Raw genomic sequence first — 57,671 nt, 5'->3', positions numbered from 1 at the left:
GGTAAAGGAGGTAAGACGCATTGCAGGCGATCCCCGAAGGAGAATGGGTATTTACAATTCCTATTTTGGCGCCTAGGAAAATGCAAGTCGGGAACCTGCCCGGAAACAGCAGGACCAGAAAACGGAGTCCGTGATGACCGACAATCAATCGGACCGGGCCCCCGCAGCCGCGCTGCGATGCCACCGACACGGCCGGGGGCCTCTCGGGGAATCCCGCGCTGACGGTGGCCGCCTGCGGCGGATGGCGGCTGACGGGCCAGCCCTGCTGGCGCGATCACAGTTTCCGGGCACCAGGCAAGGCAAGGTATCGCATGGCGGGCAATGACCGGCCCAGGGGCCATTACGCATCACCCCCCTGCAGGGTGCACGAAGCCGCGCCCGGTCATCTTGCCCCGCCGGGCGCCACCCCCAAGCAGGCATGCGACGTGGCGCGCTGGCGCCGGGCCGAGCGGATGCGCCTGCGCGCCGAGCGCCAGGCGCTGAACACGGCCACGCGCAAGAAGGCCGGGGCCGCGCTGGCCGGTCACCTGCGCGGTTTCCTCGCGGCGCGTTTCGGCGACATGCGGGGGCGACTGCTCTCGGCCTTCTGGCCGATCAAGGGTGAGCCGGATCTGCGCCTCTTGATGGCCGATCTGCACCAGGAGGGCCTACGGATCGCATTGCCGCTGGTTGACGTGACACATGCGCCGCTCATCTTCCGCCGCTGGACACCCGAGACCCGCATGGTCCGCGGCCACTGGAACATTCCCGTCCCCCCGCCAGAGGCCGAGTTGGTGACACCGGATGTCACGCTTGCCCCGCTTGTGGGTTGGGATCGGTTCGGTTTTCGGCTTGGCTATGGGGGCGGCTACTTTGACCGCACGCTTGCCCAACTGTCGCCGCGCCCCTTCGTCATCGGCGTTGGTCTGCAGACGGCCGCGCTTGCCACGATCCACCCGCAGCCGCACGACATCCGCATGGATGCAATTGTCACCGAAGAGGGCCTTCAGGCCACGCACGACCCCGAGCAAGCGGAACAGCCACCGCCACGCGGGTAACAGCCCTGGCGCATGCGGCACACGGCCAGGCCGCAGGACCGCGTTCCGCCGCTGCGAGACGCTTTACCGTCGATCGCAAACGGCAAGCGGATTTCACCCCCGAAGCAACTCCTGCAGCAGTTCCTGCAGGGTGCTTCTGCGAAAGGGTTTTCGCAGGAAACTTATGCGCGGATCGAGCTTGCCGCCGCTTGTGGCGATCTCCTCAGAATGGCCGGAGACCAGCAGGATGGGCAGTTCCGGTCGTTCTTCGAGGATCGTTTCGGCAAGCTGTCGTCCGTCAATGCCGCCAGGCATGACAACGTCCGAGATCAGCAGATCGAATGGCTCGTCAGCGCGCAGCCGGGCCAGTGCCGATGTCGCGCGGGCTTCGGCCTCAACCTTGTATTCCAGCGACTTGAGGAGCATGCAGATATACTCGCGCACCTGATCCTCATCCTCGACCACCAGAACGCGCATGCGCTTCTTCGCCTTGCGCGGCGTGGTGTCACCTTGCGGGCTTTCGCGGCCGCCTTCTTGCCGGGCCTGCCGCGGCAGCATCAGTTCAACCGTGGTGCCCGCACCAAGCTCGCTGTGAACATCAATATGTCCACCAGACTGGTACACGAACCCGTGGACCATGCTCAGGCCCAATCCGCTGCCTTCCCCGACGGGCTTGGTGGTGAAAAACGGCTCGAACACCCGGGCAAGGGTTTCGTTATCCATGCCCTCGCCCGTGTCCGAAACCGAAATGCGGACATATTCGCCGGGCTCGGGGGCATCCAGCGCAGCGCCCACGGCCAGGGAAACCAGGCTTGTTTCGATCCGGAGCAAGCCCCCCATGGGCATGGCATCGCGCGCATTCACGCACAGGTTCAGAAGCGCACTTTCGAACAGGGCCCGGTCAACATGCACGGCGCCCGGGTCTTCAGCCAGACGCAGATCGAGGGCGATTGCAGGCGTCATGGATCGCTCGATCAGCATTTGCATGCCTTCGATAAGTTCATTGACATCATAGGCCCCCGGTGAAAGCGGTTGCTTGCGCGCAAAGGCGAGCAGTCGCTGCGTCAATTCGGCGGCTTGTTCTGCGGCGCTGACAATCTGGCGGGCCATGGCCGCGCTTGGCCGGTCGGCGGGGAGCTTTCCGGCCAGGGTTTCGGCATTGCCCAGGATCACCGTAAGCAGATTGTTGAAATCATGCGCGATACCGCCGGTCAACTGACCGACCGCATCGAGCCGCTGCGACTGTCGCAACTGCGCCTCCAGCGCCTTTTGCTCGGAAAGATCGATGATGTTTCCGATCATGCGCACCGGGACGCCGGCGTCATCGTGCAGGATACTCGCCCGCTCCCGGACCGGGATGAAATCGCCGTCGCGCTTGCGCAGCCGATACTCGCCCTCCCAGAAATCCTGCCCGCCCTGGATCGCGGCTTCGATCTGTGTCAGGATCCGCTCTTCGTCTTCGGGGTGCACGCTTTCAACCCAGGCGCTGCGCGGCAGCAGTTTCTCACCCGGAGTGAAATCGGGCAACCAGGTCGCCGCATCATTGACCCAGGTCAGATCCGTCACCAGATCACGGTCAAAGATGAAATCACTCGATCTTTGGGCAACATGGCGGAAGCGCTCTTCGACGCGGCGCTGCTCGGTGATATCGTCTTCGGTCAACAGGAGCCTGCCGCTGCCCGGTTCAGGAAGCAGAAGCCGCGCCAGGATGTCTGCTGTCGTCCCATCGGAGCGGGATGCCGTATAGGTGGTTTCAAGCTGGGTCTGCCCCTCCCAGGCGGCGACCAGCATTGCACGCAGCGCCATGCGAAACTTCGGTTCGTTCGCAAGTGAAACGAGCGCCTGCGATATGGACCTTGGATCATCGCTCATCGCGCCATGGAGCTGACGGGCCGCGCGATTGCCGTCAAGCACCCTGATTGCCGCCATCGCTTCGCTGGCAAAGGCCGGGTTGCGGTCAAGCCACGCTTCGAAATCCGTCACCCCTGTCGCCTTCAGCGCGTCCAGGCTTTTCAGGACGCCGGAAATGTCCTGCTCCCAGATCGCGATGGGCAGGAAGTCGAACAGGCTGCGATAGCGACGCTCGCTTGCCTGCAGTTGATCGCGGCTTGCAACCTGCGAAATCGCGGTGTGCACGGCGTCTGCCATCCTTTGCAGAATGGCCATCTGCGCCTTCGAAGGCGCCTTCGGTTCCGAATGATAACAGCAGAAGATGGCAATCGGGTGCCCGGTCCCGTCAAGAACGGGCTGCGACCAGCAGGCAGCAAGCCCATGCGCCGCAGCAAGTTCACGATACGGCTGCCAAAGGGGATCGCGCGCAATATCGGCGGAGTAGACCGCCTCGCGGCGCGCGCCCCCCGTGCCGCAGGAACCTTGCCCCTCAGCTATCGGGATCTGCCCCACGGCCCGTGACCATGCTTCAAGTGCTGCATCGCCGATGAAGGTATCCAGACAACGCTCATCGCCGGACACCAGGGCCACATTGGCGCGGGCACCGCCCAGAACATCGGGCATGGCGGTGCAGATATCTTGCAGGATACGTGACAGCGGTTCACCCGCCGCGATCTGTTCCAGCACGCGCCGCTCCACGATCAGCAGGCGCAATTCGGTTTCGCGCGCGTCTTCGGCTTCGCGCAGATCATGGATATCGGTCGCGATGCCGTACCATCGCGTTAACAGCCCGGCTTCATCCGAATATGGCCGGACATGGACACGATGCAGGCGCCATCGCGCCTCGGCAGCGCACCACAGCCGGAACTCTGTCCGGCAGGAATGCCCGCCTGAAAGGGCCTTGCTCCAGTTCTCACGCGTCGGGGCGCGGTCTTCCGGATGCAGGCCGGGCAACAGATCCCCGTCCGCGAAACCGGCATCCGTGATGCCGGTGTAGCGCCTGAATTCGTGGCTGACCCAATCAACCGCGCCATCCGGTCCCGTGGTCCAGACAATCTGCGGAAGTGCTTCGGCCAATTCGGATTGCGGCGGGGACCCTGGGTGCGGGTCTGTCGGATTTTCTGAGCTCATCTTCTCTTGGCCCTATCGAAACCTTTCGACGGTGGACAGTCCGGTTTGGGTCCTAAACGACCGCGCGCTGAAAAGGGTTTCCTTGCACCCTGCAAATGCGCCCCATACGCGCCAGGACTGGGCGGCGCGCGCGCGACTGCCATGATGGCGCAACGCCGGAGCCAGATCGTCAGGTCAGGCCCATTCCTTGGTGAATGTCAGAACTCTGGCCGGGCGGATCGCCACCCGATCCATCGGCATGAACAAGAAAGTGAGGCGCGATATTCTGGGCCCCCTGTCAACACGACGCAACCGGGCGCCCGCAACCGATAACCAGATTTCATTACCATCCGGTGAAGCCGCTGCCCATCCGCAAATGTCAAACCGGGGTCAGAATCATGCGCAGTTTCGCCGCCAGGCTTGACCGCCGATAGGGCTTGCTCAGCAGATCAACCCCCGGGTCCAGACGGCCATGGTGCACGATGGCATTTTCGGAATAGCCCGAGGTGTAAAGCACCTTCAGCCCCGGCTTGATGGCTTGCGCGGCATCGGCGACCTGACGCCCGTTCATTCCGCCCGGCAAGACAACATCCGTGAACAGCAAATCGATGTCGGGCCGACCGCGCAATATCTCCAGCGCTGCCGCTCCGGCGTCAGCACTCAGCACCGTATAGCCCATGTCGGCGAGCTGGGCACAGACCTGCTGCAACAGCAGCGGGTCGTCTTCGACTACAAGGATCGTCGCGTTCCCGGTTTCGGCTTCGGATTGCCCGCCTTCGGCCCCTTCCGACGGTGTCGTTTCACCTTGAACGCGCGGGAAATACAGCTTGACCGTTGTTCCCTCGCCGGGTTCCGAATAGAGGCGGATATGACCGCCGGATTGCTTGACGAAGCCATAGACCATGCTCAGCCCCAGGCCGGTGCCCTTGTCGGCCCCCTTGGTGGTGAAGAACGGCTCGAAAGCCCGGTCGATCTGGTCGGACGGGATGCCGTGACCCGTATCGCTGACCGCGATGACAACATACTGCCCGGCGGTCAGATCAGGCTCGTAGGCGACATAGGTATCGTCCAGCAAGACATTCGCGGTCTCGATCGTGAGCGAACCGCCATCGGGCATGGAATCGCGCGAGTTGATCACCAGATTCAGCAGCGCGCTCTCCAACTGGCCGGGGTCGATCTCGCTGCGCCATAGCCGCGCGTCAAGGGAGAGCGCGATGTTCAGTTCCTCGCCAAGTGTTCTGCGCAGCATGTCCTCCATGCCCCCGATCAAGGCATTGGCATCGATCACCTGTGGCTGAAGCGGTTGCTTTCGCGAGAAGGCCAGCAGACGATTGGTCAGCTCTGCCGCCCTTTCGGCTGCACGAACCGTCATGTCCACATGCCGGCGCAGCGGATCGTTTGCGTCAATGGCGTCTTGCAGGAATTCGATGTTGCCCAGGATGATGGTAAGAAGGTTGTTGAAATCATGCGCCACACCCCCGGTAAGCTGCCCCACGGATTCCAGCTTCTGCGACTGGCGAAGGCGGCTTTCCATCTCGCGCAGGGTTGTCACATCGATCATGCTGCCCAGCAGCCGGACGGCCCTGCCCTCGGAATCGCGGATGACGAAGGATCGGTCCAGAACCGTCAGATAGTGCCCGTCTGCGTGGCGGAAGCGGTATTCACCCGACCAGACCGTTTCGGTCCCTGCGATCAACGCATCGACGCCTGCCACCGCTTCGTCCCTGTCCTCCGGGTGCAGGCGGTTCTTCCATGACGCGATCCCCTGCTCGATCTCGGCAGGATCAAGGCCGGTGAGGGTCTTGAGATTCGCGTTCCACCAGTGCTTGTCGGCGATCACATCCCAGTCCCAGATCACCTCGTTTGTGGCCTGCGTCACCCGCTGGAACCTTTCCTGGCTGAGGCGGATTTCCTCTTCGGCGTGGCGTCGGTCAGTGATGTCGCGCTCGACGGCGACCCAATGGGTGAACGCGCCGGTGTCGTCGGCCAGCGGCACCAGGTCCATTTCCAGCCAGAATTCCTCGCCCGCGCTTGTGTAATTGATGAGTTCGGCGCGAACCGGCTGCCAGTTCTCCATCGCGCGACGTATCCGGTCAAGCGCGGCGCGCTGCGTCTTCGGCCCCTGAAGAATGCGCGGGGTCTTGCCGATCACGTCCTCGCGGGAATAGCCCGTGCGCCTTTCGAAGGCATCGTTCACATAGACGATTCTGGGCCCGTCCGGCGCGTCGATGGGCGCTGCCTCGGTGATCAGCAGGATATCGTTCTGGCGCGACACCGCGTTTTCCAGAAGGCGCAGCTGTTCGTCCCGGGCGCGCTGGCGGGTAACGTCGCGGAAATAGACGGCCAACCCCTCGGGTGTAGGATAGGCGTTGACCTCGAACCAGGTGTCCAGCGGCGGGTAGAACGCCTGAAAGCGGGCCGCCTGGCCTTTGGCGACAGCGCGTTCGTATTCGATCTGAAAGGCAGTTCCGACCGAGTCCGGGAACTCGGCCCAGACATTCCTGCCCAGCAGGTCTGTCCGGCGCCGCCGAAGCAGCAGCTCGGCCTTCTTGTTGAGAAAGACGAACCGCCAACTGTCATCCAGAAGAAAGCACGCATCGCTGATGCTTTCCAGCGTCTGGAGCAGGCGTTCCGATACAGCCCGTGTCGCATGGCGCGTCTCGACCAGTTCGGTCACGTCCTGAACCGCGCCCTCGACGGCAATGATCTGGCCGGACGGGTCGCGCACCGCTTCGCCGACGGCGCGGACCCACACCCGGCGACCTTTCGCCGTAACGATCTGCAGCAACTCGTCAAAGGCATGGCCATCCTGTGCGCAGGCGTCGAACTTCGCGCGAATGCGTTGACGGTGTGCCGGGATGTAATAGGCGATTGTCTCATCAAGGGTCGGAGATTTCCCCCTGGGTTCGTCATGGATGGCCGCGGTCTCGTCACACCATGTCGCCCTTTCGGCGCCAAGCTCCACATGCCAGCTGCCAAGGCGCGTCATGCGACCTGCAAGCCTGCGCCTGCGCGAAGCCAGGCGGACCTGCTCTTCGGCGGCCCTGAAGCGGGTGATGTCCTGGACATGGCCAATGACGATCCTGCGCCCCTCGACGACATGCCACGTCCCGACACCCCTGACATGCGCCACCGTGCCATCGGGCCGGTTGATTCGGTGCTCGAAATCAATCGTGGCTGCGCCGCTGTTCACGAAATCACGCAAACCGGCCCGCAGCTGCGGCTGGTCATCTGGATGCACCACGGCAAGGTAGCCATCGAAATCCGGTGGCGGTTGGTCCGGTTGCAGGCCGAAGATGTCGAACACCCGTTTTGACCAGCTGAGCGTCCGGCCTTCCAGATCATACTCCCATGCCCCCAGGTCCAGCAGTGTCTCCGCCGTGCGCAGGCGCGCCTCGCGCTCGCGCAGGGCCAGGAGCGCGGCATGGGTCTCGGCGGCGTGCAGCATGTGTTCTGCGGCAGCCGCTTCGTGGTCAGCCGTGTCAGCGGCGGGCGCAGTTTCCGGCGACATGATCGCGGTCAGGTCTTCCGCCCGGTGGATGATGTAAATGAGCCGCCCCGCCGCGTCGAACACCGGCTTGTTGCGCTGCAACCAGAAACGCTCATGGAACAGCCCGTCCCGCCCCTGGACCGGATGGCGCTGCAGGCTCATCACATCACTCACACGCAGCGCCTCGACCCGCTGGAGCGAGGCCCGCAGGTTGCTTACGGGATCGGCCTCGGGATCATCCGGATCATTGGGGAATACCTCGAGCAGGCGACGGCCGAGCAATTCGCCGCGCTCCCTCGCCACGGCCTGCGCATATTCGTTCGTCGCCGCAACGATCTGATAGTCGCCTGGGGTCAGCACCGCCAGATTGCCGGGCAGCGCATTACAAAGAAGCGCAAGATGTTCGCTGGACAGGTCGACCTTGTGGCGCAGGGTCCGGACCTCTGCGCTCAGGCTTTCGGCCCGCTCCTGCGCCTGGACCACTTGCGTACTGTCCCGGATGCTGGCCACGATCGCCGCATCCCCGTCGAACCGCACCTTTTTCCAGTCAAAGGCGACCGTGAAGCGGTCACCTGAACTTGCCTCGATGGTCCAGGTCCCGGCATCGGCCATGCCGATGTCGAACTGTCGAACCTGTTCGGCTATTGCGGCGCGGTCCTGCTCGGGGCGCAGGTCGGCAATCGTCATCGCCTGCAGGGTTCGTGCGTCATACCCCAGCCAGGCCTGCGCTGCCCGGTTCGACGCGAGGATCTTCAGGGTCTTGACGGAAAACACCCACACAGGAAGCGACAGCAAGTCGTATGCCTGCATGGCCGAAGGCGGCAACACCGGTGTTTCCTGCATGATCCCCTCGGGCAGTCGAATGGTGCGAAGACAACCTTAACAGGTAATCATGTTGATGTTTTCACGCAATACTTGTCTTCAGGGACACCTGCGAGAGCGCCCGGAAGGGGTCCGGGCTGCGCCCAATATTCAAGCGTGCACCCACCGCAGGAAAACGCGCATGAGCCGGGCCTGCGGGCAGGCTGCCTGCGTCCCGCAGGGGAGTTTGCGGGCCGCTACCGGAACAGGTTTCACAAAATGCTTGACCGGGCCAGAGCAAGTGCCAATTCTTCAACCTTGAAGTGAAGCGCCTCAAACGAACCGGCGCAAGAGATGCCACACGCGTGTCCCTCGCTTGCCGGACAAGCCCCAGATTGGCGCTGCGGAGAAGCTTGATGCAATTTGCGCCGGATCTCAGGATCGCACTGATCTTCGCGGCGCTCAGCGTGAGCTACATCTTCGTGTCGGACCGGCTTGTGGAGCTTTTTGTCGATGATGTCCGCAGCGGGACGGTCCAGACGGCGAAGGGAACGGCCTTTGTGCTGGTCTCGGCACTTGTCATCTATCTGCTGATCCGGGCAGAGCTGGCGAAACAGGAACGCCTGCGCCAGGCCGCCATGCGGGCGCAACGGCTTGAAGCCATCGGCCAGTTGGCCACGGTCATGGCGCATGATTTCAACAATATCCTTACGGTTGCCATCGGATCCGCCGAGATAGCCGAGGACGCGTTGCCCCCGGTGCACCCTGCACGCATCCATCTTGAGAACTCGATGAACGCGGCGGAAAAGGCGGGCAAGCTGGCGCATCAGATGCTTGTTTTCTCACGGCAGGGCCATCTGCCCTCGCAGCCGGTGGATGCAAACCAAAGCATCAACGACCTGATCCCGTTGTTGACCCTGGCCACGGGCGAACAGGTTTCGTTGCGCTGCAAGCTTGCTCATGGGTTGCCGCCAGTAAATGCCGAGCCCTACAAGTTCGAAAACATCCTGTTGAACCTGATCATCAATGCGCGCGATGCCATGCCGCAGGGCGGCGAGATCGTTCTGGAAACCGCCCGCGAGCGCCTGGACGCCCAGGTCAGCGACGAGATCTGGACAGTCCCGCCGGGCGAATACGTAACGGTTTCCGTGCGTGATACGGGCCACGGCATGTCGAAGCCGATCATGCGAAAGATACTGGAGCCTTTTTACACCACAAAGCCGATGGGCCGGGGCACCGGTCTTGGCCTGACCACGCTGCGCGAAGGCATGCAGGCATGGAAGGGTCATCTGCAGATCACCAGCGCCGTGGGGCTGGGCACAACCATCAAGATGTATCTGAGGCCAGCCCCTTACGACATTCCGACCACCCGCGAGGAGAAACGGACGGATGCCACCGTCAGCAGCCGGGGCGAAACGATCCTGCTGGTGGAGAACGAGGCCGATGTGCGCGCATCGGTTGCCAGCCAGTTGAAAAATCTGGGCTATGTGGTGCGGACCGCTGCAGACCTGCCCGAGGCCTGTGAACTGCTGCGGGCGGGCCACATGGTGGATCTTCTGCTCAGTGATATCATGCTAAACGGGACCGAGACCGGCGTGGCGCTGGCCAAGCAGGCGCGCGCGTTCGACAAGGGCCTGAAGGTTGTCCTCATGTCCGGCTATGCGGACCCCGTGCTGACCGCTGAAATGGCCAATTTCGCTGATCTGGGCTGGCTGGCCAAACCCTTTGACCGGTTCACCCTCAACCGCGAATTGCGCAGACTTCTGGATTGAACACCGCTGTGGCCCGCCAGTCATGCGCCAGCCCGCGCCTGTTCGGACCCGGGCACCGGAATTGATCGGTTGGCGCTACTCGATGATGGCAACCGTCTCGATCGCCGGAATATCCTTTGTTCCGGCATCGGCACAATCCGAACCAAGCGTTGAATTTCCGGTAAAGGTTATCTGCTGGCCGATGACCTGGGTGCATCCGCCGACCGTTCGCGAATTGCCGGTCAGCTCTATGCTTGCCGAAGGCGCATAGACCGCCCCGTGGATCGTCGATCCGGATGTCCCGGCAACACGATGTGTGATGCCACTTTGGTCACGGCCGCTGAAGAACAAAAGCCCGGAGAAAGGGCCTGAGGTCGGTGCCGCGAGCGTAAGTTGGGCATTGCCGCCCAGGCGCAGCCGCGCATTTCCGGCCAGGAAGAACGTGACGCCCTCGCCATGCAGCCCTGCCGCGCCGGATGAATCGATTTCGCCGCTGTTGATGGTGAAGTCTCCGCTCTCGATGATATACAGCCCGGGCGCGAAGGTGACATTTCCCTTGATGTCCAGACCATTGCAGAAGCGCATCGAATTCACGCCGCTGGGATGGGTATCGGTGGGCGTGAGGGTCGTCGCCTGATTCGGGTGGCCCTGATTCCTGTTGCGACAGGTGCCGACACGGGCCGGTTCTGCGACGCTTTCATAGGGATCGCGCACAGCCGGGGCAAATTCCCGCACCTCCGGGCAGCCGGTCAGTTGCAACTGACTGGTCACCACCGACCGGCCGACCGCATGGGCACAATTCGCAGTCAGCGCCGCCGAATTGCCTGACATGAGCAATGCGTCGGCGGCGTTTGAATTGGAGGCGATATCGCAACCGTTCAGCCCCACCGAGGTCGAGCCGGTCACGGTTACGGCGCCTGGTGCCAGAGGCGAGAGCGCCAGCACACAAGCAACGGACCCCGTGGCCGTTATCTGCGCAACGGCCCGGGCACTGATCTCCACCGGGTCATTTCGGACAAGCAGCGAGAAATATCGTCTCTGCGTCTGGTTCAGGGTCACTTCGACACTGTCGGGGTTGTTGGCGGCGGGGCCGGCCTGGGGTGGGGTGTTGACCTGGATGATCCCGGTGTCGGCATTGAATCCGCCTTCGACGGCAACATGGGTCGCGGCCGCTTCGATCTCGGCGGGATTGTCCCTCGCCCGCAGGCGGGCAGCCCCCGCATGTGCGGCCAGGTCCGCGGCATGCTGCAGCTTGCGTTGTGTCATGAACTGATAGCCGGTTTCCGCACCTATACCCATGCCCAGGACCATGACGGGCAGCGCCACGGCCAGCATCACCGCAGTGGCGCCACTTTCATGGGCAAGAAACCGGCGCGGGCTGTTTGCAGGTTTCCCGCGCCAGCTTCCCACGCATTGTGCTGACAGAATGATCACCGCTCTGAGCAGTTTCATGGCGTTCGCTCCCCTGCTGCAATGGCGCCCGGCGGGCGCAAACCGGCATGGCGCATTGGCCCCCTGCCCGGCACATGGCCGTATCGGCGCAGACCCGCGCTGCTGTTGAGGTGCAGCCGGGCCGTCATGGCGTCGGCACCATGCGCTCTACCCGCACCCTCAGGTCCCGGCTTCCAAGGGCCGGGATGATGAGGGTCAGCGGAAGGCTGACACTGAGGTCGCGCACCGGGGATGCGCCGCTGCTGTCGTGGCTTGTGAGGATCTCCAGGCCGGTGGCATTCGCCAGCCCCAGATTCGCCCTTATTTCTGCCCGAACCTCCTCATCCGAGACTTGAGGGTTCAGGTGGATCAACCGCACGCCCCGATCCAAGGCAAAGGACAGTTCGTTTGCCACATGCAGGGCGCGGCCCAGTTCCAGCGTTCCGACACAGAGGACGATGGCCAGCAGACCGACGATGGAGAACTCGACCGCCGTCGCCCCCGATTCATCCCGCCAGTGGCGCCGAATACCCCGCATACCCATCACCTGACCTGTACCCGCGCCCGGGAGGCGACGGCCATGTTCGGCAGGATCAGGCCCGTGGCGACGGTATCTGCCCGCAGCGTATAGAAAATATAGGTTGGCTTCTGCCCGGAGCAGTTTGTCGCGCAGGCCACCGTGACTTCGGGGGCGTCGGGGCAGGCACATTCCTGAACAACGCTGACCGAAAGCGCAGCCGCGCTGCCCGCCCTGGTCAGGCTGCCATGCGATGCCGCGTCAAGCACATCAAGCACAGCCTGGGTTCCCGGATTCATGGTGGCGGCCTGCGCGCCCGTCCGTACGATATGATCGAGCGCCATCCGGTCACGAACCGCCAGACCGATATCCGCCATCGCCACCAGAGCGAAGACGACAACCGGCGCGACAAGCGCGAACTCGATCGCCGCAACGCCTCGCTGGTCCCTGGCGAACCGAACGGCGCCGTGCAGCCATCGCGCAAGGAGCAGCCTGACCATGCGGTTGTCTCTGGCAGGGATCATGTCATGCCCGTGCTTCATCATCCCCTCCGGAAGCTGAAGCGCCGGGACAGCTTCTGCGCGCCCTCTGTGCCCAGCAGCTCACGCGAAAGCTTGGCCAACTCCCGCGATGCGGCGGATCGCGGGGCAATTTCCGGGATCGTCTGGCCCGTGTTTACGGCCTTTCCGAAAACCGCAGGATCGGATCTGACGATGACTGTCGGCTTGAATTGCAGCGCCTCGACAAACGCGGCGGGCGCAAGCTCGGGGCGCTTGCGCTGCCCGACCTGATTCAGCACGAGTTTCGGCGCCGGATCATTCGGACGCGAACGCACCAGAAAGTCCAGAAGCGCCCGGGTATTGCGCAGGCTGATCAGGTCCGGCTGCGCGGTAACGACCACGTCATCAGCCATGAGCAGCGCCTCCTTCACGGTCGGCGACCAGGCGCCTGGCAGGTCCAGCACGGTGTTGCGAAAGCCGTCCCGCGCGAGCTCGACCAGCTTGCGCAAGGAGGCAGCGGGAAGCTCTGCTTCGGCAAGCGCCGCCGAAGGCGCCAGAAGCTGCAGATGCTTTCCGCGCGCAATCAGCAGACGGTCCAGCAGCGCCGTATCCATTTGCGCAGCATCCTGCATCACATCGGTCAGCTTGTGCTGCGTCCTGACATCAAGCGCGAGCGATGCAGCACCGAATGCCATGTCCAGATCGGCAAGCATGACGGGCTTCTCTTCGCGGGCAGCCATCAGCCAAGCGACATTGTGCGAGATGACTGACGACCCCGCCCCCCCTTTGGAGGGGATGAACGCATAGGTCTTGCCCTTGGTGGCTTGGCGACCGTCCTCGTATAGCCCGCGCAGGCTTGCCACGACCCCGACCGCATCGACCGGAGCAACAAGGTAATCCGAAACCCCAAGCTGCATCACGCATTTGTAAAGGGTCACATCGTTGGTTTGTCCGATGACAAGAACCAGTGTCCTAGTATCGCAGACTTCCGCCAGGGCGGGCAGTTCTGCAAGCACATCGCGTTCGACCTCGACGATCAGCACATCCGGGGTGACATGCGCGCGGTAATGCGCCACGGCGGCGGCGATACCGCCAGACAGTATTTCCCCCTGCGCGCGCGCAAGATGGCGGTCTGCCAAAGCGCGCTCCACCGCCGCGCTTGCGGTCGGCGAATGGACAAATGCGCGAATTGAGACATGGGGGATCATTCGGGTCTTCCGCTTCCAACGCGAGTGCATTCTGCCCGGGCCGCGCCTGGCTGGCCCGCGCCGCTTACTGAAATGCGACGGTTTCCACCTCTGTCCCACGGCGCACACGCACCGTTCTGGGCAGGTCCTTCGGCTCTGCAACAGACGCGAGGGGAACGGCCTCCTCGCGGATGGGGCTGACCTCAGGCTCGGGTTCGATCAGGTGGTGGTCTGCCGCCGATCGCAGGGCAAGCGACAACATGCCGGACGCCGCAGCGGCAAGCACAACCTCCACCTGCCCCTCGGCAAGCTCGAGCGTGGCGGTATTGCCGACCACGGCGTCCGCATCGGCGCGATCAACGAGCTGATCTATGGCCAGGACCCGAATATTGCGGGCGATCACGCGACTGGCCGCCCCCCTCCTGCCATCAGTGTTTTCGGTCGAGGTAAGCAGGACATCCACCCGGTCATTGGGAAGCACAAACCCCCCGGCCGTGCTCTCGGCGCTGACACGCAGCGCGAGGGCCCGCCGCCCCTCAGGCAGGTTAGAGGACAGGAGTCGTGCATCGTTTTCGACAAGCCGTTCAATGCGGATGGGCTCTCCGGCTGAAAACCCGCCGCGCACAAACTTGCCTGTCAGCTCCGTTGGCGCGTCCGGCAGTTCATCGCGCACAAGAAGGGCGCTGCCTACGGCGAATTCCGGCCAGGACTGCCAGCGCACCGTGTTCGACGTGACAACGTCTCCATGCGCAAGGTCTGTCCCGGCGACCAGCACCTCGCGCATGGGCACGGCAATCTCGGGCTCTGTGATGCTGGCGACAGCCTGCCCCGAGTCCCCGCTATCGATCATCAGCGCCGTGGCCAGGGACCCAGAGCCGAGTGAAAGTACCAGAATTGCAAAGCGCATCATTGTTTAAGGTTCCTTGTCCTGAGTGCAATTCAGAAAAATGCAAGAGCACGACCAGGCATTTCAAAGTACAGCCCTGGCGGCTCTGATGACGTGTCCCACCCGATAGGCCATGCCGCAGCCCAGAGTACCAGGCAGACACTGACGGGACCCTGCATCCTCGCCACGCGGCAGCGTCCGGCGCCTCGGCGAGATGTATCGCCGTCTGCAGTGGTCGCGGTGGCAGAGTGGAGAATTCTTCGGAACACGTCTGTTTCTCTTGCAGCAATACGACCGATTTGTTTGAGCGCCGTGATCGCCCCCTGATACTCGAGGCGCCGGATGTTTCCTATTTGGCCAGATGGCCGAGGTATCCATCTTGCCCGCCTCCCCGGTTGGACAGAAACTGCCCTGCCCGCTTCGCTGCAAAGTCAACTGGGCCCAGGCCATCACCCCACCGACGACGAGGCAGGGAGAATCTCTGAGCAAGGTGCTACTGGCGTGCGACCTCGGCGACACTCGCAACGGTCTTGTTGCCAGGCTCGGCAGCCTCTGGCTTGCCGCGAGGAAACACGCAAATCAACGTCGCCAAAGCGACCATTCCAATTGTTCCGCCCAGCGAATAGAGCAGGACGGCGACCCAGAGCGGGCTTCCTGCGAACAGGCCCATCCCGGCAATCAGCGCGCCAGTGGTCATGCCTGTCATGACATATCCAAGAACCATCCTGCGTTCCCTTCATCGTTGCGGCACCCGCTCTGGATGCCCGGGAGCACCCCCCATCATTTCTACGCGGCGCGACCAGGGACCGATAGCTGGCCTGATGGACAACCCCGGACCCGGCCACCTGGTCAGTCCGGCCGCGGACGCTGTGCGGGCGCCGAGGGTGGTGGCCAGTTCTTCGCAGGGGGCAAAGCTGCGCCTGCCCCGCATCCGCTGGTGAACCGGCCCGCGGGAGTTCCCGGCGGCTTGCAGACCGCGCCCGCTTCTGGTCCCGATGGCCCCGGTTCGGCCCGGGCCGTGCCGATGGCCTGAGCACCGCCTGCCCCCCGCGCGCGCCCCGTTCCGAAACCGGCAACACCCCAACCCGCACCTGCCCCGATGACCTGCCCCTGCCCCCTGCCCTGTCTCTCCGGATGGGCAGGAGATTCGCGCAGGACGGGTATAGGGCGGCGGCATACACGCAAGGCCCGAGCGCGGGATTCTCCACCCGGCGGCACAAGGCTCCTGAGCCAAGCCTATGAAATGGTGAAACATTCCCCCCGGGCCCGGCATGCCCAGACGGTCAAGCCATCAGGCCCGGTTTATTCCGGGCCCGAATGAAGACAACTGTGTCCTCGCAACAAGAACCGCCCGATCGACGACACCAGAACCTGCCAGCACCGCGCCTGCGCATCACCCCCATGACAAGCGCAGACCCTGCCTTGCCATGCCCCCGACCCGCGCTTTGCCGTGCGTGACCGGCCTGACCGGAGACCCGCCACACCCCGAAACCGCTGACGACGCGCCACCGTCGCCAGCGAACGGAAGCGGTCTGTCTGGCGATCGACGGAAACCGGAACGGCCCCGCCGGAAATGTGGCCAGACGCATCAGGTGACCCCATGAGCAACGCGCGCATATCGATTTCCTATCAGGACCTTCTCACGGTTGGCAGCGAGGTTTCCAAGAACGCCTTTGGCGGCATATACACCTCTTACCGACCCTTCGAAAACTACCAGAACGTCTCCGTCGAGCTTGGGACGACCTTGCTCCGCTGGCCGGGCGGCACGCTTTCCGAGGATCGCGAAGACAGATACGGCCTTGAATTCCATGCCCTTCAGAACCCGGATATTCCGCGTCCTGACTTGATCGACCTTGTCGAAACGACAAATGACAACAACCAGACACTTTCGGTCATCATTCCGACAAAACGCTACTTATCGGACGTAGACTCAGCCGCCGCTGAAACGGCTGCCTTCATGGACAGGCTGACCAATGGCGATTTCGGCGCGATACGGAACGAGTTGATCCTCGAGATCGGCAATGAATTCTACGCACATTTTGACGATGTCGAGGGCTACGCCAGAATCTCCGAGGCCATACTCAGCGAAATCAAACGCTCGAAGGATGAGAACCCTGAATTCTACTCCGCGAACAAGATCACCGTTGCCATGCAGATGGCGCGGAACCACAACGAAGACGCCCTGCTGAGAGAGCACCTCTCGGACGATGCCAAATCGGTGATCGACTACATGCGGACCCACCGTTTGTCCGTTCGCTTCGAATCGTCAAATCACAGGATCGATGGCGATCAGGAGCGTTTCGCGCTCTGGTCGCAGGCTATTGAAGACGCCGGGGGCAATACCCCGGGGCTTTATGTTTCGGCATGGAACTCCGCCTCTTGGACAAGAAACGAGGCTCTGGAGAGCTTCATCCTTGAACATGAGAAGCACGATGTCTCCGCTCCGGACATCTCCCCCACCGATTTGGCTGAAAGGACAAACCTCCGGTTCGAGGATTTCTGGGAGAACGGGCGCATCACGTTGGATAACGGGCAGACAGTCTATACAACTCACGGCTTGGCCAATCGTGACTATGGAGCGGCCAAGGAATCTCACATACTGGAGATATTCACCTCCTACGCGTATCATGGTCTTGACGTTGCAGCGATCTACGGGGTCGACATCATCCATCCCAGCGCTTTTGGCGTTGTTAACGATACAGGGACTTCGCTTCTTGGCGGTGCGGGTGCCTTCGGTCTGATGTCCCGCTACCTCCCGGGCCTATCGGTAACGCAACTGCACTCAGAGAATACCCGGCCCTCCGGGCACTCGGAAGAAATCAACACCTGGGGCTACAATAGTGACGATTACGCGGTCCTTTTCTTTGGCGCAAATGCGTTCTCCAATCTGACCGAAACGCTCGAGGTTGAGGTCAACCTCGAATTTCTCCCCGTCAGCGTCTGGGGAAAGACCATCAAGCACGAAACCCCTGAGGACTGGCGAGAAATATTTGGCGTCCCAAATTCGGTGATAGGGGAACAGAGCGAGGAAGCGAAGCTCTACTCATCGCCATCGATCGAACCCCTGGAGTTTTCCGTCAAGGATGGTGTGCTTAGCTTCACCTTCGCGCAGGACTTCGAAACCGCTGCGTTCATTTTTGCCCATAACGAAAGCGGCGCGGCGCAGATTGGCGAAAAGTCCACGCAAGAAGCGACCAAGCTTTCCTCCAGCCTGAACTCGCCGAATGCCATAACCATCAACGATTCCCAACGCTTCTTCGGCGACGCGTCGGACAACCTTATCCTGGTGAATGGATCATGGAACGAGGTAGGAGGCGGCGCAGGAAATGATGTCATCGTGGTTTCAGGCAGTCAGGGAAACACAATCTGGGGCGGGGAAGGCGACGATGTGATCATCGCCGTTCGCGGCGACAATATCCTGAATGGCGGACCAGGCAATGACCGCATTATTGGCGGCACTGGCAATGACGTGATCTATGGCGGCGAAGGTGACGACATCATTTCCGTAGTTTCAGGGGACAATCGAATTTACGGCGGCTCCGGCGCGAATATCATTTTCGGCGGCACCGGAGATGATGAGATCTCCGTTTATGTTTCCGATACCTCCGCAGAGCCGGGGGCGGAGGGGAGCTTTATTTACGGGGTGGCCGGGAAGAACACGCTGACCGGCGGATATGGTTCCGACACGATCATAGGGGGTTCAGGGAATGACCTGATTACGAGTTACGGCGACTCCAACGCGATTTTTGGCAATGGCGGTCATAACACTGCTCATCTGTATGGCGATCGTGACCAGTACTTTGCAGGCATCGGCCGTGAACACGTTTTCCTGCATGGCGCTTCGAGCGAGATTTATATCGAGTCGACTTCGAAGGTTATCAGAATCGAGAACTTCTCGAGTGATGCCGGCCACAGCATATTCTTTGAAACGCCAGATCAGGCAGGTTTCGCCGATAATCCGCAACAGTTTGTCCAAGATCATGCCACCGTGAATCAATGGGGAAATGTCGAGATCACTCTGAAATCGGGGGAACAGCGCGTGATCCTTCCAGGCTTCAGGGACATCGACATGCTGGCGGAGCATATCGGATTCTGGACGCCGTCACAGCGGCTGGATGATCTTGTGGGGAAGTATTCCGAGTATCTTGATACGTCGTCGATCTTTTCTGTATCTGCCTTTGAAGGTGACCTCATATCGGAATCTGAGGCACCGGAAGATGACAGCCCAGCAACATATGATGACATTGCAGGTTCCGGGATTTCTGAAGAACCTTCGGATACTCCCGAGGCAGTCGTGCGCCCGGAGTTGACGGTCAAGATACATGGCGCGCGTATTGACGACCTTTCGCTGAAGAACGCAGCTGGTGAGGTATCCGTTGTCGGCACCAAATCGTCCAAGAACGAATTCAAATTCAACATGCAAGAGCATCAGGATATCGACGATCTTCTGAGCCTTACGTTTTCGACATCTTCAGTTGCAAGGCCAACTGCGGCGGATGCTCTTGATATCCTCCGACTTGCGGTCGGGTTGCCCGCGCGGTTTGGTGACAGTTCCGCTCTGGAGCTGATTGCCGCTGATGTGAATGGGGATGGCAGAGTATCGGCGTCTGATGCGCTGATGGCCCTCAGGATGGCAACGGGTATTCTGGAGCCTGACCCAATTCAGGTGTATCACCTTTTGTCCAACGACGATGGCTTTCACAGGGTCGACAGTGATCACGGGCTGAACGTGGCGGATGTGCCTCATAACTGGGAGCTGGACCTTTACGGGGTTGGCTTGGGTTCACTTGGCACTATCCCGGTCCTGGAGGTGTTTTAGCAGGCTGCTGAAAAAGTCATTCGTCTCTAAACGTTCAGGTGTCCACTTAACCTTCTTGACTGACGAATGGCATGACGGTTTCGATGGGTCGTCGGCCCATGTTGCGATATCCGAGGTGCGGTCGCTCGGTGTTGTAGAACACGAGCCACGCGTCGAGGTCAGCCTGCAGCGCCTCGACGCTGTCGTAAAACCGCTCGCGCATCCTGTTGCCGACCGCCGGGACATCCGGCACAGGAGGCCGGCGAAGGCGGTGCCCCTGCCGGTGGTGCAGGCGTGACGGGTCGGCAGGCACCGGACCCACCTGTTGGTCTTGCAAGACCCCACTGAACACTGGGAAATGAGTTACGGCTTGCACGGACACGCATCCTGCATCACCCTTGGTGGCGTTGAGGGAGAAAGATGAGCAATTCCATAGGTGATGCCTCCGTCGAGGAAGATCAGACCGATGCCTCCGCCCGCCGCGCGCGTGGCGAATTCGTGCGTGGCATCAGTGGGTTTCGGCATGCAATCGGCGATCCGGACTTCCCTGCGGAGCCCGGGCGCTATCATTTGTTCGTCGCGCTCAACTGCCCGTGGTGTCATCGCGTCACCCTGGCGCGCAGCATGCTGGGTCTTGCGGGCAGCATCACCATGGACGTCGCCTTTCCAAACCGGACCGGGGACGGTGACCCGGCGGGGCCAGGCTTCTGGGAATTCAGCCCCGACCGCATCTCAACCCTGACCGGGGCACCTCTGCCCGAATGTACGGCCGAGACCGGAACCGGAAGGGGTTTGCGCCTTGCCAGGGACATCTACCGTGCAGAAGGTTCTGACGAACAATCGGTCCCGATCCTGTATGACAAGCGCACGGGCAGGATCATCAACAATGAAAGCGCCGAGATCGTCCGGATGCTGAACGGGACGGCGGCAGGTCTTGGCAGTTCCCTGCCCGATGCCGAACGCCCTGATCTATACCCTCAGGACACCGCAAGGCGCAGCGAAATCGACACGCTAAACGCGTTCATCTACGTTGCCATCAACAACGGTGCCTACAAGGCCGGGTTTTCCTCGGACCAATCCGTATACGCGGCGGCGTTCGAGACCTATTTCGATGCCCTCGCATACCTGGAGGACCGGCTTTCCGATGGACGGCCATTCCTGATCGGCAACACCTTCACCGAAGCCGACCTGCGCCTGTTTCCGACGCTCTACCGGCATGACCCTGTCTATTACCTTCGGATGAAGCTCAATGGCGCGAAGACACTGGATTACCCGCATCTGTGGCGGTGGCTGTGCCGGGTCCATGCCTTGCCCGGCGTTGCGGAGAGCGGCTCGCTGATCCACTGCAGGCAAGGGTATTTCGGCCGCTCGTGGAATGGGGTTGTTCCCCTGGGCCCGACCAGTCCGATGCCCTATCCAGAGGCTTATGCACACCCGGAGCTTGCCAGATAAGGCAGGGTGAGACAGCGACCACCTTGGTGAATTGCATCTTCTGACAGGCATAGGGCCGAACGTCATCTCGGGCTTCCGAAGATGGCCTATACCATCAGGGAGGCATCGGTGGGTCGATGCCGCGGTGGCAAAAGGCAGACACATCGCGGTGCGGGCGTGATGCGGTCTGGTGTTTGCGATGGAGACCAGCCTGGCACGAAACCTGATGCCGGACAAAGCATGGGCGCAAGGGGTTGCCGCTTGACCGTGTGCGCGCGTCCGTCGAAATCTGTCGCCCGGGGTCATCACCAAAGCAGCATTTGCGATCCAAAGCCCCGGGCCATGCTATTGCTGACCGGAGTGACGGACGCCGCTTGCGCGCACCAGCGTGGCGACGATTGCAATGCCGCAGAACGCCATGGCCAGTGCCATCAGCGGTGACAGGTCGAACTCCACGCTGGCGCCGATCAACAAGGCAGCCAGCGCCGCGCCGAAGGACTGGCCCAGAACCCGTGCCGTGGATTGCATGCCGCTGGCGCCACCGCTGCGGGCACGCGGTGCCGTGGTCATGACCACCTTGTTATTGGGGGCCTGAAACAACCCGAAGCCCGCGCCGCAGATGGTCAGGCGCCAGATCAGGTCGAAATTCTCGGGGGCTTCGGGCAGCAGGAGCAGCCCCAGGAAGCCCAGTCCAAGCAGGACCATCCCGATCACCGACAGGTATTCCGCCGAATACCGATCCGCAAGCCGACCGGCGAACGGGGCGATGATGGCCGTTGCCACCGGCCACGGTGTCAGCAACAGCCCTGTTTCGACCGCCGTGCGCCCCAGCACATTCACCAGGAAGAACGGCAGCGAAACAAAGACGATGAATTGCGCCGTGAAGGAACAGATCGACGCGATGATGGCCATGGCAAAGGGACGGATACGCAACAGGTCCACCGGCAGCATCGGCGCGGCAGAACCCATCATCCGCCAGGTGAGCGCCACCATAGCGCACGCAGCCCCGATGAATTGCAGCGCAATGACGGTGGTGAACCCATCGCGGCCCAGTGCCGTCAGCCCGGTGATCAGCAAGCCGAAGGCCGCACCATTCAACAGCGCGCCGATCCAGTCAAAGCGCCGCCAGGTCCCTTCCATCCGCGGCAGGGTCAGCACCCCCGAGGCAAGGATTACAAGGCACAGCGGGACATTGATCAGAAACAACCATTGCCAGTTGGCCACCGACAGGATCGCCCCGGCGACTGTCGGCCCCGAGGCCGCCGAGATCCCCACGATCAGCGAGATATTGGCGATCCCGCGCCCGATCTGGTTTGCAGGCATGATATGGCGCACCATGGCGCCGTTGATGCTCATCAAGGCACCGGCGCCCAGGCCTTGCAGGACACGCGCGGCGCTGAGCGCCTCGATGGTCTGGGACTGCGCACACAGAAAGGAGGCGCCCCCGAACAGGAGCACGCCAAAGAAATAGACCTTCCGAAAGCCCAGCGACTCGCCCAGCGCGGCAAAGGGCAAAAGCGAAATGACGACAGCAATCTGAAAGGCCGTGACCACGGTGATCGCCGCCGCCGGGCTGACGCCTTGCTCTGCGGCAATCGCCGGCAGGGCGACATTCATGATGGAACTGTCCAGCACCGCCATCATGATCGCTATGCCGATGGTCACAAAGGCCATTGTGCGCTGTGGTTGGGGCAGGCCGTCGGCCTCGGACGGATGGGCGGCGAGGGCCGGGCCTGCGGTTGAATCGCCTTGATCGCCTGGTCTGAAGATTTTCACTCTGAAGCCTTCTCTCGTGGCACCTGCCCGTTGCCGGGCAGCGAAACGGAACCATCCCACCGCTGAGGGCGGTGACGTTCGATAACGCCATGACGGGCCGACTGGCCGCGATCACGCGCTTCGGGTCAGGGGCGCGCGGGCGCTGTCCGTGTCACCGCCGTCGGCGGCGGGTTCTTCGCCCTGCCGGGCAGCAGCGTTGCGCTGTTCGATCTCGCGCCAGTGCCGCACGATCCGCTGCCCGTTCTGATAGACGTGCTCGCGGCACAGATCCTCGGCCCGCACCTGCTGGCCGCGCCGGATTGCATCCATGATCTGAGCGTGCTGCATGTGGTTGATCGACATCATCTCCGGGCTGATCCAGCGATAGCGGATCTCCTTGAGCAAGGGGATATCCTTGGTCCGGCGCAGGGCTGCCTGCACATGCTGGTTGCAGGATGCAAGCTCGACCGCCTCGTGGAACTCCTCGTTCAGGCCACGCCATTCATGATGCGCATCACGGGTCCAGATGCCTTCGCTGATCATCAGATCCGACCGCGACAGCACCGCGTGCAGACGATCGGACACCGTGTCATCCAGCCCGGTCTGCGCTGCAAGACGCGCCGCCAGCCCCGACAGGGTCGAGCGCAGCTCGTAGATACTTTCGATATCGGCGCTGTTGAACACCTGAACGGTGAAGCCGCTGTTGGGCGCGTAGCAAAGCAGCCCGTCCTGCGCCAGGATCGTCAGGGCACTGCGCACCGGCGTCCGTGACACGCCCAGCCTTTCGGCCAGTTCCACTTCGTTCATGCGCATTCCGGCGGGGTATTCACCCTCCAGAATGCCCTCCCTCAGGCGCCGTTCAATCATCTGGCTGCGTGTCGGCAATCGATACTCCTCCCGCTCGGACGCACTGCGGCACCTCCGGACCAGGAGTATAACCGCGCAAAACGCAATTTCGATGCCCATCGCCGGGGTGGGGTGCGCAAAAGTCATCTTGGCGCCCCACCCCTGCAGCCAGGCCTCAGCCCTGACCTTCTGGGCCGCATCCGACCGTCACTCGGCCGCGGCCAGGGCGGTGTTCTTCTGCATCAGGGCCACCAGCTCATCGGTGGTGAAGACATCGCCGAATGTGGCATAGATGCTCAGCAGGCTGGCGTGATGTTCCCGGTCGGTCATCGCGGCATTGGCGTCTTCGACCATGATGGTCTTGTAGTTCAGCATCATGGCATCACGCGCAGTGGATTCGCAGCAGACATTGGTGACCGTCCCGGTGATCAGCACCGTATCGATCCCCGAGGCCCGCAGCTTGTCCGCCAGATCGCTGGACCCCTGGATCAGGGCGCTGAACCGGCGCTTGTAAACCGTCACATCGGTCGGCTGATAGTCAAGGTCCGGGTGCAATTCGTGCCCGATGGCGCCCCAGTGCATGTTGGCCTGCCGGGTGGCGGCCTTTTCGGGGTCGTGGCTGCTCATGTCGAACCAGTGCGACCATTCGGTGCGCGTCTGATCGTCGATGGTGTTGCGCACCCAGAAGACCGTGCCCCCGGCCGCGCGCAGGGCCGCCGCCAGCTTGTTCACATTGGGCACGATGGACACGGCCTCGGGGACATAGGCGGCGGCGTGTTCCTCGACCATGAAGGCGTTTTGCAGATCGACCACGATCAGCGCCGTGGTTGCGGGGTTGAAATCGGCATGGATATGCGCCGTGCCGCGCCGTTCAAGCACACGGTCCATGATCTCTTGCGGGATTTCGAGTTTGGAATGCATGGGTCAGTCCTTTCCTTGGGGTGATGGGTCAGAGGGTCGTCACGGAAGCACCGGCCGGGGCCGGCGGGTCGAGTCTGTGGACATGGTGGCAGGACACATGCCCAAAGGCGCCACGCTGCGTCAGGCCCGGCTCCGACCTGTGACAGAGGTCGGTGGCAAAGGCGCAGCGCGGGGCAAAGGCGCAGCCCGCGGGCAGGTTGCGCATGTCGGGCGGGCTGCCGGGGATCGCCGCAATATCGCGGTCGCGCGGCTGACCGCTGACGGTCGAGGCCAGCATCCCGCGCGCATAGGGGTGCGAGGGGTTCAGAAGCACCTCCTCGGCGCTGCCGTATTCGACCACGCGCCCCGCATACATGACCGCGATCTTGTCGGCGATCTGCGCGGCAACGCCGAGGTCATGGGTGACAAAGATCGTGCCCATGCCCAGGTCCTGCTGCAACTGCTTGAGCAGGATCAGGATCTGGATCTGCACGGTCGCATCCAGCGCGGTCGTCGGCTCATCGGCCAGCAGAAGCTGCGGATAGCAGGACAGCGACACCGCGATCATCGCCCGCTGGCGCAACCCGCCGGACAGTTCATGCGGATAGGCCTTCAGCCGCCGTTCCGCCGAGGGGATCCGCACCAGCTCCAGCAGTTCCAGCGCCCGCGCCATGGCCTTTTCCCGGCTGGCGCCGGTGTGGCGGATCACCGTTTCCGCGATCTGGTCGCCGATGGTAAAGACCGGGTCCAACGCGGTCATCGGTTCCTGAAAGATCATGGAGATCCGCGCGCCGCGCAGCATGTTCAGCGCCCGGCGCGGCATCTTCAGCACATCCTCGCCCTGAAACCGCACCTGGCCGCGTATTTCCGACCGGCCCTGCGGCAAGAGCCGCATCAGGGCGCGCAGGGTCACGGATTTCCCCGACCCGGATTCGCCCAGAATGCACAGCACCTCGCCCGGGGCCAGCCCGAAGGAAACATCGCGCACCGCCGGGGTGCGCCCCGCGCGGCTGATGAAATCGACATGGAGGTTTTCGACCTCCAGCAGCGGAGCGGCGGCGGCCTGCGACGGATCGGCCACGATTTTCGACGGGGCGGTCATGCGCGCACTCCTTCCTTGCTGGTGCGATCCGGCCCGGGCGTGTCGGCGAAGGCGCTCGGCACCAGCCCGGGCCTGGCCTGCGCCCCTGCCCGCGTATGCCCTGATGCCGGATCGGCCATATGGCAGGCCACCACATGTTCGCTCGCGGCGGGAAGCGGGGTCAGCGCGGGGGCGGTCTGCGAACAGATCGTCTCGGCAAAGGGGCAGCGGGTGTGGAAGCGGCAGCCGCCCGGGGGATTGACCGGGTTGGGCGGATCGCCGGTGATCGGCGGCTCGGTCACACGCGCGCGCGGATCGGCATGCAGCTGCGAGGCCAGCAGGGCCCGGGTATAGGGATGCGTGGCGCTGGCATAGATGCGCTCGACCGGGCCGATCTCGACCACCTCGCCCAGGTACATCACCATCACCCGGTCCGAGATATACTGGACCACGTGCAGGTCATGCGAAATGAACAGATAGGTCAGGTTGAATTCGGCCTTCAGGCGCCGCAAGAGGTTGAGCACCTGCGCCTCGACCGATTTGTCCAGCGCCGAGACGGCCTCGTCCAGGATCAGCATCCGCGGATCCAGCGCCAGCGCCCGGGCGATGTTGACGCGCTGCTTCTGCCCGCCGGACAGCTCATGCGGGTAGCGCCCGGCGAACAGCCGCGCGGGCAGGCCGACCTGCTCCAGCAGGCTGATCGCATGGGCCCGCGCCTGGGCCCGGCCCATGCCGTGGACGCGCGGGCCATAGGCAACCGATTCCTCGATCGGCATCCGCGGGTTCAAGGACGAGGCGCTGTCCTGAAACACCATCTGCATGTTGCGGCGCAGGTCGCGCAGGCGCAGGCCGTCGCGCGCGCCGACCTCCAGCCCGTCGAAGATCAGCTCGCCGCTGTCGGGCGGGACCAGATGCATCAGCAGCTTGGCCAGGGTGGACTTGCCGCAACCGGATTCACCCACCACCCCCAGGGTTTCCCCTTTGCGCACTGCAAAGGACACATCATCAACCGCCCGGACCGAGGCAACAGTCCGCCCCAGCAGCCCCCCGGTGATGGGGAAATGCTTGCGCAGGTTGCGGGCGATCAGCATGGGCTGGCGCGGGCCGCCGCGGTCGCGGGGGTCGGCGGGCGCCGCCACCGTGGCCTTGGTGAGTTTGAAGAAATTCATCATGTCCGGCTCCTCATGCCTTGATGTCCATCGCCTGGCGCAACCCGTCGGACACGAGGTTGAACGACAGCGATACGATCAGGATCGCCAGGCCCGGCAGCGCACAGACCAGCGGCTGCATGTAGATGCCCTGGCGCAGGCTGGAGAGCATCTGCCCCCAGTCGGCGGTCGGCGGCGACACGCCCAGCCCCAGGAAGGACAGACCCGCCGCCAGCAGGATCGATACCGAGATCAGGCTGCTGGCATAGATCAGCACCGGCGGCAGCACATTGCCCACCACATGGGTCAGGATGATCGAATGCACCGGCGCCCCGCTGGCACGCGCGGCATCGACGAAATCCAGGGACCGGATTTGGCTGGCCGCTGTCTCGGCGATCCGGCAAAGCGAGGGGATGAAGACCAGCGTCAGCGCCAGCAGCCCGCTGCCCATGCCGCCGCCCAGCGTGCCCGAGATCGCCACCGCCAGCAGCACCGACGGAAAGGCATAGAACACATCCATGGTCCGCATGACGATCATGTTGACCGCGCCGCCCATGAACCCGGCGATGACCCCCAGCAATCCGCCCACCGCCACCGCGATGACCACGGGCAGGATCCCCATCAGCAGGCTTGTCCGCGCCCCCCAGATAAGCCTGGACAGCATATCCCGCCCCAGCTCATCCGTGCCCAGGATATGCCCTTCGGTGCCGATGGGGCGCAGCCGCGCCAGCATCGAGGTCGCATAGGGGTCATGCGGGGCGACCCAGGGGGCCAGGACAGCGGTGCCCACCGCAGCCACGATTACCGCCATGAAGAACAGCGTCACCGGGTCATGGCGCAGGCGTTCGCGCACATTGCCCCAGTAGCTGCGCCGTTCCCCGCGCGGCACATCCTCGCCCGGGGCTGGCACGGCAAGGGATGGATTGGTGGTCATTTCGGACATTGGACTGGCCTTTCGGATGCGCGATCAGGACCGCTTGATGCGCGGATCGACAAGCGTTTGCAGCAGATCGACGATCAGGTTGATCGCCACGAACGAGAGCGCGAGGATCAGGATCGTGCCCTGCAGGAGCGGGATGTCGCGGGTCAGGATCGCGCGCGACATGACCAGCCCGGTGCCGGGCCAGTTGAACACGGTTTCGATCAGGATCGACCCGCCGATCAGATAGCCAAGCTGCAACCCCATCACCGCCAGCATCTGCGGCAGCGCGTTGCGCAGGGCGTGCAAGACCACGCGCCCCTCGCCCAGGCCCTTGGCGCGCAGCAACTGCACGTAATCCTGGCTGAGCGTATCGGCCACGGCCGAGCGCGTGGACCGGGTGACAACGCCCAGCGGGATCATGGCCATCGTCACCATGGGCAGGATCGCATAGCGCGCCTGGTCCCATTCGAACCAGCTGAACCCGTCGGACCCGTCGCCGCCCATGCCCGTCGCAGGCAGCAACCGCCATTGCACCGAAAACAGGATCACCAGCACAATGCCCATCCAGTAGTTGGGGATGGACACACCCAGGGTCGAGATCGAGGTGGCGACCTTGTCCACCGGCTTGCCCAGGTTGAAGGCTGCCAGCGTGCCGAAGATGGTGGCCAGCACGAAGGCCACGATCACGGCGGCCACTGCGATCATGAGCGTGTTGCCGAAGGCGCGCGTAACCTCGTTCAGGACGGGGCGGTTGGACTGCAGGGATGTGCCCAGATCCCCGGTAACGGCACGCGCCAGCCAGTCGAAATACTGGAACACGACCGGCTTGTCGAACCCATAGAGGCGCCGGATCGCGGCGATGTCCTCGTCGCTGGCATCGGGCGGGATCAGCGACTGGATCGGATCCCCCGGCGCCAGATAGACCAGCGAAAAACAGATGATCGAGACGCCCAGCGCGATGGGGATCGCATAGAGCACCCGCTTGGCAATATAGAGCCACATGGCCGTTTTCCTTGCTTTGGGCAGACCCGGTCCAAGGGGTCCGGGATCGAAGGGCGACAGGAAGGCGCACGTCCGGGCGCACGCCTTCCATGGGGGCGGTTATTCGACCGAAATCGGCGTCATGTCCTGGAACCAGCTCTGGGCCTGGATGAAGCCCTGGACATGCGGCGCCATGGCGCGGGGGTTCAGGTCGCTGACCACGAAGATCTGCGAAGCATCCGCAACCACCAGCTCATGCGCCTGGCGGATCAGATCATCCTGCTCTTCGGGATCGAAGCTTTCCAGCGCGGCCGCCAGAAGCTGCTCGGCCTCGGAGTGGTAATAGCCGCCCCAGTTCGAACCGCCCGGCGTCTGGAACTTCTTCATGAAGCTCCTGACGAAGGACAGCGGCTCCATCGAGGCGCTGGAGAAGTTGATGGCGTGATATTCGGGATGCGCCACCGCCCCGCGGATGAACACGCCGATCATGGTGTTCCAGTCCATCACCTCGAAATTGATGTTGAACCCCGCAGCACTCAGATGCGCCTGCATCAACTCATTCATCGGCAAGGGCTGCATCTGACCCGATCCCGCCGGCGAAATCCCGATGGTCACATCGCAGGGCAGGCAGCCTGCCTCTTCCAGCAAGGCCCGCGCCTTGTCCGGGTCATAGCTGAACAGATAGGGATCGCCGAAATTGCGCTGGTTGGTGGTGTAGGCGCCGAAGGCCGGTGTTGCGGTGTTGTTAAGCAATGCCACCATCTCGTCGCGGTTGATGGCGTAATTCGCAGCCTGCCGCACACGCATATCCGCAAAGGGGCCATCCAGCACGTTCAGCCGATAGGGCCAGTAATGCGGGTATTCATTGAGCACCACAGTCATCCCCGCCCCTTCGAGCGCCGGGATCATGTCCGGCGACGGCGCCTCGATGAAATCGACCTGCCCTGACAGCAGGGCGGCGGCGCGGGTCGTGGCCTCGGGCATGGGCAGAAGCACCAGCCGCTCATGCTGGGGGATGCGGTCGGGGTTCCAGTAATCCGCGTTGCGCAGCAGCTCCAGCCGCTCGCCGGGGACCGCGCGCGAGAAGACATAGGGCCCGGTGCCGGACGGGGACTGGCTGTAGGCGGCGCGGTCGTTGCCTGCGGCCTCATAAGCGCAGGGTGAGACCATCAGCACATAGACAAGGTTGTAGGGGAAAAGCGATTCCACCTCCCTTGTGTGGATCGCGAAGCTCATGTCGTCGATAGGCTCCACCTCGGCTATGGTCGAGGTGCGCGAGCGCGCGCGGGCGAAGTCGACCGGGTTGAAGCCGGGGTGATCCTCGTCGATCAGGCGCTGGTAATTCCAGACGGCGGCCTCGGCGTTCCAGGCGCAGCCATCATGGAAGCTGACCCCTTCGCGCAGATCGATGATCCAGCGATTGGGGTTCTCGGGGTCGATGTCCCAGGCTTCGGCCAGGCCGGGGATGATATCGACTTCCTGGTCCGAGGTGCTCAGGTCCCAAGCCACCAGCCCCTCATAGAGCGAATAGCCGACGAAGCGATGCCCCTCGAAGCCCTGATCGGGCATGCCTGCCCAGTCGGGAACATCGCTGACCGTCATCGCAACGGTCAGGGTGCCGCCGGGAAGCGACGTGCCGGTCGCAAGCGCCGCGGGTGACATCAGGACAGCAGCAAGTGTCGATGGCAGCAATCGGCTTCGAATCTGGGGTGGTCTGATCATGTGCAACCCTCCTGTGGCGGCGTTGTGGGAAACTCTTTTCCATCTTGGGTGGTGGCGCCTTCCCCTTGGTCGAACCACACGCGCGGCGCCCAGGACGCCGACCCTTGATGCTTTCGACGCTGCGTGAGCGAAGTCAGCCGCACAAACCCAAAGTATACAATCAACGGATTTTCTGCAGCGCAGCGCAATCAAGCCAAAGCATCAAGCAGTTTCATCGGGCGATGCTTAAAATGTGAACAATTACTTTAAGCCATGTTTAAAAGGATATTTTTGGCTGGCCAGAATCACCGCACCTGCGCGCATCTGCTTCAAGCGTATCGCAATGACGCGTCCCAACCGAATCTATGTATACAATATAACCCGAAGATCCGGTTTCGGATGCGACACCCAACCAAGCAGGAGGACCCCATGCTGCAGAAACCCCGCGTCCGAATCGCCCATCTTGCCGGGCCAACCGCGACCATCCAGAACACCCCACCGCTGGTCACATCGAACAAGGCACGGCTGCGCGCGGGCCTCGCGCCGCTCACCGGCCCCGATGGTCAGCCCCACCGCTTCGACGCGCTGCGCGCGCAACGCCTTGCCGCCCCGGCCAAGGTCTATGTGGAACAGTTCTCGGCCCATCCGCTGGAGGTTGACGCGGCTGAGCTCTACGGTCCGCCCGATGGCTATATCGGCGCTGACGGCAGCTTCAGCCCCGAACGCCGCGCCCCGGAGGACAAACCCGTCTACGAGGTCGAACTGACCCCCGAGGATGGCCTCTATCCGCTGCCCTATATGGCCACTCAGGCCGATGGATCAGCCTGGGACGAAGAGATGGCGACCCCCTTCGGGGATGACAGCAGGGCGCGGCAAAGCTTCTTCCCCGACGGCTCGCGCAGCTTCGAGGAGATCGACCGCCTGTCCATCGGCATCGAAGGTCAGGCCAGCGTGCTGTCGGAGCAGGCCGATATCGATTTCTTCCGCGTCCTGCCCCCGGGCGGCTGGAAGAAGGGCGTGCCCGCCAACCTGCGCACCGACAAGGGCGAGGGCGACATCCCCCCGGAAACGCGCGGCAAGGATTTCAACGCCTACAAGCCCTACCACCTGTCCTCGGCCCCAACGCGGCCAGCGCTGGCCAAGGCCACGAATGACACCCAGGCCATCGCCGACAGCGGTGAATATGACGGGCTCATCTGGACGCAGGGCAGCCCGCAGGTGGAGGAAAGCGCCTATTGGTTCAACCTGCTGATCGACACCGATCTGCCCATCTGCGGCAATGCCGCGCAGCGCCCGCAGGGCCAGATCAGCGCCGATGGTCCCAAGAACATCGTCGATTCGGTCGCCTTCGTCCGCTCGGGCATCTGGCGCGATGAAGAGGGGCGCAACCGCTGCGGCGTGGTGGTGATCCAGGAACAGCAATTCTTCGCCGCGCGCGAGGTCGCCAAGGCTGACGCCCGGCCCGGCGGTTATGTGGCCACGGGCGGGCATGGCGGCATCCTTGGCCAGATCACCCACAAGAATGATCTGTGGCTGACCTATGTGCCCGCCTACAAGCACACCTGGTGCTCGGATGTGAACCTCTCGAAACTGCCGCAGACCACCCGCGCCGTCACGGGCACGCCGGATGCGTTGACGCTGGTGGAGGTGGCAATCAAGGATGACGCTGGCAAGCTGCTTGAAGCGGCGATCCCATCGGTGTCGATGATCAAGGAGGGCAGCTTCTCGGACGAGGAATACGGCTTCGCCGCGGATGACGCAGCGGATCTGAAGGCGCTGATCGCCTACAAGCTGTCACTTGGGCGCCTTGCGGGCTTCATCACCGAGGGGCTGGTTCCCTACGGACGGCTGCCCTCTTCGGCGCGCGAGAAGCTGCTGGAACGCGCGGTGTTTTCCGGGCTGCCGGTGGTCCGGGTCGGGCGCGGCCATGCCGAGGGCTTCGCCGACCCCGCCCCTCTGGCGATCTCCGGGTCAAACCTGACGGCAACCAAGGCGAGAATGCTGCTCATGGCCTGCCTGATGAAGTTTGGTGCGCTCCCTGTCGCTGCCGATCCGGCCAATCCCACGCCCGAGGAGCGCATGTCCACGATCGACGCCATTGCCATGTATCAGCAGGTGTTCAACACGCATTGACGCCCTGCGCCTGACGCGCGGCGAGGCCGAGGATGTTGCGAAAGAGCCCGTCCGCCGCCCCGGTGTCGCCGAACTGGAGATGGGCATGGCCGGTAACCCCGCACTGGGGGAAGCCGGACCCGGCGCCCCGGCCTTCCTGCAGCAGGGCCGGGATGCCCGGCGGGTCGATGGCCATTCGAATACGCCCTTGCGCATCGCGCCACTGCGTTACGGGTCGGTCGGCATGAACCGCTCCTCACACCAGCGCTTCGCGGGCGTGATGGCGCAGGGCATCGCTTAGCGCCCGAAGCGGTTCGGCCGCGCGTCGGTTGATTTGCCAAAACAGGGGCCGGTCAAAGGGTGTGTCCGCAATCAGCTCCACCAACTGCCCTGCGCGCAAGTGATCCTGCACCAAAGGCGCGGGGTTCATGCCCCAACCCAACCCCTGCACCGCCGCCGTCACAAAACCCTGGGTCGAGGGTAGCCAATGGGTTGGCGCGGCCAGCCGTTGCCCGAAGACGGCTTGCACCCATTCATTTTGCAACTGATCCTTCTGGTTGAAGGTCAGCGCAGGGGCGCGGGCCAATGCTGAAAGGGTGACCCCGTCAGAGAAAAACCGTTGCATGAAACCGGGGCTGGCCGTCGCATGATAGCGCAGGCTGCCCAAGGCGATGGATTTGCAACCCTGCACAGGCTTGGCCACAGCGGTCAGCGCAGCCACCACCCGCCCCGATTTCAGCCAGTCGGTCGTGTGATCCTCATCATCCACCGCGATATCCAGCAAGATATCCGCATCACGGGCAAAACCTGTCAGGGCGGGCAGAACCCATGTGGCCAGACTGTCTGAATTGACCGCAACCGACAGGGTCACATGGTCTGTCTCGAGGGCGCTTGCGGGCAACTGGGTCATCAGGTCGCGCTCGGCCAGACCCACAAGCTCGATATGACGACACAGGGCATCCCCGGCCGCCGTGGCGCGGCACGGGCTGGCGCGCTCGATCAGGACAGTGCCAAGACGCTCTTCCAGCGCGCGCACCCGCTGCGAAATGGCCGAGGGCGTCACCCCCAAGGCCCGCGCCGCGCCCTCGAAACTGCCAGTCTGCGCCACCAGCGCCACGGCACGCGCGGCGGGATAATCAAGAATTAGCGCTCCTTCATCAGAGTTAGATCGTTTAATTTGCCTAAACACATGGTCCGGGCTATCGCAAGCTGAACCTGACCGGGGCGGATATGAGCGACCTGACGATTTACCTGACCGGCCTTGGCATCGGCCTGAGCCTGATCATCGCCATTGGTGCGCAGAATGCCTTTGTCCTGCGTCAGGGCCTGCGCGGGTCGCATGTGTTCCCGGTGGTGCTGACCTGTGCGCTGTCAGATGCGATCCTGATCGTGGTTGGCGTGACCAGTTTCGCCAAGATCGCCGCATGGTTGCCGATGGTCGATCCGGTCATGCGCTATGGCGGCGCTGCGTTTCTACTCTGGTATGGGGCGAGCAACATGCGCGCGGCCTTGACCTCATCGCAAGCACTCTGGATCGACGGTGCAGCCCCGCGCGAGCCGCTGCGCCCTGTGCTGCTGACAGCGCTGGCGCTGACATGGCTGAATCCGCATGTCTATCTCGATACCGTGGTCTTGCTGGGTACGATCTCGACGCAATATGCGGGCCAGCAGTTTGCCTTTGCCGCTGGTGCTGTCAGCGGTTCCTTCCTGTTCTTTTTCGCGCTCGGCTATGGCGCTGGCAAACTGAGGCCGCTTTTCGCGCAGCCGAGGGCCTGGCGGCTTCTGGAGGGCGGGATTGCCCTGGTGATGTGGGCAATTGCCTTGAAACTGGTTCTATCGGCCTGAACAGGCTGTTTCGCGTGGATCAGAAGTTCGCTGAAATCGTGCCTGAGCAGGAAGGTTGTCCCATCATCTGGCCTTGCCCGCGTGAATGCCAAGTCTGTCGGCCCGTTCGTCATCCTGGCCAAGGGCCCTGGTCCCGCTTCATGCGGCCAGCAACCGGGGCAGTCTTGCACGGCCGTTGGCGGCCATGGTCAGCATGAAGCGGGATTTGACGCGTTCGACGCCCTGATACATGGTTGGAGCCATGCCACCGACAGTGTTCGCCCAGCCGAAACTGCGCAGGATCAGAAAGCGGTTGAACGCAACACACTCCAAGATCAGGGTTTCAACGTCCCCGTGCGATGCATTGGCGCGACAGATAGCCTCGGGCGCGGCACGCCCGGTCTGATCTACTACTGCATCCAGGCTGGACTCCCCGGCCCCCGCGGGGTGGTGCGCTCAGTAGCGCACCTCGGTCACAAAGGCCTCGGGGGGTTCAAAACCTGGCTCCAGCACCGACACCAGCGGCAGTGTGAAACTGGCGCTGCGGCCATCCTCGGAAATATCGCCGGTGGAGGAAATGATCTCGACCCCGGTGACAGTGAAGCCGATGGAATAGCCTTCAAGCATGGGGCGGAACATGGCGACCATGGCCGGGTCCTCGAACATCTCGTCCATCTCGTCATTCATGTCATCCATCGGGATGGTGACGCGGACGACATCATTCCCCAGCGGCTCGAAAAAGGCCTGCATATCCGTGTCTTCGCCATCCTCGAACAGCTCGGAAAAACTGCCGGTACGGTCGAAACGGCACAGCGCCCGCTCGGCGGTCAGCTCCAGCGTGCCGCCATCGGCCGGATCGCAGAAATCCTCTTCGGCATCGGCCATGTCGAACAGGGCGCGCTGCATCTCGAACGTGCCGGTCATGCGGGCCAGATCGTCGCCCAGGATCTCGACTTCGACATCCGCACCAATGCAGCCGGCAAGGGCAAGAGTGGCGACAACGGCAATGCGGGAAGTATGGTTCATGGACTGACCCTCTTATTTCGACGCGGACCAAGTAGACCAATAATGCGGCGCCAAGGCCAGGGGTTTCTTGCAATCCGCCATGCCACGGGGGCGCTCAGCCGCCCGAGCAATGCGCGCCGCCGGGCGCCACACCAGAGCCAAAGGCGATCGGCGGGGGCGCGTCGAACAGGTCCACCGCGGGGCTGCGCAGGGTGTCCAGCGCCAGGATCGCCAACAGCAGGCCGATTGCCAGAAGCGCGACTACGGGGCGCGAGGGGCGCGCAGGCACGGGCACGGTCATGCCGGCACCCCCGTACCGGTTGGCCCGGCCCTGCGCAGAAGAACGGGGCGCAAGCGGATGCCCAGGTACGATCCGCCGAAAGCCGCGACCATCCACACCCAGCCATGCAGCGATCCGGTGGAAATGCCGCTGAAGAACGCGCCCACATTGCAGCCAAAGGCCAGCCGCGCGCTATAGCCCATGATCAATGCCGCCACCAGCACGGCCAGCCAGCTTGCGGCAGTCAGTCTTGCAGTCTGCGCCCCCGGATCGGCCTTCCACCGCATGGCGATGAACGCCCCGGCCAGCAGCCCTATATTGGTCAGCGAGGTTACATCGGTCAGGATACTCGCGCCCAGCCGCTCGGCATTCGCAGGCGCCGACCAGAAGGCTGTCGCGGCCAGATCGGCACCGCCGGCATCGGCGAGCTTTGCCCCCCAGAGGCCCAGTCCATAGACAATCCCCCAGGGCTGGCCCGCGATCACCAGATTGGCCAGTGCCAGCACGGCAATCAGGGCGGCAGCGATCCAGAGCCGCCGCGGCGGCATGCGCTTGCCAGGGGCGGCACGCAGCGCAACCACCGCACCCAGCGCAGCCAGCAGGGCCAGTGTGACCCACAGCCCGGCACCTGCCCCCCACAACCCCTGCAGCGTGATAACCGGCATCGTGCCCAACCCGGTCCACCATTCCAGATGGAGCGTGCCCAGGAAGCTGCCGCCGATGAAACCCACCAGCGCCACCAGCCCCACCAGATTACCGCTGCCCGCGTTGACCAATGTGCCCGAACCGCAGCCCATGACCAGTTGCATGGTGGCGCCAAAGACAAACGCGCCCGCAATCATGGCCAGCCCGACCGGCGCATGGGCGCCAAACAGCTCATCCGGGGCGGCGGCCAGCAGCGGAAACGCCGCCGCCGCAGTCAGCCCGATGGCCAGAAATTGCGCGATCAGCCCGCGCCCGTCGCAGTCGGTGACGATCATCCGCCACGGCCCGGCAAAGCCGAAGCGCAGCCCCTCCAGCACCAGCCCGAAACCAAGGCCCACCAGCACCAGCAGCCCCGCCCGTGCGCCAGCGGCAACAAAGGCATATGCGGCAAGTGCAAGCGCGAACATCACCAGTCCTGCACGGGTCCGTGTCATGTGTCGTCTCCGATCCGCTGTTCGTCACGGCAAAGGGGCGCACGCTGCACCCCTTTGCCCTGTCATTTCTTCGGGGTCTGCCTTGCACGGGCTCAGAACAGATCCGACACCCATTTGCGGGTCGAATGCCACAGATAGGCGATGCGCGAGGGTTCGTTGTCCAAGGCATGCCCGCCGGCGGCGTATTCGGCCATGCTTTCGGCATAAAGCCGGGTGTTGTCGACCCCTGCGACCTCGGACAGGGCGAACCAGTTGATCGCGGCCCAGTGGCCGGTGTTGCAGAAGTTTACCGTCAGCGGCGCTTCGGTCAGACCGTTCGCGGCGGCGATGGCATGGGCGGACTCGCTGTCGATCATGCGGTTACCGTCCATGAATTCGGCAAAGACCACATTCTCCGCATTCCGCACCGTTCCAGGGCGGGCGATGGACCAATCGATCCCGTCAAAGAACCCGCGGGGGCGGCTGTCGATGATACGCGCCTCACCCGAGTCGGTCAGCGCGGCGACCTCTTCGGTGCCCACATACCAGCTGGCATCCCAGACGGGATCAAAGCTGCTCTGCGCCACGTCGGCAGGTTCCGTGGCGACAGGCAGGGCCGCCTCGGTCCAGGCGGCGAAGCCGCCGTTGAGCAGCGCCAGATCTTCGACCCCGAGCGATTTGAGCGTCCAGTAGACACGCGCTGCGGCGCCCATGTCCGACGGGTTGGCGCCGCCATGGACCACCACCACCGGCGTATCGGCATCAATGCCCAGCCCGGTGACAACTGCGCCCAGTTCGGTCACGCTGCGCAGGGCACCGGGATTGCCTGCCTCGCCGCGCCAGTCGGCATAGGGCGAGAAGACCGCGCCGGGGATCAACTGATCCTGCGCGCCGGTGACATGCACCACGCGCACGGCGTCATCTGCATCCAGGATCGCGGCCAGTTCAGCGGGCTCCAGCAGCGGCGACCAGCCCTCGGGCGTGGCCATGACGGTGGCAGGCAGCGATACAGTCAGCGACAGGGCAACGAGGCCGAGAGACGTGGGGCGAAGCATTCGACGCTCCTTTCTTGTGGTAGCGCAGTCACGGTTGCGCGGCAGATAGGATGGAACTTGCCGCCACGCAATAATGCCACGGCCTGCATCGCCGCGGATGGGCCGAACGGTTTTCCCACGCGCCCGCGCGCGGAGGGAAAGGTTTTCCCAGTAGCGCCGGAACGCGGGGATCGGCCCACAACATATGCAGGAAGCGGGAAGCTGTTCTTATTCTCCGTCGCAAAGCACCGCCCACAGGGATGATCTTCCGCGCATGCGACCCCAATCAGGGTCAGATGCCCAGCCGGTCGCGCAGGGAAAACCAGGTCATCGCCAGCACCAGCAGCGGGTTGCGCAGCGCGGCACCGCCGGGAAAGGCCGGGAGTTTCAGCCGTGCCATCAGGTCGAACTGTTCGGACTGGCCGGCCACCGCCTCGGCCAGGGCGCGCCCGGCCAGCGTGGCCAGCGCCACCCCATGCCCCGAATAGCCCGAGGCGCTGAGAACCCCCTGCCCCGGACGCGCGAAATACGGCAGCCGCGTGCGGGTGATCGCCAGCGTCCCGCCCCAGGCATAGTCGATCCGCGCCTTGTCCAGATGCGGGAACACCTCGAGCATGGGCTTGCGTACCGTGGCAATGATATCGGGGAAACGGTAACCATAGCTTTCGCCGCCGCCGAACAGAAGGCGGCCATCCTCGGACATGCGGAAATAGTTGACCACGAACTTGCTGTCGGCCACGGCCAGGTTGCGGGTCAGCACGCTGCCCGGCTCCAGCGGTTCGGTGGCGATGATGAAATTGTTGATCGGCATGACCTTGGCGGCCACCTGGCCGTTCAGCTCCCCCAGATAACCATTCGCCGCGAGGATGACGTGATCGGCCTCGATACTGCCTTCCTCGGTATCGACACGCGGGCGGGGGCCATCGGTGATCCGGGTAACAAGGGTGTCTTCATGGATCACCGCGCCCGCATCCAGCGCTGCCCGCGCCAGCCCAAGGGCAAAGCGCAGCGGGTGCACATGGCCCGCGCCGTGGTCGATCACACCGCCCTGATAGCCGGGGGCCTTGACGATCTCCTGCAGCGCGGCGCGGTCCAGCGGCTCCATCTTGTCATAGCCGTAATCGCGGCGCAGGCGGTCGGCATAGGCGTGGGAATGGCGCACTTCGGATGCGTGCCAGTCGGCATGGATCACCCCGGGCGCGAAGGGGCAGTCCATGGCATGGGTGTCGATCAGATCACGCACCAGCGCCACGGCGTCCTGCCCCATGTCCCACAGCGCGCGGGCATCCGCGCGCCCGGCCATCCGCTCCAGCGCGTCCTGATCGATCCGCTGACCGGTGCCCACCTGCCCGCCATTGCGCCCCGAGGCGCCAAAGCCCACGCGATGCGCTTCCAGCACAACCACCTCAAAACCGCGCCGGGCCAGATGCAGCGCCGCCGACAGACCCGTATAGCCCGCACCCACCACCACCACATCGGCCCGGCGGCTTTCGCGCAGGGGCGGCTGCGGGTCCAGCGCGGTCGCCGTGGCCGCGTAATAGCTGGGCGGATAGGCTCCACGCGTGTCATTGGCAAACAGCAGATTCATACGTTCAACAACAGATGCTGGCGTTCCCAGGGGCTGATGACCTGCAGGAATTCCTTGTATTCCAGACGCTTGACGCTTTCATAGACGATGCAGAAGCGCTTGCCCAGAACCTCGCGCATGGGTTCGCACTCCTCCAGCAGGTCCAGCGCGTCGCCCAGCGTCAGCGGCAATTCATCTTCGGCCACATAGGCATCGCCCTTGTATTGCGCGCGCGGGGTAATCCGCTCGACGATCCCCAAATAGCCACAGGCCAGTGACGCGGCAATGCCCAGATACGGGTTGCAATCCATCCCCGCCAGCCGGTTTTCCACCCGGCGCGAGGCCGCGCTGGACACCGGCACGCGGATGCCCGTGGTGCGGTTGTCACGCCCCCATTCCAGATTGATGGGCGCCGCGAAATCGGGAACGTAACGGCGATAACTGTTCACATAGGGCGCCAGAATGGCGATCACAGCGGGCAGGTATTTCTGCATCCCGCCAATGAAGTAAAAGAAGTCATCGGTGGTCTCACCGGCCGCATCTGAAAAGATGTTGTTGCCCGAGGCAATATCCACCACCGAATGATGGATATGCATGGCGCTGCCCGGCTCGTTCTCGATCGGCTTCGCCATGAAGGTGGCGTAGCAATTGTGCCGCATGGCGGCCTCGCGGATCAGGCGCTTGAAATAGAAGACCTCATCGGCCAGTTGCACCGGGTCGCCGTGGTTGAGGTTGATCTCGATCTGCCCGGCGCCGCCTTCCTGCAGGATGCCGTCGATCTCCAGCCCCTGGGCTTCGGCAAAGTCATAGATGTCATCGATGACGGGGCCATACTCATCCACCGCCGAAAGCGAGTAGGCCTGCCGCGCTGCAGCCGGGCGGCCAGAGCGGCCCATCGGCGGCTCAATCGGTTTGGCCGGGTCGGTGTTGCGGGCGACCAGATAGAACTCCATTTCCGGGGCAATGACGGGTTTCCAGCCGCGTTCAGCATAGAATCCCATCACACGCTTGAGCACATTGCGCGGCGCAATCGGCACCGGCTGGTCTTGCGGGTCCAGGACGTCATGGATGACCTGCAGGGTAACATCCGCCGTCCAGGGCGCAGCCGTGGTGGTGGAGAAATCCGGCCGCAGGATCATGTCCGGTTCGGTATAGGCCTGGTCCGGCACCTGCGCCCAGTCGCCGGTGATGGTCTGCAAAAAGATCGAATCCGGAAGATAGAATTTTTCCTGACGGGCAAATTTGGCGGCGGGCATGGCCTTGCCGCGGGCGACCCCGGCAATGTCGGGGACGACGCATTCGACCTCGTCGGGGCGGCGCCCGGCGATATAGGCGCGCGCGGCATCGGGGATATGGTCGGTCCAGTGGGACATGGGGGCTCGCTATCAGATGTTGGCGCGACCGGCGGCGCGCTTGAGGAACTCGGCAATCCGCGCACCCACGGCGGGGCTGTCCAGCGGCTGGCCAAGTGCAGCTTCGGCGCTGTCCAGTTGTGGCTGGGGCACCACCCCCACGGCGCGGGTCCGGATCAGACCACGCACGAAATCATCCTTGAATTCGGGGTGGGGCTGCACCGACCAGCCCAGATCGCCATAGGAAAAGCCAGCGTAGCGGCAGAAATCATTGCTGGCAATGACCTGCGCACCGGGCGGCGGCAGCATGACCTGGTCCTGGTGCCAGGCGTTCACGGTCATGGGTCGGCCTTCGATGTCATAGGTCTGCGGCCCCACGGCCCAGCCGCCGGCGAACTTTTCCACCTTGCCGCCCAGGGCTTGCGCCATCAGCTGATGGCCGAAACAGATACCGACCACCGGCACGCCCGCGCCCATGGCATCACGCACCAACTCTTCCAGCGGCGCAATGAAGGGGTGGTCTTCATAGACGCCATGCTTGGAGCCGGTGATCAGCCAGCCATCGGCGTCATGGGGGCTGTCGGGGAAGTCCATTTCCTCGACCAGCCAGGTGCGGAATGTGAAGCCATGCCCATCCAGCAGGTGTTCGAACATGCCTGGGTAGTCGCCCAAGTGCGGGCGCAGGGTCTCGGGGGATTGGCCGGTCTGGAGTATACCGATCTTCATAGCGTCACCTGACAATTTGATCAAATGTAGCACCGAAGCGCGCGGCGCCACAAGGGGGATACGCGGGCGGCGCGTCAGCCGGGCGCGGGGGCCTGCCAGTCCACCCAGCGGCCGTGGAAATCGGCGCGGCCCAGATCCACACGCCCGCCGGGCCAGAGGTCCAGCCATATCGCTGCCCCCGGCTGGCCCGAGTGGTCCTGCTCCATGCCCAGCCGGGCCAGTGGCCCCGCCGCGCCTGCCCGGGCCATCGCGGCCCGGGCGCGGCTATCAGTTTCGGGCGACAAATACTGCCAGACCACCGTGTGATACACCAGTTGAAGGACGCCGGGGCGCCGCAGGTCCAGCCGCTGTTCCAGCCATTCGGCCGCGTCCCCCTGTGCTATCTCGACCGGCATCTTCGCGGCCAGATCCAGCGCCGCGCGCATCCGCGCCAGCCGCGCGCCCTGATCGGCCCAGACATAGGACAGGATGCGCAGCCGGTCGCGCGCCGGGTCCAGCGGATTGAGGTCTACGCCCGCGCGCCCGGCAATGCGCGGAGCCGTGGCGGGGGGTGGCGGGCCGGTCCAGTCCGGGCGCAGGGTCAGGGCAGCATCGGCAGGGCCGAAGCGCTGCCCCTGAACTTCCAGCGCGAAAGCGTCCCAGCGCAGGTTCAACCCGGCCGAGGCGCCCAGTTCCAGTAGCTCCAGCTCCAGGCCGAATCGCGCCGTCAGCCAATGCCCGGCGGCGATCAGGACCGCCGAACGTGCCGGTTCATTGGTCTGGGGCGGGGTGTCCAGCCAATGCTGCAGATGCGCGTCATGAGTATTCAACATGCAAGCTATGGCCTGCCAGAGCTGTTCATCGCCCAGCCCCGGATTGGCATAGACGCGTGCAAGGGCCTCATCGGCGCCCGAAAGCACCAGCGCATGCAGCCCGCCCGCAAGCCGCAGCGCCACCGCATCGCCGGTGGTCAGCGGATCGCCGGGCCAGCCCAGCACCCGTGCGCCCACCGCGGTTTCGCCATCCAGCCGGTCAGCCAGCAGACGCAACAGCCGCGCGGTGAAGGGCGAGCCAAGCCGGTCGCAGGCATCGGCCTGCTGGCGCATGGCGGTGCGGTGGGCGGCGCTCATCGAAAGCGGTCCATCAGTTTTTGCAGGGCGCTGCGGGTGTCCGGTTCCGGCGTAGGGTCAGGTTTTGGCGCGGACTCAGGTTTCGGCGCGGGGGTCCCGCCCGCCTTTGCGGGGGCACGCGCATCGCCCTTCCCGCCAGAACTGCGCGGCGGCGCCACGCGCAGGGCCACTGCATTGGCAAAGCGCGCCGCATCACCCGCCGCCAGCGCCGGTGCACCGTCCGAAATTCCCCGCAGCAGATCGTCCAGCCAGTCGGCATCAGCCTTGGGGAAATCCTGCAGCACATATGTACTGACCAGCCGCTTGTCGCCCGGATGACCGATCCCCAGCCGGACGCGGGCGTAATCCTCGCCGATATGGCCGTGAAGGGATCGCAACCCGTTATGGCCCGCGTGCCCGCCGCCGCGCTTGACCCGGCATTTGCCGGGCGCCAGATCCAGTTCATCATGAAAGACCGTGACCGCGCCGGGCTCCAGCTTGTAGAAGCGCATGGCCTCGCCCACCGACTGTCCGGAGCGGTTCATGAAGGTTTCAGGCTTGAGCAGCAGAACCTTTTCACCACCCAGCCGCCCTTCGGCAAGCTGCCCCTGGAATTTGCCCCGCCATGGTGCGAAGCCATGATCCGCGGCGATCCGGTCCAGCGCCATGAAACCGATATTGTGACGGTTTGCGGCGTATTTCGGCCCCGGATTGCCCAGCCCCACGAACAGCTGCATGTCCCCTCCATCGGTTTTGGTCGACTGTGGGTTGACCCGCTTCCCTCATGCCTCAATTCTGGCCGGGAAGCCAGACAACGGAGGGCGCATGTATCTGACCATCAACCGTTTCCGGGTCAAACCCGGATGTGAAGCGCAGTTCGAGGCGATCTGGACCGGGCGCGACACGCATCTGCCGCAACTGGACGGGTTCAAGGCCTTCAACCTGTTCCGCGGGCCCAGCCATGACGATCATACCGTCTATCTGTCGCACACAATCTGGGAAAGCCGCGCGGCATTCGAAGCCTGGACCCGGTCCGAGGCGTTTCGCGCGGCCCACAAGGGCGCGGGATCGCACAAGGACATCTATCTGGGACCGCCGGAACTGGAACTGTTCGAGTCGGTTCAGCATATCACCAAATGAAAAACCGGGGCGCGCGAAGGGCCCCGGTTTCGATTTTCACGCCATGGTCTCCGAACAGGGGAGATCAGGCTTCGGTGACTTCGCCTTCGCCTTCTTCCGCATCGTCATCGGACTCGGCCGTGACGGCACGCGGGGCGACGATATTGGCGATCACGAAGTCGCGCTCGATCGTGGGCTTCACGCCCTCAGGCAGCGGCACGCTGGAGATGGTGATGGTGTCACCGATCTGCAGCCCGTCCAGATCGACGGTGATCTTTTCGGGAATATCCCCGGCGATCACGCTCAGCTCAACCTCGGGGCGGACGATGGTGAGGGTCCCGCCACGCTTCAGGCCCGAACAGCTTTCGTGGTTGATGAACTCCACGTTGATGAACAGCTTGATACGGGTTGTGCGGCGCAGGCGCATCAGGTCCACATGGGTCGGCAGACCCTTGACCACATCGCGCTGCACGGCGCGGGCAATGACGCGCACATCCTCCTGGCCATCAACCTTGAGGTTGAAGAGCGTGGACATGAAGCGCCCGGCCTTCAGCCGTGCCAGCAGATAGTTGAATTCGAAATTCAGCGGCAGCGGGTCTGCGCCGCCACCATAGACGATACCGGGTACTTTCTGCTCACGACGAGCTTGACGGGCGGCCCCCTTGCCTGTCCCCGTGCGTACCTCGGCGATCAGATCGGGGATCTCACCAGCCATTGGATACTCCATTCGGTTGTTGCAGCGGCCATCCTCCAAGGGTGCATGGCCGCGAAGCCTGCGCGATAGGGCAGTTCGCGGACAATGGCAAGGGGATTCGGCGCGCCCTTCGGCTGGCCGCGCTGGGGGGCTGTCTGCCCCCCGCCGCCCGTTCCGGGCGCCTCCCCCCGAGGATATTTTCCAAGGGTGAAGGCAGGTCAGAGGCGCATGGTGGGATCGTCGAAGCCCTGTGGAACGATGAGGTTCTGCGGCCCGAGGTTGTGGACATCGCGTTCGCCGCAGAGCGCCATGGTGGTGTCCAGTTCCTTGTGGATGATCTGCAGCGCGCGGGTCACGCCGGCCTCGCCCATGGCGCCCAGGCCATAGGTGAAGGCGCGGCCGATATAGGTGCCGTGCGCGCCCAGCGACAGGGCCTTCAGCACGTCCTGCCCGGAGCGGATGCCGCTGTCCATATGCACCTCAACCCGGTCGCCGACGGCATCGACGATCCGGGGCAGCATCCGGATGGAGGACATGGCGCCGTCTAGCTGGCGCCCGCCGTGGTTGGAGACAACAATGGCATCGACGCCAAGATCGGCGGCCTTCTGCGCGTCCTCGACATCCAGGATGCCCTTGATGATGAACTTGCCGCCCCACATGTCGCGGAATTGCCTGACGCGGTCCCAATCGAGCGTCTCGTCGAAGGCCTCGGCTGTCCAGGCGCTGAGCGAGGCCGGATCGGTCACGCCCTTGGCATGGCCCACCACATTGCCGAAAAAGCGCCGCCTGGTGCCCAGCATGCCCAGGCCCCATTGCACCTTGGTCATCATGTTGGCGATGGATTTCAGGGTCAGCTTGGGCGGGGCCGACAGGCCGTTGCGCAGGTCCTTGTGGCGCTGGCCCAGCACCTGCAGATCCAGCGTCAGCACGATGGCCGCGCAGTTGGCGGCGCGGGCGCGGTCAAACAGACGGCGCATGAACTCTTCATCCTTCAGGGTATAGACCTGGAACCAGAAGGGTTTGGAGGTATGCGCGGCCACATCCTCGATCGAGCAGATGGAGAGGGTGGAGAGGGTGAAGGGCACGCCGAATTTCTCGGCGGCGCGGGCGGCCTTGATCTCGCCATCGGCGCATTGCATGCCGGTCAGGCCCACGGGGGCCAGGGCCACGGGCATGGCCACGTCCTGCCCGATCATGGTGGAGGCGGTGGAGCGGTTCGACATGTCCACCGCCACCCGCTGGCGCAGGCGCAGATGCGCGAAATCGCTGGTGTTTTCGCGAAAGGTCTGTTCGCTCCAGGAGCCGCTTTCAGCGTAATCGAAGAACATGCGCGGGGTCCGACGTCGGTAGAGGCGGCGCAAGTCCTCGATTTCGGCAATCACGGGCATGGGTGGACCTTTCGGGGTGCGGATTGGTTCTGATTTCTTACCAATCGGACCGGATCATGGCAACGGCGGAATTGGAGCGTGGCGACAGGCGGGCTTGTCAGGATCACCGCCCGGGGTAAACTGCGTGAAACATTTGCAGGGGGCAGCATGCGAACACTGGTTCTGACCGCATTTCTGGCGGTGATGGTTTCGGCAACGGGAGCGTTGGCGCAATCCGGCTGCGGCGGCAATTTTTCAAGCTTTGTTGACGGGCTGCGGGCCGAGGCCGTGCAGCGCGGTGTGCCGCGGAGCACGGTGGATACGTTTTTCCGCAACGTGCGCCAGGATGAGGCCGTGATCCGTGCCGACCGGCGGCAGGGGATTTTTCAGCGCCCGTTCCTCGAATTTTCGCGCGCGCTGATCTCGCAGAACCGGATGGACAGCGGGCGGCGCAATCTGGATCGCTACCGTTCCCTGTTCGACGTGGCACGCCAGCATTACGGGGTTTCGCCGGGGATTCTCCTGGCCTTCTGGGCGTTCGAGACCGATTTCGGCGCGGTGCAGGGTGATTTCAACACGGTCAACGCACTGGTCACGCTGGCCCATGACTGCCGCCGCCCTGAGTTGTTCCGCCCACAGGTCTTTGCCGCGCTGGAACTTCATGCGCGCGGCGCGCTTGACCCGGCCAGTCAGCGCGGGGCCTGGGCGGGTGAGATCGGGATGGTGCAGAAGCTGCCTTCGGATATTCTGAATTACGGGGTGGATGCCGATGGCTCGGGATCGGTGGATCTGGCGCGATCGGTCCCTGATGCGATCCTGTCCGCAGCCAACATGCTGCGCGCCAAGGGCTGGCGCGCAGGTGAGCCCTGGATGCACGAGGTGGTGATTCCCCAGGGGCTGGACCTGACCCGCACCGGGCTGCGCACGGAACTGAGCGTGTCGGACTGGCAGCGGATGGGGGTCAGCGCGCGCCACGGCAGCCTGCCTTCGGGGAACATGCGGGCTTCGGTGATTCTGCCGCAGGGGCATCGCGGCCCGGCCTTCATGGTGTTCCACAATTTCCGCACGCTCTTCGAATGGAACCAGAGCTTCATCTACATCACCACCGTTGCCTATTTCGCCACCCGGCTGGAAGGGGCGCCGGTCTATGCCGCCGGAAACCCGGAACCCGGGCTGAACCAGGACCAGATGCGCGATTTGCAGCGCCGGTTGCAGGGGCGCGGGTTCAATGTGGGTGGTGTGGATGGCATTCTGGGCGCCAACACCCGTGCTGCGGTTCAGGATGTCCAGGCGCAGCTTGGCCTCCCGGCCGATGGCTGGCCCACGCCCGAGTTGCTGCGGCGCCTCTGAGGCAATGATCGCATTCGCTTCAATTGCCGTGCAAACGGGCTTTGCATTCTGCGGCTGCGCCGGGCATCCTGCAAGCGTCCGGACAGGATGTCTGGGCTTCTTCCGTCATGGGGACGCTTGTTGGGAAGCGTGTGGGTGAGGAGGGGGTCCGGCTTGTCGGGCCCCCTCGACGCATTGCGCACACAGCCGCGCCAACGGCGTCACTGGTCCATGCGGCGTCGGCAGCCTCGCATCATGTCTTGCGCGCGCCTCCAGTGATTCTCTGACATTTCATGGCTGCGCCCCCTGCTTTCGGGCGGAACCGCAGACTCGCGAATGCCGCCCCGCCAGGACGTCGTTCTTGCATATGGGCAATACCGATCCGCGCAAGTGGTCTGCCGCGCCTTGACTACCGGATCTTCGAAAGAACGCGCGCAGCTCTGCCTGAAGACCTGCGGCACACCCTGTAGTTGAATTCCCCTCGAAATTGCCCGCACCGTGCCACATTCTGGACACGCGCAGAAGTGAACGTGGCGTTAACCGTAATCATGCCTGAGGCAGAACACAGGAGACGACCATGATGGATAGGCAGAACTTCCTGGAGCAACTGGGCGCCAAGATCACCTTCAAGCGGCCCCGCAACGCAGAGACCGAAGGCGCGGAGTTGGAGTTCATCGGTTCAGACCGGCTCCGGCGTCGGATCGATGACCTGTGCCTTGGCGCACGCCAGCCTGCGCGCAGCGTCTTTCGGCATTGATGCGGCCCGCGCTCAGGGCGCTTCCGGGCGGGGCGTCACGAGCGGCATGCCATGACCGGACGGGCACCCCGTAGCGCGTTCGGCACATCTGGCGGAAACACAGGCGCATCGCCCCGGATGCAGCGCCTGTGTGTGCTTCGCCTCAGGCCCGCACCAGCGCAATGTCAGCGCATCGGGTCGGCCGGATAGGTCCCCAGGATCTTGAGCATCGATGTGAAATAGCCCAGTTCCTCCATGGCAAGCTGGACATTGGCATCCTCGGGGTGGCCCTCGATCTCGGCAAAGAACTGGGTGGCGGTGAACGAGCCGCCGACCATATAGCTTTCCAGCTTGGTCATGTTGACCCCGTTAGTGGCAAACCCGCCCATGGCCTTGTAGAGCGCGGCGGGAATGTTTCGCACCCGGAAAACGAATGCGGTGACCATGCCGTGTTCGCCGCGCCGTGTCATGTCCGGCGTGGGGGACATGATCAGGAAGCGGGTGGTGTTGGTGGATTGGTCCTCGATATGGCGGGCCAGAACATCCAGCCCGTAGATCTCGGCCGCCAGTTCTGACGCCAAGGCAGCCTGCGCGGGATCCCCGATTTCGGCGATGCGCCGGGCCGACCCCGCGGTATCGGCCCCGGTGACACGGCGGATATTGTGGCGGCGCAGGAAATCGCGGCACTGGCCCAGCAGCATTGTGTGGCTCATGGCCGATTTCACATCCTCAAGCTGCGTGCCCGGCAGCGCCAGCAGGTTGATATGCACGCGCACAAAGGCCTCGCCCACGATATGCAGGCCCGAGCCCGGCAGAAGATGATGAATATCGGCCACGCGGCCAAAGGTGGAATTCTCCACCGGCAGCATGGCCAGCTGCACCTTGCCCTCGCGGGTCATCTCGATGGCGTCCTCGAAAGTGCGGCAGGGGACGGCTTCCATTTCGGGGTGGGCCAGGCGGCACGCCTCGTGCGAATAGGCGCCGGGCTCCCCCTGAAAGACGATGCGCTGGGTCATGAACATGGGCTCCGATGCTGGAAAATCGGCAAGTTGGGCATTTCGTCGCGCTAACTATCGCTTGAATCTGCCAAGGGGAAGCGGATAGATAACGCCGAACCGGGCGGACAGCGAGGGACTGGGACATGTTCGACACGATGGTCATCACCAAGGCCGTTGCTTCATTCTGTGGCGCGTTGCTGATTTTCATGCTGGCCAAATGGGCCGCTGACGAGTTGTACAAGCCCCGCAACCACGCCGCGGCACCGGCATTCGTGATCGACACCGGCGAAGACGACCTGGACGCCGAGCCCGAGGAAGAGCTGAGCTTCGAGGAGCTGTTCGCGGCTGCCGACCCTGCCGCCGGGTCGCGCCTGTGGAGCCAGTGCCGCGCCTGTCACGCCCTGGAAGCGGGCCGCAATGGCGTTGGTCCGTATCTGCACGGCGTGGTCAACCGTGAGATTGGCGCCGTGGACGGCTTCAACTATTCCGGCGCGCTGGATCAGGCTGGCGATGTCTGGACGCCCGAGATCCTCTCGGCCTTTCTGGAGGCGCCCACCAGCGTCGCGCCCGGCACCTCCATGAACTACCGCGGCATGGCCAGCGCCGCGGACCGGGCGAACCTGATCGCCTATATGGAAGCCGAAAGCCAGTAATCCGGCGGGCCGGTCGCTGCGCGCGGCGCGGTGGCAGCCAGACAAGGCCTGAACGGGATTCGGGGCCGCCTGTGCAAGGGCTGGCCCCTTTTCCATGCACACGTGCGGATCAAAATAGCTTGTGCGCCCGGGGAATTCATACCCCAACCATCGACAGCGCCGCAAATAGGCTAAATACTGCCGCCACAGCACAGTACCTTAGGGGAGGTTTGCGCATGAACAGCCGTCAGCCAGTGGCAAGGGTCAGAACGTTTCCGGCAGCCGGGATAGACGGGACGCGACGCCAACTGACCCTTGGTGCTGCGGTTCTTGCACTGGCCGCGCTGACAGCAACGGGGCTCTGGGCGACATCTGACAGCGCCCCCGAGATGGCCGAGCCGGACCAGGACGGCATCATCACCGCGCATGGCTATTCCTTCTATGGCGATCTGACCTATGACGCCGATTTCCCGCATTTCTCCTATGTGAACCCCGATGCGCCCAAGGGCGGCGAAATCCGCATGTCCGCGCAGGGCACGTTTGATTCGATGAACCCTTACACGCGGCAGGGCCGGGCCGGTGCCTATTCCTGGGCGCTTTATGAAAGCCTGCTGGTGTCCAGCGAATCCTTCGGCTCCGGCTCTGTCCCGGCCGATGCGCTGGGGGAATCCTATGGGTTGCTCGCGCATACGGTCGAATACCCGGAAACCAAGGATTGGGCGATTTTCCACATGCGCCCCGAGGCGCGGTTCTCGGACGGCACGCCGGTCACGGCGCATGACGTGGTGTTCAGCCACAACCTGTTTCTGGAACAGGGGCTGCCCTCGTACTCCATGGGGGTCGGCGCCCGCGTGCTGGATGCCGAGGCGCTGGACGATCACACGGTGAAATTCACCTTCGCGCCCGATATCTCGCGCCGGTCGCTGATCGATCAGGTGGGAGCGACGCCGGTGTTTTCGCAGGCGTGGTTCGATGAAACCGGCGCGCGGCTGGACGAATCGCGGCTGGAGACCTCGCCCGGTTCGGGCCCGTATGTCCTGGAAAGCTATGAGATCAACCGCTCGATCATCTATCGCCGCAACCCCGATTACTGGGGCGCCGATCTGCCGGTAAATGTGGGGCGGCACAATTTCGATGTCATCCGCGTGGAATATTTCGCCGATGGCGCCGCCGCGTTCCAGAACTTCCAGACGGCGGAATACACGTTCCGGCAGGAAAACAACTCGCGCCAATGGGCCACGGGCTATGACTTCCCCGCCGCCCAGCGCGGCCATGTGGTGCAAAAGGAAATCCCCGTGGGAACGCCCCCCACACCCAATGGCATTGTCTTCAACCTGGAACGCGAGATGTTCGCCGACCGTCGCGTACGTGAGGCGATTTCGCTGGCTTACAACTTCGAATGGACCAACGAGACGCTGCAATATGGCCTGTTCGAACAGCGTCATTCGTTCAGCGAAGGGCTCCACCAGGCCGATGGCCCGCCCACCGATGCTGAACGTGCGCTGCTTGAAAGCCTTGGCGATCTGGTCCCCGAGGAGCTGTTCACCGAACCGGCGGTCATGGCCCATAGTTCCAGCCCGGACCGCCTGAATGACCGGCGCAACATGCGCCGCGCCATGGCCCTGCTCGATGAAGCCGGGTGGGAGGTTGGCGGTGACGGTATCCGCCGCAACGCCGATGGGCGGACAATGCGGATAACCATCCCGATCAATGCCTCCGGTTCGGCCACCATGGAATCGATTGTCGAAACCTTTACCCAGAACCTGCAGGCCATGGGGATCGATGCGCGGTTCCAGCGGATCGATGCGGCGCAATACACCCAGCGACGCCGGAACAAGGATTACGACATGATCATGGACGGCTATGTCGCCCTGGTGGATGCGGGCACCGGCCTGCACCAGCGGTTCGGGTCCGAGGCCGCCGATGACGTGTTCAACCCCGCCACGCTGCGCAGCCCGCTGGTGGATGCCGTGATCGACGAGGCGCTGATGGCCCCCACGCCCGAGGATCGCGACGTGGCGCTGATGGTGCTGGACCGCGTGCTGCGCTGGGAACGCTTCATGATCCACACCTGGTATTCGCCGGTGGCCTGGGTCGCGCATTGGGACATGTTCGACCACCCCGAGGACTTCCCCCCCTTCGCCATCGGCGAGCTGGATTTCTGGTGGTTCGATCAGGAGCGTTTCGACGCCCTGCGCGCCGCCGGTGCCATAAGGTAAGCGCGACATGCTTCCCTATATCCTGCGGCGGCTGGCGCTGATCATTCCCACCCTGTTCGGGATCATGGTGATCAACTTCGCGCTGGTGCAATTTGTCCCCGGGGGCCCCATCGAACAGATCATCGCCCAGATGGAGGGCGAAGGCGATGTGTTCGAGCGGTTCTCGGGCGCGGGGGCGGATGTCGGCAGAAGCGAGCGCAGCGATGACAGCTATCGCGGCGCGCGTGGCCTGCCGCCTGAATTCATCGCCCAGCTGGAGCGCGAATTCGGGTTCGACAAGCCGCCGGTGGAACGCTTCTTCGGGATGATGTGGAACTACATGCGGCTGGACTTCGGCACCAGCTACTTCCGCTCCATCGGGGTGATGGAACTGGTGCTGGAAAAGATGCCGGTGTCGATCACGCTGGGGCTCTGGTCCACGCTGATCGCCTATCTGGTATCGATCCCGCTGGGCATCGCCAAGGCGGTGCGGGACGGGTCGCGGTTTGACACATGGACCTCGGGCGCGATCATCGTGGGCTATGCCATTCCGGGGTTTCTGTTCGCCATCCTGCTGCTGGTGCTGTTTGCGGGCGGATCTTACTGGCAGATATTCCCCTCGCGCGGGCTGACCTCCAGCCAGGAGGTCTGGGACCAGCTCTCGCCCCTGGGCAAGGTGCTGGATTACCTGTGGCACATCACCCTGCCGGTGCTGGCCTCGACCATCTCGGCCTTTGCCACGCTGACGCTGCTGACCAAGAACAGCTTTCTGGATGAAATCCGCAAGCATTATGTGATGACCGCCCGCGCCAAGGGCCTGACCGAGAAGCGCGTGCTTTATGGCCATGTGTTCCGCAATGCCATGCTGATCGTCATTGCCGGGTTTCCAGCGGTGTTCGTGGGGGTGTTCTTCGGCGGCTCGCTGATCATCGAAACGATCTTCTCGCTCGATGGGTTGGGTAGACTGGGTTTCGAGGCTGCGGTGGCGCGCGACTATCCGGTGATGTTCGGCACGCTCTTTGTCTTCGGGCTGATCGGGCTGGTGGTTGGGCTGATCTCGGATCTGATGTATGTCTGGATCGATCCGCGCATCGATTTCGAAACGCGGGAGACCTGAGATGGATCAGCGCGTTTCGCAGCACCCCGCACCTCGCGCAGAACCGACCCCGGGCGCCATGCCGCCACCGCCCGCCGATGGCGGCGCGGTCGAGGCGCCCGCATCCGCCCTGCCCCAGCCGAAACGGCGCTTCGGCATCCGACTGTCGCCGCTCAATCAGCGGCGGTGGCGGAACTTCTGCGCCAATCGGCGGGCCTTCTGGTCGTTGATCATCTTTGGCGTGCTTTACGGCCTGTCGCTCTTTGCCGAATTCATCGCCAATGACCGGCCGCTGATGGTCCAGTATCGCGGCGCCATATACACGCCAATCTTCAACTTCTATGCCGAAACAACCTTTGGCGGTGATTTCCGCACCGAAGCCCAGTACCGCGACCCCGAGGTGCAATGCCTCATCCGCACCGGGGGCGCGGAACTGTGCCTTGATGATCCCCGCCGCGCCATGGAGGAAGCCGAAACCACCGGTCTTGTCGATGGCGCGGAAGTGGTGCGGGGCCGGATCATCTGGCCGCTGATCCCCTACAGCTACAACACGGTGAACGAGATCGGCGGCTCTGCCCCCTCCGCCCCGGACAGTCGGCACTGGCTGGGCACCGATGACACCGCCCGCGATGTGACCGCGCGGATCATCTACGGCTTCCGGCTGTCGGTGTCCTTCGCGCTGGTGGTGACGCTGCTGACCTCGGTCATCGGGATCGCGGCGGGGGCGGTCCAGGGGTTCTTCGGCGGGTTGATCGACCTGTTTTTCCAGCGGGTGATCGAGCTGTGGAATTCAACCCCGTCGCTTTACATCATCATCATCGTGTCATCGATGTTCATCATGAACTTCTGGTTATTGGTGTTCCTGATGACCCTGTTCGGCTGGACCGGGCTGGTGGGCGTGGTGCGCGCCGAATTCCTGCGCGCGCGCAATTTCGAATATGTCCGCGCCGCCCGCGCGCTAGGGGTGTCCAACACCGTCATCATGTTCCGCCATGTGCTGCCCAACGCCATGGTGGCCACGCTGACCTTCCTGCCCTTCATCGTCACCGGCGTGATCGGCGGGCTGGCGGCGCTGGATTTCCTGGGCTTTGGGCTGCCCTCCTCGGCGCCCTCGCTGGGTGAGTTGACGCTGCAGGCGCGCAACAACCTGCAGGCGCCCTGGCTGGGCTTTTCGGCCTTCTTCACCTTCGCCATCATGCTCTCGCTTCTGGTGTTCATCTTCGAGGGTGTGCGCGATGCCTTTGACCCGCGAAAGACCTTCAGATGAGTGAAACCGTCCTTGATGTCCGCGGCCTGAACGTGACTTTCCAGCAGGAAGGCCGCGCCGTCCGGGCCGTGCGCGATGTGTCATTTTCCGTCGGGCGCGGTGAGACCGTGGCCCTGGTGGGCGAATCCGGGTCCGGCAAATCGGTCAGCGCGCTGGCCTCAGTCGGCCTGTTGCCGGATGCGGCGGAGGTTGAAGGATCCGTGCGCTATCAGGGGCAGGAGATGGTGGGCGCCCCCCAACGCCGGCTGCGCCAGATCCGCGGCAATGACATCAGCTTCATCTTCCAGGAGCCGATGACCAGCCTCAACCCGCTGCACACCATCGAAAAGCAACTGGGCGAGAGCCTGGCGCTGCACCAAGGGCTGACCGGGGCGGCGGCGCGGAAGCGGATCCTGGAGCTCCTGGACAAGGTCGGCATCCGCGATGCCGAATCGCGGCTGGGCGCCTATCCGCACCAGCTTTCGGGCGGGCAGCGTCAGCGGGTGATGATCGCCATGGCGCTGGCCAACGGGCCGGAACTGCTGGTGGCGGACGAACCCACCACGGCGCTGGATGTCACCATCCAGGCCCAGATCCTGGAGCTTCTGGTCGATCTGAAACGCGCCGAGGGCATGAGCCTGCTGTTCATCACCCATGATCTGAACATCGTGCGCAAATTCGCCGACCGGGTCTGCGTGATGCAACACGGCGAGATCGTGGAACAAGGCCCCACGGCCGAGGTCTTCGACAGCCCCCAACACCCCTATACCCGCAAGCTGCTGGCCGCCGAGGCCGCCGGCGCCCCCGGCCCCGTCCCCCCCGGCGCGCCCGAGGTTCTGAGCACCGAGGCGCTGCGCGTCTGGTTCCCCATCCAGCGCGGCTTTCTGCGCCGCACGGTGGGGCATGTGAAGGCGGTGAATGCGGCCACCTTGTCCCTGCGCGCGGGCGAAACGCTGGGCGTGGTGGGCGAGTCGGGGTCGGGCAAGACCACGCTGGCGCTGGCGATCCTGCGGCTGGTGTCCTCGGACGGGCCGATCGTGTTTCAGGGGAGCGATATCCAGGGCCGCACCTCGCGCCAGTTGCGGGCCTTGCGCAAGGATCTGCAGATCGTGTTCCAGGATCCGTTCGGCAGCCTCAGCCCGCGCATGACGGTTGAAGAAATCATCGCCGAGGGGTTGGGCGTGCATGGCGTCCCAAAGGGGCAGACCGCCCGCGAACTGGTGGCGCAGATCATGACTGAGGTTGGCCTCGACCCCGCCACCATGGCGCGCTACCCGCATGAATTCTCGGGCGGGCAGCGCCAGCGCATCGCCATTGCCCGCGCCATGATCCTGCGCCCGAAGCTGGTGGTTCTGGATGAGCCGACCTCGGCACTGGACATGACCGTGCAGGTGCAGATCGTCGAATTGCTGCGTGATCTGCAGCGCCGCCATGGGCTGGCCTATCTGTTCATCAGCCATGACCTGCGGGTGGTCCGCGCCCTGTCGCACAAGATCATCGTCATGCAACAAGGCGATGTGGTCGAGGCTGGTTCGGCAGAACAGGTCTTCGACGCCCCGCGTTCGGCCTATACGCGCCAGTTGATGGCCGCAGCCTTCGATATCTCGACCCGCGGCGCCGCCTGACCCGCCCCCTCCCTCGCGCGCCGATGGCAGGGGGGCTCCCACCCGTCTTTGTCCCTGGCGAGGTTCATCCCGTTGGGCCCGGCCCGCGCGCACAGCGCGCGGGCCGGGCCCAACGCTTGGCGGCGTCGCAGGGAACCTGCGGCGCTGGCAAGAGGCGGGAGCGCCACCGTTCGGGATCAGGCCGCGCGGACTGGAAGCGTGCTCGTCCATTCACCACTTCCACCCTTTTCCCCGGCGGTTGCACGCGGCCCTCCTGAGGCAGGTTCGCGGTCATCGGTGGCATGGGTCCGGCGGGCGCACGCTGGGTGAGGCATGCCTTGGGTCTCGATCAGTCGGTCCACCATGGCGCTGGCCCGGTCCTGGGTCACGCGCAGGTTCCAGTCACACCCGCCGATATGATCGGTTTGGCCGCCCCCAGCAGCGTCGGGTCCGGATTGTCCTGCATCAGGGTCGCTACGTTCTGCCGGTCGATGGCGAAATGGCGGCCGCATATGGGCGCCGGTCGCCTGCAAAACCTGAGCCTCTGCGTGGCCGATCTGCGGCCCTTCGGGCAACGCGATCTCGGCGCAATCCACGTATTCGGCGCGGGTTACCTCCCCGTCGGCGGGCGGTGGCTACGGGGCTGGCGCAGCGGCGGTCCAGAAGGTTGCACGGCGGCCCGCGGTCAGCGACTGACCAAACGCTTCATCCAGCCTTTGGGCTTGGCCTCCTGGTCGCCGCCGGCGTCGTCACCCTGCCCGGTGGCATCCCCGTCCGGGCCTTCGATTTCGGCCTGGAAACGCTCGAAAAACTGGTCGGCCAGCTTGCGCGCAAACCCGTCGATGATGCGGCTGCCCAACTGGGCAAGCTTCCCGCCGACCTTGGCCTCGACATCATAGCGCAGCAGCGTGCCGGTTTCGGATGGTGTCAGGGTGATCCGCGCGGCACCCTTGGCGAAGCCTGCGGCGCCGCCCTTGCCTTCGCCGCTCAGCGTGGCCGCCTCGCCCTCGACGAAATCCGAGAGCGTGATCTCACCCTTGAAGCGGGCTTTCACGGGCCCGACCTTCTGCAGGACTGTCGCGGTAAAGCCCTCCTCGACGGACCCAGTCAGTTCCTCACACCCGGGGACACAGGCGCGCAGGACCTCCGGGTCGAACAGCGCAGCCCAGACCTCGGCCGGTGGTGCCGCGATCTCTCGCGTTTCGCTCATCTGCATGGCGCCCTCCCTCACTCTTCTCATGCCAGCATAGGGTCAGGGCGCGTGCGGCGAAAGGCGCGCTTTCGTCGGTGATACCTTGGTCGCATTGGTCGCGGCCGGATATTCTCTGAACCGGGCAAGGCTGATAAGCTGTTTGCAGTGAGGTGACGGATGCAGCAAGACATCATCGAAACCGATACGCGCCACCTGCACAGGGCGCTGATCGTGGATGACCATCCGCTTTTCTGCGATGCGCTGGCGCTGACATTGCGCGCCGTGGCCGGGGTGCGCGTGGTGGAAACCGCTGGATCGCTGGGCGCGGCGCTGGACCGGTTGAAGCGTGACCCGCATGCAGATGTGGTGGTGCTGGACCTGGACCTGCCGGATGTGGATGGGCTGGACGGGCTGCTGCGCCTGCGTGCCGCCCTGCCTGGTATCCCCGTGCTGGTGGTGTCTTCGATGAGCGGCGACCATCTGGTTTCGGCAGCGCTGTCGGCAGGGGCCGCCGGCTTCGTGCCCAAGCATTCAGGGCGCGAGGCCTTCCGCACCGCCTTTGATGCCCTGCGCGCAGGCCGCATCTATGCCCCCGACGGCTATGACCCGGTTCAGGCCGCATCCGACCCGGCCAGCGATGTCGTGGGACGGCTGGCGCAACTGACCCGGCAACAGACGCGGATCCTGGATCTCATCTGCCATGGGATGTTGAACAAGCAGATCGCGCATGAACTGTCGATCGCCGAAACCACGGTCAAGGCCCATGTCACGGCCATCATGCGCAAGCTTGGGGTGCAAAGCCGCACGCAGGCGGTGCTGATCGCCCAGCAGGTAAGGTTCTCGGCCATTGACCCTCAGGGGTGAACGCACCGGCAGGTAACTTCGTGATTGCGCGCGCAGGAGACATTGCGTATACGGGCGCGCACGCACCCATAGCTCAGCTGGATAGAGCGCTGCCCTCCGAAGGCAGAGGTCTCAGGTTCGAATCCTGATGGGTGCGCCATGAAATCAAAGACTTAGAGAGAAACTGCGAGACGGCAGCGGAATCTAGCTAGCACATAGAGCGTGTCGCTGCTGATCAGATTCGGGATTCCCATGCGGCTCGTCCTGTGATTCCATGTCTTTGAGGCAGATATGGGGGGAATGTCCCGGTCGATGTTGAACTTTTTGGGATGAAGGGTGGCGTTGCTCTCCCTGAGCCGTAGGCTCGGG

General features: G+C 63.8%; 47 protein-coding genes, 1 tRNA gene and 2 pseudogenes (1 of these 50 running past the window's edge). 16 read left to right on the top strand and 34 right to left on the bottom strand.

Annotated features, from left to right (window positions below):
* Positions 1 to 21, bottom strand: partial view of an Rrf2 family transcriptional regulator gene (locus tag HUK65_RS10935; protein ID WP_179906260.1) — the 5' portion only. The gene continues 396 nt to the left of window position 1, outside the view; 21 of the gene's 417 nt are visible here — the first part of the coding sequence; it begins with the start codon at positions 19 to 21; the stop codon falls past the left edge of the window.
* A gap of 404 nt (positions 22 to 425) precedes the next feature.
* Here HUK65_RS10935 and HUK65_RS10930 point away from each other — a divergent pair, with 404 nt between their 5' ends.
* On the top strand, positions 426 to 1,037 hold the full coding sequence (locus HUK65_RS10930) for a 5-formyltetrahydrofolate cyclo-ligase (RefSeq protein WP_327787112.1): 612 nt from the start codon (positions 426 to 428) through the stop codon (positions 1,035 to 1,037).
* Between the two features lie 93 nt (positions 1,038 to 1,130).
* Here HUK65_RS10930 and HUK65_RS10925 read toward each other — a convergent pair whose 3' ends face one another.
* Together HUK65_RS10925 and HUK65_RS10920 are read right to left on the bottom strand one after the other, a co-directional pair.
* Positions 1,131 to 3,983, bottom strand: a complete 2,853-nt coding sequence (locus HUK65_RS10925) for a PAS domain-containing protein (RefSeq protein ID WP_179906256.1) — start codon at positions 3,981 to 3,983, stop codon at positions 1,131 to 1,133.
* A 412-nt stretch (positions 3,984 to 4,395) separates the two neighbouring features.
* Positions 4,396 to 8,316: a PAS domain-containing hybrid sensor histidine kinase/response regulator gene (locus HUK65_RS10920; protein ID WP_179906254.1), complete on the bottom strand. Its 3,921-nt coding sequence runs from the start codon at positions 8,314 to 8,316 to the stop codon at positions 4,396 to 4,398.
* Between the two features lie 407 nt (positions 8,317 to 8,723).
* On the opposite strand from HUK65_RS10920, the gene HUK65_RS10915 reads away from it, so the two are divergent.
* Positions 8,724 to 10,079, top strand: coding sequence for an ATP-binding protein (locus tag HUK65_RS10915; RefSeq protein WP_179906252.1), 1,356 nt, complete (start codon positions 8,724 to 8,726; stop codon positions 10,077 to 10,079).
* Between the two features lie 75 nt (positions 10,080 to 10,154).
* On the opposite strand, the gene HUK65_RS10910 is transcribed toward HUK65_RS10915, so the two are convergent.
* The 6 genes from HUK65_RS10910 to HUK65_RS10885 form a co-directional block, all read right to left on the bottom strand.
* Entirely contained in the window at positions 10,155 to 11,510 is a 1,356-nt protein-coding gene (locus HUK65_RS10910) for a pilus assembly protein TadG-related protein (RefSeq protein ID WP_179906250.1), read from the bottom strand.
* Between the two features lie 124 nt (positions 11,511 to 11,634).
* Positions 11,635 to 12,027 (bottom strand): TadE/TadG family type IV pilus assembly protein, encoded by a 393-nt coding sequence (locus tag HUK65_RS10905; protein ID WP_179906248.1) that lies wholly within the window; start codon positions 12,025 to 12,027, stop codon positions 11,635 to 11,637.
* Between the two features lie 5 nt (positions 12,028 to 12,032).
* A complete protein-coding gene (locus tag HUK65_RS10900) occupies positions 12,033 to 12,548 on the bottom strand; it encodes a TadE/TadG family type IV pilus assembly protein (RefSeq protein WP_179906246.1) in 516 nt (171 codons plus the stop codon).
* Complete coding sequence (locus HUK65_RS10895; protein ID WP_179906244.1) at positions 12,548 to 13,714, bottom strand: AAA family ATPase; 1,167 nt, start codon at positions 13,712 to 13,714, stop codon at positions 12,548 to 12,550. The genes HUK65_RS10900 and HUK65_RS10895 overlap by 1 nt, the downstream gene beginning before the upstream one ends.
* Before the next feature lie 64 nt (positions 13,715 to 13,778).
* Positions 13,779 to 14,603, bottom strand: a complete 825-nt coding sequence (gene cpaB, locus HUK65_RS10890) for a Flp pilus assembly protein CpaB (RefSeq protein ID WP_179906241.1) — start codon at positions 14,601 to 14,603, stop codon at positions 13,779 to 13,781.
* A 469-nt stretch (positions 14,604 to 15,072) separates the two neighbouring features.
* Entirely contained in the window at positions 15,073 to 15,285 is a 213-nt protein-coding gene (locus HUK65_RS10885; protein WP_179906239.1) for a hypothetical protein, read from the bottom strand.
* A gap of 894 nt (positions 15,286 to 16,179) precedes the next feature.
* Here HUK65_RS10885 and HUK65_RS10880 point away from each other — a divergent pair.
* Positions 16,180 to 19,398, top strand: coding sequence for a dockerin type I domain-containing protein (locus tag HUK65_RS10880; RefSeq protein ID WP_179906237.1), 3,219 nt, complete (start codon positions 16,180 to 16,182; stop codon positions 19,396 to 19,398).
* Between the two features lie 46 nt (positions 19,399 to 19,444).
* Here HUK65_RS10880 and HUK65_RS10875 read toward each other — a convergent pair.
* Positions 19,445 to 19,600: pseudogene (locus HUK65_RS10875) on the bottom strand (IS481 family transposase); the annotation flags it as partial.
* 275 nt (positions 19,601 to 19,875) lie between these two features.
* Between HUK65_RS10875 and HUK65_RS10870 the strand changes: the two are divergent.
* Complete coding sequence (locus HUK65_RS10870; RefSeq protein WP_327787111.1) at positions 19,876 to 20,829, top strand: glutathione S-transferase C-terminal domain-containing protein; 954 nt, start codon at positions 19,876 to 19,878, stop codon at positions 20,827 to 20,829.
* A gap of 324 nt (positions 20,830 to 21,153) precedes the next feature.
* On the opposite strand, the gene HUK65_RS10865 is transcribed toward HUK65_RS10870, so the two are convergent.
* The 8 genes from HUK65_RS10865 to HUK65_RS10830 all read right to left on the bottom strand — a co-directional run bounded on the left by HUK65_RS10865 (position 21,154) and on the right by HUK65_RS10830 (position 30,163).
* Positions 21,154 to 22,584, bottom strand: coding sequence for an MFS transporter (locus HUK65_RS10865; RefSeq protein ID WP_327787110.1), 1,431 nt, complete (start codon positions 22,582 to 22,584; stop codon positions 21,154 to 21,156).
* 111 nt (positions 22,585 to 22,695) lie between these two features.
* Positions 22,696 to 23,430 (bottom strand): GntR family transcriptional regulator, encoded by a 735-nt coding sequence (locus HUK65_RS10860; RefSeq protein ID WP_179906233.1) that lies wholly within the window; start codon positions 23,428 to 23,430, stop codon positions 22,696 to 22,698.
* Between the two features lie 186 nt (positions 23,431 to 23,616).
* Positions 23,617 to 24,330 carry an isochorismatase family cysteine hydrolase gene (locus HUK65_RS10855; protein ID WP_179906231.1) on the bottom strand — a complete coding sequence of 238 codons (714 nt, stop codon included), beginning with the start codon at positions 24,328 to 24,330 and terminating at the stop codon, positions 23,617 to 23,619.
* Positions 24,331 to 24,358: 28 nt separating this feature from the next.
* Positions 24,359 to 25,411, bottom strand: coding sequence for an ABC transporter ATP-binding protein (locus HUK65_RS10850; protein WP_179906229.1), 1,053 nt, complete (start codon positions 25,409 to 25,411; stop codon positions 24,359 to 24,361).
* Positions 25,408 to 26,562: an ABC transporter ATP-binding protein gene (locus tag HUK65_RS10845; protein WP_235441961.1), complete on the bottom strand. Its 1,155-nt coding sequence runs from the start codon at positions 26,560 to 26,562 to the stop codon at positions 25,408 to 25,410. The genes HUK65_RS10850 and HUK65_RS10845 overlap by 4 nt, the downstream gene beginning before the upstream one ends.
* Positions 26,563 to 26,572: 10 nt before the next feature.
* Positions 26,573 to 27,481, bottom strand: a complete 909-nt coding sequence (locus HUK65_RS10840) for an ABC transporter permease (protein WP_235441956.1) — start codon at positions 27,479 to 27,481, stop codon at positions 26,573 to 26,575.
* Between the two features lie 24 nt (positions 27,482 to 27,505).
* Complete coding sequence (locus tag HUK65_RS10835) at positions 27,506 to 28,462, bottom strand: ABC transporter permease (protein WP_179906227.1); 957 nt, start codon at positions 28,460 to 28,462, stop codon at positions 27,506 to 27,508.
* A 99-nt stretch (positions 28,463 to 28,561) separates the two neighbouring features.
* Positions 28,562 to 30,163: an ABC transporter substrate-binding protein gene (locus tag HUK65_RS10830; protein ID WP_179906225.1), complete on the bottom strand. Its 1,602-nt coding sequence runs from the start codon at positions 30,161 to 30,163 to the stop codon at positions 28,562 to 28,564.
* Positions 30,164 to 30,571: 408 nt separating this feature from the next.
* On the opposite strand from HUK65_RS10830, the gene HUK65_RS10825 reads away from it, so the two are divergent.
* Positions 30,572 to 32,275 (top strand): asparaginase domain-containing protein, encoded by a 1,704-nt coding sequence (locus HUK65_RS10825; RefSeq protein ID WP_179906223.1) that lies wholly within the window; start codon positions 30,572 to 30,574, stop codon positions 32,273 to 32,275.
* Here the strand turns inward: HUK65_RS10825 and HUK65_RS10820 are convergent.
* Both HUK65_RS10820 and HUK65_RS10815 read right to left on the bottom strand, forming a co-directional pair.
* Positions 32,262 to 32,450, bottom strand: a complete 189-nt coding sequence (locus HUK65_RS10820) for a hypothetical protein (RefSeq protein WP_179906221.1) — start codon at positions 32,448 to 32,450, stop codon at positions 32,262 to 32,264. The two genes, HUK65_RS10825 and HUK65_RS10820, sit on opposite strands and share 14 nt — an antisense overlap.
* 60 nt (positions 32,451 to 32,510) lie before the next feature.
* Positions 32,511 to 33,398: a LysR family transcriptional regulator ArgP gene (locus HUK65_RS10815; protein WP_179906290.1), complete on the bottom strand. Its 888-nt coding sequence runs from the start codon at positions 33,396 to 33,398 to the stop codon at positions 32,511 to 32,513.
* Between the two features lie 86 nt (positions 33,399 to 33,484).
* Between HUK65_RS10815 and HUK65_RS10810 the strand changes: the two genes are divergently transcribed.
* Positions 33,485 to 34,099, top strand: coding sequence for a LysE/ArgO family amino acid transporter (locus tag HUK65_RS10810; RefSeq protein WP_179906219.1), 615 nt, complete (start codon positions 33,485 to 33,487; stop codon positions 34,097 to 34,099).
* A 138-nt stretch (positions 34,100 to 34,237) separates the two neighbouring features.
* On the opposite strand, the pseudogene HUK65_RS10805 reads toward HUK65_RS10810, so the two are convergent.
* From HUK65_RS10805 to pth, 10 genes and pseudogenes are all read right to left on the bottom strand, one after another.
* Positions 34,238 to 34,369, bottom strand: a pseudogene (locus tag HUK65_RS10805) (IS5/IS1182 family transposase); the annotation flags it as partial.
* A 165-nt stretch (positions 34,370 to 34,534) separates the two neighbouring features.
* Positions 34,535 to 35,104 (bottom strand): hypothetical protein, encoded by a 570-nt coding sequence (locus HUK65_RS10800; protein WP_179906217.1) that lies wholly within the window; start codon positions 35,102 to 35,104, stop codon positions 34,535 to 34,537.
* Between the two features lie 94 nt (positions 35,105 to 35,198).
* Complete coding sequence (locus tag HUK65_RS10795; RefSeq protein ID WP_179906215.1) at positions 35,199 to 35,384, bottom strand: hypothetical protein; 186 nt, start codon at positions 35,382 to 35,384, stop codon at positions 35,199 to 35,201.
* Positions 35,381 to 36,502, bottom strand: coding sequence for a YeeE/YedE thiosulfate transporter family protein (locus tag HUK65_RS10790; protein WP_179906212.1), 1,122 nt, complete (start codon positions 36,500 to 36,502; stop codon positions 35,381 to 35,383). The genes HUK65_RS10795 and HUK65_RS10790 overlap by 4 nt, the downstream gene beginning before the upstream one ends.
* A 92-nt stretch (positions 36,503 to 36,594) precedes the next feature.
* Positions 36,595 to 37,536 (bottom strand): sulfurtransferase, encoded by a 942-nt coding sequence (locus HUK65_RS10785; protein WP_179906210.1) that lies wholly within the window; start codon positions 37,534 to 37,536, stop codon positions 36,595 to 36,597.
* Between the two features lie 271 nt (positions 37,537 to 37,807).
* Positions 37,808 to 39,103, bottom strand: a complete 1,296-nt coding sequence (locus tag HUK65_RS10780) for an NAD(P)/FAD-dependent oxidoreductase (RefSeq protein WP_179906208.1) — start codon at positions 39,101 to 39,103, stop codon at positions 37,808 to 37,810.
* Positions 39,100 to 40,455 carry a glutamine synthetase family protein gene (locus HUK65_RS10775; protein ID WP_179906206.1) on the bottom strand — a complete coding sequence of 452 codons (1,356 nt, stop codon included), beginning with the start codon at positions 40,453 to 40,455 and terminating at the stop codon, positions 39,100 to 39,102. Before HUK65_RS10775 ends, HUK65_RS10780 begins: the two co-directional genes overlap by 4 nt.
* Positions 40,456 to 40,467: 12 nt before the next feature.
* Positions 40,468 to 41,160, bottom strand: coding sequence for a type 1 glutamine amidotransferase (locus HUK65_RS10770; RefSeq protein ID WP_179906204.1), 693 nt, complete (start codon positions 41,158 to 41,160; stop codon positions 40,468 to 40,470).
* A 74-nt stretch (positions 41,161 to 41,234) separates the two neighbouring features.
* Positions 41,235 to 42,269 carry a DUF2332 domain-containing protein gene (locus tag HUK65_RS10765; RefSeq protein WP_179906202.1) on the bottom strand — a complete coding sequence of 345 codons (1,035 nt, stop codon included), beginning with the start codon at positions 42,267 to 42,269 and terminating at the stop codon, positions 41,235 to 41,237.
* A complete protein-coding gene (gene pth / locus HUK65_RS10760; protein WP_179906200.1) occupies positions 42,266 to 42,985 on the bottom strand; it encodes an aminoacyl-tRNA hydrolase in 720 nt (239 codons plus the stop codon). Before pth ends, HUK65_RS10765 begins: the two co-directional genes overlap by 4 nt.
* Before the next feature lie 88 nt (positions 42,986 to 43,073).
* Between pth and HUK65_RS10755 the strand changes: the two genes are divergently transcribed.
* Complete coding sequence (locus HUK65_RS10755) at positions 43,074 to 43,388, top strand: antibiotic biosynthesis monooxygenase family protein (RefSeq protein WP_179906198.1); 315 nt, start codon at positions 43,074 to 43,076, stop codon at positions 43,386 to 43,388.
* A 64-nt stretch (positions 43,389 to 43,452) separates the two neighbouring features.
* On the opposite strand, the gene HUK65_RS10750 is transcribed toward HUK65_RS10755, so the two are convergent.
* On the bottom strand, positions 43,453 to 44,082 hold the full coding sequence (locus tag HUK65_RS10750; RefSeq protein WP_179906195.1) for a 50S ribosomal protein L25/general stress protein Ctc: 630 nt from the start codon (positions 44,080 to 44,082) through the stop codon (positions 43,453 to 43,455).
* 197 nt (positions 44,083 to 44,279) lie between these two features.
* The gene (locus HUK65_RS10745; RefSeq protein WP_179906193.1) at positions 44,280 to 45,449 is read right to left on the bottom strand and encodes an alpha-hydroxy acid oxidase; all 1,170 of its coding nucleotides are present in this window, start codon (positions 45,447 to 45,449) and stop codon (positions 44,280 to 44,282) included.
* 147 nt (positions 45,450 to 45,596) lie between these two features.
* Between HUK65_RS10745 and HUK65_RS10740 the strand changes: the two genes are divergently transcribed.
* Both HUK65_RS10740 and HUK65_RS10735 read left to right on the top strand, forming a co-directional pair.
* Positions 45,597 to 46,778 (top strand): lytic murein transglycosylase, encoded by a 1,182-nt coding sequence (locus HUK65_RS10740; protein WP_179906191.1) that lies wholly within the window; start codon positions 45,597 to 45,599, stop codon positions 46,776 to 46,778.
* Between the two features lie 556 nt (positions 46,779 to 47,334).
* On the top strand, positions 47,335 to 47,514 hold the full coding sequence (locus tag HUK65_RS10735; RefSeq protein WP_179906189.1) for a hypothetical protein: 180 nt from the start codon (positions 47,335 to 47,337) through the stop codon (positions 47,512 to 47,514).
* 164 nt (positions 47,515 to 47,678) lie between these two features.
* Here the strand turns inward: HUK65_RS10735 and HUK65_RS10730 are convergent, their stop codons facing one another.
* Entirely contained in the window at positions 47,679 to 48,509 is an 831-nt protein-coding gene (locus HUK65_RS10730; RefSeq protein ID WP_179906187.1) for a prephenate dehydratase, read from the bottom strand.
* Between the two features lie 125 nt (positions 48,510 to 48,634).
* Here HUK65_RS10730 and HUK65_RS10725 point away from each other — a divergent pair, with 125 nt between their 5' ends.
* The 5 genes from HUK65_RS10725 to HUK65_RS10705 all read left to right on the top strand — a co-directional run bounded on the left by HUK65_RS10725 (position 48,635) and on the right by HUK65_RS10705 (position 55,288).
* Positions 48,635 to 49,144 (top strand): c-type cytochrome, encoded by a 510-nt coding sequence (locus tag HUK65_RS10725; RefSeq protein WP_179906185.1) that lies wholly within the window; start codon positions 48,635 to 48,637, stop codon positions 49,142 to 49,144.
* A 215-nt stretch (positions 49,145 to 49,359) separates the two neighbouring features.
* A complete protein-coding gene (locus tag HUK65_RS10720; protein ID WP_179906183.1) occupies positions 49,360 to 51,342 on the top strand; it encodes an extracellular solute-binding protein in 1,983 nt (660 codons plus the stop codon).
* 7 nt (positions 51,343 to 51,349) lie between these two features.
* Positions 51,350 to 52,438, top strand: a complete 1,089-nt coding sequence (locus tag HUK65_RS10715; RefSeq protein WP_179906181.1) for a microcin C ABC transporter permease YejB — start codon at positions 51,350 to 51,352, stop codon at positions 52,436 to 52,438.
* A gap of 136 nt (positions 52,439 to 52,574) precedes the next feature.
* Entirely contained in the window at positions 52,575 to 53,684 is a 1,110-nt protein-coding gene (locus HUK65_RS10710; RefSeq protein WP_179906288.1) for an ABC transporter permease, read from the top strand.
* Positions 53,681 to 55,288, top strand: coding sequence for an ABC transporter ATP-binding protein (locus HUK65_RS10705; protein WP_179906179.1), 1,608 nt, complete (start codon positions 53,681 to 53,683; stop codon positions 55,286 to 55,288). Before HUK65_RS10710 ends, HUK65_RS10705 begins: the two co-directional genes overlap by 4 nt.
* 664 nt (positions 55,289 to 55,952) lie before the next feature.
* Here HUK65_RS10705 and HUK65_RS10700 read toward each other — a convergent pair.
* The gene (locus HUK65_RS10700) at positions 55,953 to 56,483 is read right to left on the bottom strand and encodes a CoxG family protein (RefSeq protein ID WP_179906177.1); all 531 of its coding nucleotides are present in this window, start codon (positions 56,481 to 56,483) and stop codon (positions 55,953 to 55,955) included.
* Positions 56,484 to 56,636: 153 nt separating this feature from the next.
* Here HUK65_RS10700 and HUK65_RS10695 point away from each other — a divergent pair, with 153 nt between their 5' ends.
* Entirely contained in the window at positions 56,637 to 57,323 is a 687-nt protein-coding gene (locus HUK65_RS10695; RefSeq protein ID WP_179906175.1) for a response regulator, read from the top strand.
* Between the two features lie 62 nt (positions 57,324 to 57,385).
* Positions 57,386 to 57,462: transfer RNA gene (locus HUK65_RS10690), tRNA-Arg, on the top strand.
* The last annotated feature ends 209 nt before the right edge of the window (positions 57,463 to 57,671 follow it).

This window comes from Rhabdonatronobacter sediminivivens (assembly GCF_013415485.1).
GTDB classification, from domain to species: Bacteria; Pseudomonadota; Alphaproteobacteria; order Rhodobacterales; family Rhodobacteraceae; genus Rhabdonatronobacter; species Rhabdonatronobacter sediminivivens.
Note: the sequence above shows the minus strand (reverse complement) of the source record. Positions and strands in the feature narration are given on the sequence as shown.

Coding starts and splice junctions, on each gene's coding strand:
- HUK65_RS10920 (WP_179906254.1), bottom strand. CDS start 8,316: ATGCAGGCATACGACTTGCTGTCGCTTCCTGTGTGGGTGTTTTCCGTC.
- HUK65_RS10915 (WP_179906252.1), top strand. CDS start 8,724: ATGCAATTTGCGCCGGATCTCAGGATCGCACTGATCTTCGCGGCGCTC.
- HUK65_RS10910 (WP_179906250.1), bottom strand. CDS start 11,510: ATGAAACTGCTCAGAGCGGTGATCATTCTGTCAGCACAATGCGTGGGA.
- HUK65_RS10905 (WP_179906248.1), bottom strand. CDS start 12,027: ATGCGGGGTATTCGGCGCCACTGGCGGGATGAATCGGGGGCGACGGCG.
- HUK65_RS10900 (WP_179906246.1), bottom strand. CDS start 12,548: ATGAAGCACGGGCATGACATGATCCCTGCCAGAGACAACCGCATGGTC.
- HUK65_RS10895 (WP_179906244.1), bottom strand. CDS start 13,714: ATGATCCCCCATGTCTCAATTCGCGCATTTGTCCATTCGCCGACCGCA.
- cpaB (WP_179906241.1), bottom strand. CDS start 14,603: ATGATGCGCTTTGCAATTCTGGTACTTTCACTCGGCTCTGGGTCCCTG.
- HUK65_RS10885 (WP_179906239.1), bottom strand. CDS start 15,285: ATGACAGGCATGACCACTGGCGCGCTGATTGCCGGGATGGGCCTGTTC.
- HUK65_RS10880 (WP_179906237.1), top strand. CDS start 16,180: ATGAGCAACGCGCGCATATCGATTTCCTATCAGGACCTTCTCACGGTT.
- HUK65_RS10860 (WP_179906233.1), bottom strand. CDS start 23,430: ATGATTGAACGGCGCCTGAGGGAGGGCATTCTGGAGGGTGAATACCCC.
- HUK65_RS10855 (WP_179906231.1), bottom strand. CDS start 24,330: ATGCATTCCAAACTCGAAATCCCGCAAGAGATCATGGACCGTGTGCTT.
- HUK65_RS10850 (WP_179906229.1), bottom strand. CDS start 25,411: ATGACCGCCCCGTCGAAAATCGTGGCCGATCCGTCGCAGGCCGCCGCC.
- HUK65_RS10845 (WP_235441961.1), bottom strand. CDS start 26,562: ATGATGAATTTCTTCAAACTCACCAAGGCCACGGTGGCGGCGCCCGCC.
- HUK65_RS10840 (WP_235441956.1), bottom strand. CDS start 27,481: ATGTCCGAAATGACCACCAATCCATCCCTTGCCGTGCCAGCCCCGGGC.
- HUK65_RS10835 (WP_179906227.1), bottom strand. CDS start 28,462: ATGTGGCTCTATATTGCCAAGCGGGTGCTCTATGCGATCCCCATCGCG.
- HUK65_RS10830 (WP_179906225.1), bottom strand. CDS start 30,163: ATGATCAGACCACCCCAGATTCGAAGCCGATTGCTGCCATCGACACTT.
- HUK65_RS10825 (WP_179906223.1), top strand. CDS start 30,572: ATGCTGCAGAAACCCCGCGTCCGAATCGCCCATCTTGCCGGGCCAACC.
- HUK65_RS10820 (WP_179906221.1), bottom strand. CDS start 32,450: ATGGCCATCGACCCGCCGGGCATCCCGGCCCTGCTGCAGGAAGGCCGG.
- HUK65_RS10810 (WP_179906219.1), top strand. CDS start 33,485: ATGAGCGACCTGACGATTTACCTGACCGGCCTTGGCATCGGCCTGAGC.
- HUK65_RS10800 (WP_179906217.1), bottom strand. CDS start 35,104: ATGAACCATACTTCCCGCATTGCCGTTGTCGCCACTCTTGCCCTTGCC.
- HUK65_RS10795 (WP_179906215.1), bottom strand. CDS start 35,384: ATGACCGTGCCCGTGCCTGCGCGCCCCTCGCGCCCCGTAGTCGCGCTT.
- HUK65_RS10790 (WP_179906212.1), bottom strand. CDS start 36,502: ATGACACGGACCCGTGCAGGACTGGTGATGTTCGCGCTTGCACTTGCC.
- HUK65_RS10785 (WP_179906210.1), bottom strand. CDS start 37,536: ATGCTTCGCCCCACGTCTCTCGGCCTCGTTGCCCTGTCGCTGACTGTA.
- HUK65_RS10780 (WP_179906208.1), bottom strand. CDS start 39,103: ATGAATCTGCTGTTTGCCAATGACACGCGTGGAGCCTATCCGCCCAGC.
- HUK65_RS10775 (WP_179906206.1), bottom strand. CDS start 40,455: ATGTCCCACTGGACCGACCATATCCCCGATGCCGCGCGCGCCTATATC.
- HUK65_RS10770 (WP_179906204.1), bottom strand. CDS start 41,160: ATGAAGATCGGTATACTCCAGACCGGCCAATCCCCCGAGACCCTGCGC.
- HUK65_RS10765 (WP_179906202.1), bottom strand. CDS start 42,269: ATGAGCGCCGCCCACCGCACCGCCATGCGCCAGCAGGCCGATGCCTGC.
- pth (WP_179906200.1), bottom strand. CDS start 42,985: ATGCAGCTGTTCGTGGGGCTGGGCAATCCGGGGCCGAAATACGCCGCA.
- HUK65_RS10755 (WP_179906198.1), top strand. CDS start 43,074: ATGTATCTGACCATCAACCGTTTCCGGGTCAAACCCGGATGTGAAGCG.
- HUK65_RS10750 (WP_179906195.1), bottom strand. CDS start 44,082: ATGGCTGGTGAGATCCCCGATCTGATCGCCGAGGTACGCACGGGGACA.
- HUK65_RS10745 (WP_179906193.1), bottom strand. CDS start 45,449: ATGCCCGTGATTGCCGAAATCGAGGACTTGCGCCGCCTCTACCGACGT.
- HUK65_RS10740 (WP_179906191.1), top strand. CDS start 45,597: ATGCGAACACTGGTTCTGACCGCATTTCTGGCGGTGATGGTTTCGGCA.
- HUK65_RS10735 (WP_179906189.1), top strand. CDS start 47,335: ATGATGGATAGGCAGAACTTCCTGGAGCAACTGGGCGCCAAGATCACC.
- HUK65_RS10730 (WP_179906187.1), bottom strand. CDS start 48,509: ATGACCCAGCGCATCGTCTTTCAGGGGGAGCCCGGCGCCTATTCGCAC.
- HUK65_RS10725 (WP_179906185.1), top strand. CDS start 48,635: ATGTTCGACACGATGGTCATCACCAAGGCCGTTGCTTCATTCTGTGGC.
- HUK65_RS10720 (WP_179906183.1), top strand. CDS start 49,360: ATGAACAGCCGTCAGCCAGTGGCAAGGGTCAGAACGTTTCCGGCAGCC.
- HUK65_RS10715 (WP_179906181.1), top strand. CDS start 51,350: ATGCTTCCCTATATCCTGCGGCGGCTGGCGCTGATCATTCCCACCCTG.
- HUK65_RS10705 (WP_179906179.1), top strand. CDS start 53,681: ATGAGTGAAACCGTCCTTGATGTCCGCGGCCTGAACGTGACTTTCCAG.
- HUK65_RS10700 (WP_179906177.1), bottom strand. CDS start 56,483: ATGCAGATGAGCGAAACGCGAGAGATCGCGGCACCACCGGCCGAGGTC.
- HUK65_RS10695 (WP_179906175.1), top strand. CDS start 56,637: ATGCAGCAAGACATCATCGAAACCGATACGCGCCACCTGCACAGGGCG.